Genomic DNA, 55,759 nt, shown 5'->3' on the forward strand with positions numbered 1-55,759 from the left:
GCCTTCGACTCGCCGTACAGCATGATGCTCGCCTACGACATCGCCACCGGGCGGGAGTTGTGGCGTACGTACCTCGACGGTGACGCCGAGTCCGCGCCGACGCTCCACGACGGAAAGGTCTATCTGACCACCGGTGTCGGCCGGGTCTACGCCCTCGACGCGGCCACCGGGCGGATCGCCTGGCAGTCGATCGACCGCGAGGAGAACCACGGCGACACCGTGCGCCGCTACGGCCGCGCGGGCGGCCCGGTCAGCGTCTTCTCCCTCACGGGCGGCGCAGAGCGCGAAGTCGCCGTCTACCAGGACGCGTACACCGTCCGCTGCCGCGACGCCGAGACCGGCGGCATGCTGCCCGGCGGCTTCGGAGCGTCCTTCTCGTGGGGCCAGGCGCACAGCACGGCCGTGCGCGTGCCCGGCACGAACACCGCCTATCTGCACTCCATGTCGAGCAACACCGTCATCGCCATGGACCTCGCGACCTGCACCCAGCTGTGGGCGAAGGACACGGCGGGCGACATCGACAGCCACTCGTCGCCCGCGCTCACCGACCCGGCGATGGGCACGCCGCAGCTGGTGACGCACACGGCGTACGGCACCCGGGGCCACGACCCGGCCACCGGAGCCGTGGTCTGGGAGTCCAAGCTCGGCGGCGGCAGCACCTGCGAGCCGGGGCGTGCCCCGCTCACCGGCCCCGCCGTGTGGGGGACGACCGCGTACGTCGCGGGCCGCGACGGTGTCGTCCGCGCCTACGACACGACGTCCGCCGATCCGGCGAAGCCGGTCTGGGAGACCAAGGCCGGGTACTTGCCGGGCGAGAGCCCGCTGGACGACAAGTGGCGTGCGGCGGCGGGCTGTTCGGTGGGGGACGGCTCCCCGACGATGCACCCGCTGGTGACCGGGGACCTGGTGTACGTCGGGACCTGGGACGGGCGGCTGCTCGTCCTGGACCGCGCCACCGGCCGGCAGACCGCCTCGTACAACCTCGGCGCGGGAGTGGCCTCGGCCCTCTCGATCAGCGGTGACTGGCTCTTCGCCCTCACGGACGACGGCACGGTCCACGCGCTGGCCGGGCGCCGGAAGTAAGGGGGGAGCACCACCGTGCGAGCTCTGCGCACCGGGGTGCTGCTCCTGCTGACCGCCGTCTCCGCGCTGCTCTTCGGCAGCGCGGGGACGGCGCAGGCGCACCCCTTCGGAACCCCGCCCGTCGTGAAGATCGTGGCGGCCGGCACCGCCGTCGAGGCCACCTGGTCGGCGCAGCCGGACGACGTCGCCGTCCTGAAGGAGCAGGCCGGCGGCGACCCGGCCGGCTATCTGCGCAGGCACCTCGTCGTACGCCAGGACGGCCGCGCGTGCCCGGTCGACCGGGCCGAGGGCATGACGGTGCACTTCGCCTGCCCGCGCCCGGCGGACCGGATCGAGCTGACGGTCACGGTGCTGACGGACGTCGACGCCGCCTATCGGACGCTCTCGGTGACCGGCTCCGGCGCGGGCGGGCTGCACACGGCCGACGAGCCCACGCGGAGCGTGGTGTTGACGGGGACGGCCGCCGGGTCGGGTGTGTCGGGTGTGTCGGCTTGGAGCTGGACCACCGACCTGACGTCGCTGCTCGACCACGACGCCGCGCTCCCGCTCGCGCTCCTCGTGTCGGCGGCCGTCGGCGCGCTGCACGCGTGCGCGCCGGGACACGGCAAGTCGCTGGCGGCCGGGTACCTCGTGGCCGGCCGGGGCAGAGCGCGGGACGCGGTCTGGCTCGGCGGGATCGTGGCCGTCATGCACACCCTCTCGGTGGCGGCCCTCGCGGTGGGTTGGTGGCTGGCGGCGAACAGCACGCCGGACATCGCGGCGCTGACGGGGTGGCTGCAACTGCTCGCCGCGCTCGTCGTGGCGGGGGTGGGGGTGAGCCTGCTGCGGCGCCATCTGCGCGGCCACGGAGGCCACGGCCACCAGCATCACCACGACGGTGAGAGCCACACGCACACCCATGACCACGGTCACAGCCACCACATCCCGGACGCCCCCTCTCTCCTCACCTGGCGGGGGGTGCTGCTGCTCGGCACCTCGGGAGGGCTGCTGCCCTCGCCCTCGGCGTTCCTGGTGCTGTTGACCGGTCTGCTGACCGGCAAGGTCGGTACCGCCCTCGTGCTGGTGGGCGCCTTCGGCCTGGGTATGGCGCTCACGCTGACCGGCGTCGGACTGGTCGTGCTGCGCGGCCGGGATGCGCTCCTCGCTCGCGTATCCGGCTCGGCGGCGCTGCGCCGATGGAGCCTGCGGGTTCCCGTGGTCGCGGCGTCGGCGGTGGTGGCCGGCGGGACGGTCGCCTCGGCGGTAGCCGCGGGCCAGCTCCTCGCGTCCTAGGGGCGGCGGACACCCCCTCTCCCGTCAACCACGGTTGACAGGAGAGGGGGTGTCAACGTAGGTTGACACCATGACCGATGCAACCGATCTCGCCGCGCGGGCCGGGGATCGTGATCCCCGGGTCGGCCTTCGGGCCGTGACCGCACTGCGGCGGCTCCTTGAGCAGTTGGAGGCCGTCCAGGTGCGCAGCGCCCGCGCCCAGGGCTGGTCTTGGCAGGAGATCGCGGCGGAGCTGGGCGTGAGCAGGCAGGCCGTGCACAAGAAGTACGGGAGGCATTGATGTTCGAGCGATTCTCGGCAGGGGCTCGGGCCGCGGTGATCGAGGCCGTGGAGCGGGCCCGGCGCGACCGCGCCGCCGTGGTTACCGAAGAGCACCTGCTGCTCGCGTTGTTCGACGCGGAGGGGACCAAGGTGTCCTTCGTACTGCGGGCCCTCGGCGCGACCGACCGGCGGGCCTCGCTGGAGGCGCAGCTCTCCGACGCCCACCGGCGGGGCGGCCTGTCGAAGGCCGACATGGAGGCGCTCGCGGGCCTCGGGATCGACGTGCCGGAGATCGTCGCCCGAGTTGAGGAGGCCCACGGGTCGGGCGCCCTCGCCGACGACCGCAAGGACGGCTCCCGGCGCTTCGGAAGGCCCACGTTCAGTCGCGAGGCCGCGAGCGTCCTGGAGCGGTCGCTGCGGATCTGCCTCGGCCGCCGCGAGAAGGTGATCGGCGACGAGCACCTGCTCCTCGCCCTGACCGCCCGCCCGGGCGTCGTGGCCGAGGCCCTAGCGGACCACGGCATCACCTACGAGTCGGTGGAACGCGCCCTCGGGCAGGGTGCGTCCGCCGCCTGAGCGGTGGGCGGGGGCGGGCCTGCTCAGGCCCGCCGGTCGACGTACTCGAAGACCGAGCCGTCCGGGTGGACCGCGATCAGATTGCGGCCCACCGGCGTGGGGACCGGGCCCGCCAGGATCTTGGCGCCGGCCTCGGTGAGCGCGGTGAACGCCGCGTCCACGTCCTGGACGGAGATGGTCGCGGCGACCTTGCGCAGGACCTCCAGCTCCGCCTCCGGTCCGCTCATCAGGAGGAAGCAGCCGGCGGCCGCCACCGACACCCCGCCCCGCTCGAAACGCTGGGCCTGGGCGCCGGTGAGCCGCTCGTAGAACTCCACGGCGGGTTCGAGATCATCGACGCAGATACGCAGGGTGGTCCCCAGAATCACCATATGGACGAGCCTAGTTGAGGATCACGGTACCCGGCAGAGGATCTCGCCGTGCGGGACCATGAACCAGCCGTCCTCCTGGCCGCCCCACTCCCGCCATGCCTCCGCGATCTCCTTCAGCGTGTCCGGCGTCGCGTGGCCGCCCTCCACGGCCAGCCGCGCGTAGACCGACTCCGTCGTCCGGTCCGCCCACAGCCCGCTCCACCACGCCCGCTCCTCGGGCGTCGCGTAGCACCAGGTGCCCGCCGTCGTGGTGACGTCGGTGAACCCCGCCCGGTGCGCCCAGGCGAACAGCCGCCGCCCGGCGTCCGGTTCGCCGCCGTTGGCCCGCGCGACCCGCCGGTACAGCTCCTGCCAGCGGTCCAGGACGGGGGAGGCCGGGTACCAGGTGAAGGCCCCGTAGTCGCTGTCCCGGGCGGCGACAAGGCCGCCGGGGCGGCACACCCGCCGCATCTCGCGCAGCGCCTGCACCGGGTCGCCGACGTGCTGCAGCACCTGATGGGCGTGGACGACGTCGAAGGAGTCGTCGGGGAAGTCCAGGGCGTGGACGTCGGCGACCGCGAACTCCACGTTGTCCAGGCCTCGTTCGGCGGCGACCGCCCGAGCCTTGGCCAGGACGTCCTCGGCGGCGTCGACCGCGGTGAGGCGGCCCGGCGCGACCAGCGCGGCCAGGTCGGCGGTGATCGTACCGGGGCCGCAGCCCACGTCCAGGACGTCCAGGCCGGGCTTCAGTTCGGGCAGCAGGTAGGCCGCCGAGTTCGCGGCGGTGCGCCAGGTGTGCGAGCGCAGCACCGACTCGTGGTGCCCATGGGTGTAGACGGCGGTCTCGTGCGGCCTGGGCTGATCGGAGGCATGCGTCATGACCGGACTCCCTCTGTGTGGGTGGGTACGGCAACGGTACGCGCATCGGCCGCATGATGAGACTCGTATCTCGCCATATGGGCAGGCGGTCAGCCGAACAGACGCCGCCGGTAGCGGAGTTCGTCGAGCGTCCGGCCCGCCGTCATGTCCTGGACGACGGTGCCGTCCGGCAGCCAGCCCGCGGCCTCGTAGAAGCGGCGCCCCCGCGCGCTGTCCGCGAGGACCCACAGCCGCACCCGGTCAGCGCCCGCACGGAGGTGGGCACACGGCGCGTCCTGCGGCTTCGCTTCCATGACGAACCTGTGAACAGATCGTTCCCGGGCCTTCCGCGCACCTAGCATCGGGCCCGCCGCCCCCCCAACGCCCCCGGTCACCGCCCCAGCCACCGCGCGCCCGCCGACGCCCCGAGGAGAAACGTGCCCCACGAGTCCGCGCCGGCCCGCCGGTCCCTGCTGAAGCTGCTCGCCGCCGCCCCCGCGCTCGGCGGCCTGGCCACCGCAGCCACCGCAGCCGCAGCCACCCCCGCGGCGGCCGCCACCGCGCCCGGCATCCTCAAGCCGCTGCCGCCCGAGCTGTTCACGATCCGCGGTACCAACGCCGAGGCCCGCTACGACGCCTTCCAGGGCACCGGTCTCCTCACCCCGACGGAACGCTTCTTCGTCCGCAACCACACCTCCACCCCCGTCCTCGACGCCGCCACCTGGCGGCTCACCCTCTGGGGCGACGGGCTGCACGGCCGCGGCCCCGTCCACCTCACGTACGGACAACTGCGCGACCTTCCCTCCGTCACCCGTACGGCCCTGGTCGAGTGCGCCGGAAACGGCCGCAGCCTCTACGCCACCCAGCAGGGCGAGACCGTCAGCGGCACCGCCTGGACCCTCGGCGCGGTCGGCGCCGCCCGCTGGCGCGGGGCCCGGCTCTCCGACGTGCTGCGGCGCGCCGGGATCGCCAGGGACGCCGTGGACGTACAGCCGCGCGGCCTGGACGACGAGTACGTCACCGGGGGCGTGAACCTCGGCCGGGTCCGCCGGCCGCTGCCGGTGGCCAAGGCGCTCGACGACGTGATCCTCGCGTACGAGATGAACGGCAAGCCCCTCCCGTACGACCACGGCTACCCGGTCCGCGTCGTCGTCCCGTCCTGGGTGGGCATCTCCTCCGTCAAATGGCTCGGTGACATCGAGGTCTCCACCACCCCGCTCTCCTCGCCCTGGTCCACCGACTACTACCGGCTCTTCGGCGCCGCGCATCCCCCCGGCGGCAGCGCGCCGATCACCCGCCAGACCCTCAAGTCCGGGTACGAACTCCCCTTCGGCGCCACCCTTGAAGCCGGCCGCGTCCACCGCCTCACCGGCCGCGCCTGGTCCGCGCACGCGCCCGTGCGCCGGGTGGAGGTCTCCACCGACGGCGGCGCCCGCTGGCGCCCCGCCCGGCTCCTCGACGCGCCCCGCCGCGACGGCTGGGTCCGCTGGACCGCGCCGTGGCGCCCGCGCCACGCCGGACCGGCGACACTGCTCTCCCGGACCACCGACGCGGCCGGGAACGTCCAGCCCGAGCGGGCCGTCCACAACACGCAGGGCTACCTCTTCAACGCGGTCGTCCGCCACCCGGTCGCCGTCGTCTGAAACGGCGAACCCTCCCGAACCTTCGTATAAAGGCACTGGGGGCGCCGCGCCGGCGCCCCCAGTGCTCGTGGTACGCGGGAGGTGCGGGAGATGCGGCAGACGGCCCCGGAAGGGCGCGGCCCGGTCAGCTACGGACCACCCGCACCGGAGCCCGGTCTCCCCGTGCTGCCCGGCCTCGCCGCGATCCTCGCCGCCGCCGCGGACCGCATCGCCGTCGAACCGCCCGGCGGAGGGCCCGTGCTCCGCGAGGCCGCATCCGGCTACTGGTGGCGGCGCGGCCTGCGGACCCACGCCGAGGACGTGGTCGCCGCCCCCGGTGCCCGGCCCCTGATGCTCGCCCTGATCGCCGCCCACGGCGGCGACGTCCTGCTGCCCCGGCCCTGCCCGGCCTGGTGGACCCCGCAGGCCCGGCTCCTCGGCCGCCCCGCCTACCACGTGCCCACCCCCGCCGAGTGCGGCGGCGTGCCCGACCCGTACGCCCTGCTCGAAACCGTCCGCCGAGTCCGCGCCGAGGGCGGCCGGCCCCGGCTGCTGCTGATCTCCGTCGCCGACGACACCACCGGCACCGTCGCCCCGCCCGAACTCGTCCGCGAGGCGTGCGAGGCCGCCGTCGCCGAGGGGCTGCACATCGTCAGCGACGAGACCTGGCGCGACACCCTGCACCGGCGCGCCGACACCGTGCTCCTGAGCCCCGCCGAGATGTGCCCCGACGACGTCACCGTCCTGTACGACCTGGCGGGCGCCCTCACCCCGCCGGCCTGGCCCTGCGCCGTGGCCCGCTTCCCGCCCACAGGGCGCGACCGGGCCGACCGCTACACCGACCCGCGCGCCCGCACCCTCGACATCCTCACCGCGCTCGGCGCCTTCGTCTCGGGGCCCGTCGCCCCCGCCGCAGCGCACGCCCTCGACGAACCGGAGGACGTCACCGTACGGGCCGCCCGTGCCGCCGCCCTGCACGGGCACGTGGCCGCCGCCGTCCACCACGCGGTCCTCGCCGCGGGCGCCCTCGCCCGGCCGCCCCAGTCGGGCCGCCACCTCTACGCGGACCTCGGGCCGCTGCGCGCCGGGCTCGCCGCGCGGGGCGTCACGGACTCCATGGAGCTGGAGAACCACCTCGGCCGCCGGCTCGGCACGCCCGTACCCGGCGGCCACCGCTTCGGCGACGAACTCGGCGCCCTGCGCGTGCGGTTCGACACCGGCGCCTTCCTGGGCGCCGACGAGGAGGAACAGATGGAGTCCCTCGCCTCCGCGAACCCGGTGGAACTGCCGCACGTGGCCCGGGCGTTGACCGCTTTCTCAGCCGCCCTGGAGGAACTCCGGTGACGGCCGGGGCACTTCGCCGCGCGGAGGCCGACGCGCGCCCGGAGATCCGATCTCGGGCCCGCCCGTGCGTACGCACGCCGGCGAGACCGTCCCGACGAACCGCGTAGAAACGGAGCCCGCAGATGACGGAACAGACGGCACGGCCGACGCAGGCCCCGCATTCTGTACGCGACGCCCGGACCGCCCCCACCTCCACCCCCACTCCCGCCCCCTCCCCGTCGCCCGTCCTCCGGCCCCTCGGCCGGACCAGGACCGACTGGCCCTCCTTCGCCGACCGCCTCACCGCCCCGCTCCCCGGCGTCCGCGCCATGGCCCGGCTCGCCCGCGAGGGCGCCGTGCGACCCGGCGTCGAGGGGCTGCGCGACATTCCGCTGCTGCCCTTCGCCCCCGGCCCGCTCCCCGAGGCCGGACCCGACACCCTCGCCGTCACCTGGGCGGGCCACGCCAGCTGGATCCTGCGCGTCGGCGGCCTCACCGTCCTCACCGACCCCGTCTGGTCCCGCCGCATCTTCGGGACCCCCGCCCGGATCACACCGGTCGGGGTCCGCTGGGAGGACGTGCCGCCGGTGGACGCCGTCGTCATCAGCCACAACCACTTCGACCACCTCGACGCCCCGACCCTCAAGCGGCTGCCCAAGGACACCCCGGTCTTCGTCCCCGCCGGTCTCGGACGCTGGTTCGCCCGCCGCAGGTTCAGCCACGTCACGGAGCTCGACTGGTGGGAGGCGGCCGAACTCGACGGCGTGCGCTTCGCGTTCGTCCCCTCGCACCACTGGTCCAAGCGGACCCTCCTCGACACCTGCCGCTCGCTCTGGGGCGGCTGGGTGCTCGGCGACCGCACCGGCCGCCAGGTGTACTTCGCCGGTGACACCGGCTACGGCCACTGGTTCGCCGAGATCGGCGCCCGCCACCCCGGCATCGACCTCGCCCTGCTCCCGATCGGCGCCTACGCGCCGCGCTGGTGGCTCAGCGACGTGCACACCGACCCCGAGGAGGCCGTCCGCGCCTTCCAGGACCTGGGCGCGCGCCGGATGGCCCCCATGCACTGGGCGACGTTCGTGCTCTCCTCCGAGCCGGTCCTCGAACCGCTCACCCGCGTCAGGGCCGCCTGGGAACGGGCCGGACTGCCCCGCGAGGACCTCTGGGACCTCCCGGTCGGCGCCTCACGCGTGCTCGCGCCCTGACCCGCCGCGCCCTGCCCCCTGGCTCCCCGGCCTGCCGCGCGCTGCCCCGCCGCTCCCCGACCTGCCGCGCCCTGACCCGCCGCTCCCTACCTGCCGCCACGCCCCGTCCCCCGTACCCGCCGCCACAGCGCCGGAGCCGCGCTGATCAGCACCGTCAGGCCGACCGCGGCCACCACGCCCTGCCACGGCTCCGGGAAGAGCGAGCCGCCCAGGATCCCGATCAGCTGGTACGTCGCCGCCCAGGCCAGGCAGGCCGGTACGTCCCCGCGCACGAACCGCCGCAGCGGCACCTGCGAGAGGAGGCACGCCAGCATCACCGGGATCCGCCCGGCCGGCACCAGGCGGGACAGGACAAGCACCGAGACCTGGTGCGTGGCGAGCTTCTCCTGCGCGTGCGCGAGGCGGTCCGGGGTGACCCGCCCCTCCAGCGCGGCCAGCCACCGCGACCCGTTGCGCGAACGGACCCCGCGCTGCCCGAGCCAGTACAGCGTCACGTCCCCCAGGAAGGCGGCGGAGGCGGACACCAGGAAGACGAAGAGCAGGGCGAGCGGTGAGGTCTGGTGGAAGGCGACCACGGCCGCCGAGCTGACGATGGCCCCGGTCGGCACCACCGGCACCAGCGAGCCGAGGGCCACGAGCAGGAACAGCGAGGGGTAGCCGACCGCCTGCTGCGTCGACTCCGGCGGCAGATCGCCGGCCGCCCCCAACAGGCCATGGATCACCTGGCGACCTCGGGCCGCACCCGCGCGCCGTGACCGAGCAGGTGCACCACCACCTTCGGCGCGAGCCGCGCCGCCTGCCGGACGAACTCCTCGCCCGGCGCGTGGAACTCGTGCGGGCGCACCGCGTCCATCCCGATCGGCCAGTACGTGCCGTAGTGCACCGGAATCGCCGCCGCGGGGGAGAGCGCCGCGAGCGCCTGCGCGGCCCGGCCCGCGTCCAGATGGCCGTGGCCCAGGTACGGCCCCCAGCCGCCCACCGGAAGCAGCGCCACGTCCACCGGGCCGACCGCCTCCGCCATGTCCTCGAAGAGCCCGGTGTCACCGGCGAAGTACGTCCGTGCCTCGCCCTCGACGACGTACCCGAGCGCGGGGGAGCGGTGCGGCCCCACCGGCAGCCGCCGCCCGTCGTGCCGGGCCGGGACGGCCCGTACCGTCACGCCCTCCACCGTCACCGTGTCGCCCGGGCCCACCTCGGTCAGCCGCAGCCCGTCGAGCCTGCGCAGCCCCGGGACGGCCCGGGGCGCGCCGCGCGGCACCACGAGGACCGTGCCGGGCGCGAGCCGGGCCAGCGAGGGCAGGTGCAGATGGTCGGCGTGCAGATGGGAGACGAGCACCGCCTCGGCGCGCGCGGCCTCGGGGGGCGGCGGTGCCCCGCGGCGTCGGCGCAGATGCGCCAGCCTGCCGGCGAAGAGCGGATCGGTGAGGAACCGGACCCCGGAGTCCTCGACCGTGCAGGTGGCATGACCCCACCAGGTGACCTCCACCGGCCCGCCGCCTTCCCTGCCGTCCGCGCCTTGTCTCGAGGGTAAATGTCCGGAGGGGGTGACGCGGGGCGTCTACGGTGGGAAGCGGGGGTAGCCATCCGCCAGCAAGGGGATGGGAGCCGCGGTGAGCACGATGGGGACGACCTGCAATTCGGCGCAGTGCCCGCGTTGCGGGGGCGTCCTGGCCGTCACCCAGGACGGCTGGAGGATCTGCCACACCTGTGGCTACTCCTCGCCGCCGTGAGGGCCGGGGCCGTCGCCCGGACGTGGCCTCCTCGGGTGCCCCGGTTCGGAGTAGGGTCGGCTCATGGACGACGTTCGGGTGGCGGCGATCGCCAGCCTCACCCCGCTCGAGGAACTCGACAGCGACCCCTTCCTGGTCGACACGCGCAGCCAGCACGCCATGTGCGCCCGCTGGGCCCTGGACAAGGGCTATGTGGTGGCCAGACAGCTGCTCTTCTACGGCATCCGGCCCGATCACGCCGCGCTCTGGGTGGACGTGGACGCCGGGGAGGTCGACCTCTTCGTCGCCCCCAACGAGCGAGTGCTGGCCCGGGCGTTGACGGATGTGGCCGGCTTCCACGCCGAGTGCGAGCGGCGCGGCGTACGGCTGGAGACCGCGGGTCTCGACGAGCCGGCCTACGACTCCGCCCGCAAGGCCGACGTGCACCGCAGGCTCTCCATGCCGACCGCCGGCTACGACGGCTGCTGACTCCTGCGCCCCGCGTACCCGCCCGGCCCCACGCCACCCCCGCGCCATGTGGGTGATGTGCCACGCTTGAGGCAGGTAACGGGCGAAAGGTGAACCAGGCGTGGGTGACGGGCGATGGCGTACCGACGGCCGCTGGCGGACCGCGGGCAGCGCCCTGGTGCGGGTGATCGTGGTCTGGGCGGTGTCCACCCTGACCATGCTCGCGCTGGCCGGACTGCTCCCCGACTTCCAACTCCAGTCCGCGGACGGCGACAGCATCACCCGTACCGCGCTGACCGCCGTGTGGGGCGCGGGCGCCTTCGGTCTGCTCAGCGCGCTCGTCTGGCCCGTCCTCGTCCGCGCGTTGCTGCTCGTACCGGCCCTGGTCCTCGGCCTGTTGGTGTTCTTCCTCAACGGTTCGCTGCTGCTCATCGCGCTCTGGCTGGTGCCCGACGGGCGCGGCGCGGCCGACCCCGAGACGGCCGTCGTGGTCGCCGCCGTGATGTCGGCCGTCGCCTCGGCCACCTCCACCGCCCTCGCGGTCCGGGACGACGACGCCTACCGCCGCCGCCTCTACCGGCTCGCGGACCGCAAGCGGCCCCGGGCGGTGACCGCGGGCCCGGAGACCGCGCCGGGCACGCTCTTCCTGCAACTCGACGGCGTGGGCCACCGGGTGCTCCGCGACGCGGTCGCCGACGGACTGATGCCGACCGTCGCCGACTGGCTCGACACCGGCCACCGGCTCACCCCCTGGCGCACCGACTGGTCCAGCCAGACCGGTGCCAGCCAGCTCGGCATCCTGCACGGCTCCAACGAGGACGTGCCCGCCTTCCGCTGGTACGAGAAGGACACCGGCCGGCTGATGGTCTCCAACCGGCCCGCGAGCGCCGTCGAGCTCCAGCGCCGCGCCATCGCCCGCACCGGCGACGGCGGACTGCTCACCGTCGACGGGGCCTCGCGCGGCAACCTGTTCAGCGGCGGCGCGGACCAGCTCGCCCTGGTCCTGTCGATGGCCGCCCGCAGGGGCCGGCGCAACCGCTCCCGCGCCGGGTACTTCACGTACTTCTCCGACCCCGCCAACGCCGTTCGCACGGCGGGCTCCCTCGTCGCCGAGGTCGTCCGCGAGCTCGCGCAGTCGACGCGGTCCCGGCTGCGCAAGGAGACCCCGAGGGTCTCGCGCGGCGGCCTCTACCCCTTCGTCCGGGCCTTCGCCACCGTCGTCGAGCGGGACGTGGTGGTCGCCGCGGTGATCGGTGACCTGCTGGCAGGACGGACCGCCGTCTACGCCGACCTCGTCGCCTACGACGAGGTGGCGCACCACTCCGGACCGCACGGCCACGACACCGACCGGGTGCTCGCCCGGCTCGACCGGTCGATCGCGCTGATCGCCAAGGTCGCCGAGCACGCGCCCCGGCCGTACCGGATCGTGCTCCTCTCCGACCACGGCCAGAGCCCCGGCCCGACCTTCGAGGGCGCCTACGGGCTGACCCTGCGGGATCTCGTACGGGCCGGCTGCGGGCTGCCCGTACCGCGCAGGGTCCGGCGGACTCGCAGCGGTTCGGAGGCCCGTGACGCGGCCCGTGACGCGCTGCGCAGCGCGCTGCACCGGCCGGTGGACGAGGACGGTGAGCAGCCGGACGAGCAGGTGGGGGACAAGTCCGAGCCCGTGGTGCTGGCCTCCGGGAACCTGGGGCTGATCTCCTTCCCCGGGGCCCCGCACCGGATGACCCGCGAGGAGATCGACCGCCGGCACCCCGCGCTGCTGCGCACCCTCGCCAACCACCCGGGCATCGGATTCCTGCTGGTGGCGAGCGCCGAGCACGGCTCGGTCGTGCTCGGCAGGGACGGCGCGGAGGTGCCGGTCGCCGCGCTCGCCGACGACGGTCCGCTCGCGGTCTTCGGGCGCGGTGCGGCGGACGCGGTCCGGCGCACGGACGGGTTCCCGCACGTCGCCGACATCATGGTCAACTCGATGTACGACCCGGCGACCGGGACCGTGCACGCCTTCGAGGAGCAGATCGGTTCGCACGGCGGCCTCGGCGGCGAGCAGGGGCGCCCGTTCCTGCTGTCGCCCGTGGAGCTCTCGGAGCCGGTGGAGGACGGGGCCGAACTGGTGGGCGCGGAGCAGGTCCACCAGGTGCTGCGCCGCTGGCTGTGGGAGTGCGCGGGCCCGCAGGTGCCGCTGGAGATTTCCCCGCCCACGAGCGATGCGGAAGCATTTCTTCCGGTTGACCGGCCGGTCGCACCGGAGAAAAACAGCTGATTTGGCGGCGCGTCTCACCTCCCGGACCATGTTCGGGTTTGCACGACGAGAGGCGCACCACCCCCCATGAGCACGGCCACACCCGAACAGTCCGCGTCCGCAGAAGACACCAGGCACGCCCGGCGGTTCGGACTCCCGATCGCCACCGCCCTGGTCATGGGCAACATCATCGGCGGCGGGATCTTCCTGCTCCCCGCCTCCGTCGCCCCGTTCGGCACGATCAGCCTCCTCGCCTTCGGCATCCTCACCCTCGGCGCGATCGCCCTCGCCCTGGTCTTCGGCCGGCTCGCCCACCGCCACCCGCAGACCGGCGGCCCGTACATCTACGCCCGCGCCGCCTTCGGCGACTTCGCCGGCTTCCTCGCCGCCTGGTCGTACTGGATCACGGCCTGGGTCTCCAACGCGGCGCTCGCCGTGGCCGCCGTCGGCTACCTGGACGTCCTCATCCCGGTCCACGAGTCGAAGGCCGCCACCATCGCCGCCGCGCTGACCCTCCAGTGGCTCCCGGCGCTCGCCAACCTCGCGGGCACCCGCTACGTCGGGGCGGTGCAGCTGGTCGCGACCGTCCTCAAGTTCGTCCCGCTGCTCCTGGTCGCCGTCGGCGGGCTCTTCTTCTTCGACAGCGCCAACCTCGGGCCCTTCCAGGCGGGCGGTGACAGCGCGCTCGGCGCGGTCTCCGCCTCCGCCGCGATCCTGCTCTTCAGCTACCTGGGCGTCGAGTCTGCCGCCGTCAGCGCCGGCGAGGTCCGCGACCCCCGGCGCAACGTCGGCCGCGCGACCGTCCTCGGCACCCTGGGCGCCGCCACGATCTACCTCCTCGGCACGGTCGCCGTCTTCGGCACGGTCGCCCACGACCGGCTCGTCGACTCCACCGCCCCCTTCTCGGACGCCGTGAACGTCATGTTCGGCGGCTCCTGGGGCGGCACCGCCATCGCCTGCATGGCCCTGGTCTCCATGCTCGGCGCGCTCAACGGCTGGACGCTGCTCAGCGCCCAGACCCCGTACGCCGCCGCCCGCGACGGGCTCTTCCCGCAGGTCTTCGCCCGCAAGCGGCGCGGCGTCCCGACGGTCGGCGTCCTCGTGACCGTCGTCCTGGCCTCGCTCCTGACGGTCTACAACTACACGGTCGGCACCGAGGGCGTCTTCGAGATCCTGGTCCTCGTCACCACCTTCACCGCCACCGTCCCGTACCTGCTCTCCACCGCCGCGCAGATCTACTTCCTGCTCTCCGGCCGCTCCGAGCGCGTCGACCGCGCCCGCCTCGCCCGCGACGGCGTCCTGGCCGCCGCCGCTTTCGGCTTCTCCATGTGGCTGGTGGCGGGCTCCGGTTACGCGGCCGTGTACCAGGGCGTCCTGTTCCTCTTCGCGGGCGTGCTCGTGTACGCGTGGATGTCGGCGCGCAAGGTGCGCAGGGCGGAGGCGGCTGAGGGGGTGCCGGAAGGGGTCCGGTCGGACCCGGACGTCGCCTCCTCGCGCGTGGCCGACGGCGCGGCCGAGCGCGTGAATTCGGGCGGGTCGGCGTAGGCCGCCCGGGCGGATCCGCCGCCCGTCCCGGCGCTTCGGGCCCGCCCCGGGGCAGTACGCATCTCCATGAGCCCCGGCACGACCGACCGCCCCGCGCCCACCGCTCCGGCGGGCGGGGCCCGGCGTGCCGTGCTCGTCCTCGCACTGGTCCTCGCCGCCCTGTTCGGGGTGGGCGCCGGCGGAGCGGGACCGGCCTGCCCGGAGGTCAGGCACCTGTCGTCGAGCCAGCCGTCCGACCCCGGCAGCGAGACGCACGAGCTCACCGAGGCGGCGGCCTCGGCTCCCGGGCGGCTCCGCTCCCGACGCCGTGGCGTCCGCCCCAGGGACCCGCGCGGGACCCCGCCCGGGGACCCGTCCACCGCCCCGGGATCCGTATCCGTATCCGTACCCCGTCCGCCCGGCGATGTCCGGCGGTGTGTGGTGATGCGCTGCTGAGAGGCCCGTACCTCTCGCGCACCTCACCCCCCACCGCAAGGAGCTCCGCCATGCCCGTCGACCCCTTCGCCGTCCTGCGCGCCCTGCTGCGTGCCGAGGCCGCCCGCAACGAACGCGGTGCGCCCGCCGAACCGGAACGGTCACCGGCCCGTAAGCCCGAACCCGCCCCCGGCGGCCCGGGACGGGAGGAACGTCCCACCCCGTAAGGGACCCGTCGGCGGGCCGGTTGCGGAACGGGTGCACGGTGGACGAGGCTGAGCCGATGACCTCGACCGACCGGCATCCCACCACCGATCGGTCCGCCGGCCCCACCGACCGCCGCAAGGCTCTCGCCGACCGCCGCCAGGCGCTCGTCGACCGGCTCAAGACGCTCGCCGCCCGCCACCGGCCGCTCCGCGAGCGGCTCCTGACCCTCGCCCGCCGGCCCTACTGGGACCGTCCCGACCCCTCGTACCTGATCCGCCGCTGGCCCGACCTGACCGCGCTCTGCGCCGCCACGCTCTTCTTCTGGGCCTCCCTCACCCCCTCGCTCGTCCCGCGCCCCTGGTACCTCCAGGGCGTCGTCGGCGGCATCACGGCCGCCATCGGGTACGCGCTCGGCTCCTCGGCCGCCTGGCTGGTGCGGGCGCTCTCGCCCCGGCTGCCTAGCGAGCGCGTACGGGCCCGGTGCTGGCAGGCGTACTGGCTGATCGCCCCCGTGCTCTCCGGCCGGCTGATCTCCGAGAGCGCCCGGATGCAGCGTCAGCTCCGGGACCTGCAGGGCTTACCACCCGGCCTGACCTGGCACACACCGATGATCGCGCTGATGGCGATCGCGCTCCTGCTCGCCCTCCTCCTCGTCGCCCGGGCCGTACGGCTCGCCTCCGCCAGGCTCATCCGGCTGCTCGGCCGGCTCCTGCCCAAGCCGGTCGCCTTCGCCGTCGGGGCGCTGCTCTCCACCCTCGCCGTCCTCGTCGGCGTCCGGGACGTGGTCTTCGACCGGGGGATCGTCGACATCGCCGACCGGATCGCCGAGGCGACCAACGGCGGTACGAAGGAGGGCATCCACCGGCCCGTCTCGCGGTACGTCTCCGGTGGCCCGGGCTCCCTCATCGCCTGGCAGGACCTCGGCTACCAGGGCCGCAACTTCACCGGTTCCGTCCCCACCCGCGCCCGCGTCACCGCCGTGAGCGGCGGCCCGGCGATGGACCCGGTCCGGGTCTACATACCCTCGGCGCTGCCCGCCGCCTTCACGGACGAGCGCCCCTTCGCCGCGCAGGCCCGGCTCGCCGTCCGCGAACTGGAGCGCACCGGCGCCTTCGACCGCCAGGTGCTCGTCGTCGCGGGCACCACCGGCACGGGCTGGGTCAACCCGAACGTGGCCGAGCCGCTGGAGTTCATGTACGGCGGTGACACCGCGATCGTCGCCGTCCAGTACTCGTACCTGCCGAGCTGGGTCTCCTTCCTCGTCGACAAGGAGAAGGCCGGGCAGGCCACCCGGGCGCTCGTCCAGGCCGTGCGCGCCCGGATCGACGCGCTCCCCGCCGAGCGCAGGCCCACGTTCCTGGTCACCGGCGAGAGCCTCGGGGCCTACGCGGTGGAGGCATCCTTCGACGGCCCCGACGACCTGCTCGCCCGCACCGACGGCGCTCTGCTGCTCGGCACCCCGAACTTCTCCCCGGCCTCCCAGGAGATCCGCCGCGACCGGGACCCCGGCAGTCCGGTGTGGCGGCCGCAGTACGAGGGCGGCGCGCGGGTCCGCTTCGCCCAGTTCCCGGCGGCCGACCTCGCCCGGCCCCCGGCCCGCTGGGAGTTCCCGCGCGCGGTCTATCTGCAGAACGCCTCCGACCCCGTCGTCTGGTGGTCGCCCGACCTCCTCCTGGAGCGCCCCGCGTGGCTCGCGGACCCGCTCGGCCCGGACATCACGCCCGAGATCGACTGGTTCCCGTTCGTCGCCTTCTGGCAGACCTCGATCGACATGGCCGTCTCGTACGGAGTGCAGGCCCCGCACGGCCACCGCTACGGGGCCGGCGCCGTGGACGGCTGGGCGGCGGTCGCCCCTCCTGAGGGCTGGACGGCCGCCGACACGACCAGGCTGCGCGCCTACATCCAGCGTCGCGCCGCCGCGTACTGAGCCCGCCGCGCCGGTGGGATTCGGGGATTCAGTACGTGATCTTCAACAGGCGGGACTGGCTGTAGGTGCCGCAGGGCCCAGTCGGCCCAGGGTCGACGGGCGGGTTTCCAGGGTCCATTCGTGGCGGCGGACGGTGTCGGGGGCGGTGCGGTGGGCGAGGATGTCGCAGAGGAGTTCGGCGCAGGCGCGGCCGTAGGCGGCGGGGCGCAGGTCGACGGCGGTGATGGGCGGGTTGCCGCCGCGCGTGGCGGTGCTGTCGACGCAGGAGGCCACGAGGAAGTCCCGGCCCGGGGTGCGCCCCAGGGCGGCCGCCGCGTGGAGGACTCCCGGGGCGGCGCCGTCGGGGGCGCAGATGACGGCGTCGACGTCCGGGTGTTCGGCGAGCAGGACCCGGGTCGCCTCCTGTGCCTCCAGGGCCGTGGCGGCGAAGGAGACCGTACGGATCTCCACCGGGACGCCGTGCTCGCGGCCCCAGTTCCCGGCGGTGGCGTGCAGGGCGGCGGCCCAGGCCGAGGTGTCGGCGGGGGCGAGGAGGGCGGGACGCCGGGCCCCGCGGTCGCGCACGTGGTCGAGGAGCGCCGTGAGGGAGGCGGAGTTGTCGCAGACGACGGCGCCGGTCGGGGCGGGGGCCGGACCGAGGTAGCGCTCGCCGGTGACGACGGGGACGCCGGCGCCGAGGAGGGCGGGTACCGCCGCGTCGCCGACCTCGGGGTCGATGACGAGGAGCCCGTCGACCCGCGAGGCTAGGGGCCCGTGGGTGCCGGTGGCCGGGGCGAGGAGGACGACGTCCAGCCCTTCCTCCTGGGCGCGGGCGACCGCCCCGAAGGCGAGGTTCATGTAGTAGTCGAGCCGCGTCGCCGTCTGGGGCAGGTGGAGCCCGACCGCCCCGGTGCTGGCGCGGCGGAGCCGGCGCGCGGCGCTGTTGGGGCGGTAGCCGAGCCGGTCGGCGACCTCCCTGACGTGGTCGCGGGTGGCCTCGGCGACGCGTCCGGAGCCCTGGAGGGCGTCGGAGACGGTGCTCTTGGAGACTCCGGCGGCGCGGGCGACGTCGAGGAGGGTCACGGTGCGGGCGTTCACGGGTCGAAAGTCTAGACGTTCGAGGTCAGCCGTGCCGGAACGTTCCGGCTCAGTCTCCCTTCCCTCTTGCCGGAACGTTCCGGCACGGTCTACATTCCTCAGTGCCGGAACGTTCCGGCAAGCCCGCGAGTGCGGCCGCGTGCCGTGCCGCCTCCCCCGCACCCGTCTGGAATGTCGCCATGCGCCTGATCACCGCGTACAACCCGCCCGCCTCCCCGTCCAGGACCCGACCCGCCGACCGCGCCCCGCTCCGCGTCGCCGCCGTCCAGCAGCGCTGGCACCGCGACCCGGCCGAGCACCGCGCCGCCCTCCTCGAAGGCATCCGGCTCGCGGCGGAGGAGGGCGCGCGCGTGGTGTGCCTCCAGGAGCTGACGCTGTCGCCGTACTTCGCGGTCGTACGCAAGGCCGATCACCCGGCCCCCGCCGAGCCCGAGGACCTCCTGACCGGCCCGACCTTCGCCTTCGCCGCCGAGGCCGCCCGCGAGCACGGCGTCTACGTGCACGCCTCGCTGTACGAGCGGGCGCCCGCGCCCGGCGGCGAGGACGACGGCCTCGGCTACAACACGGCGATCCTCGTGGCCCCGGACGGCACGCTCGCGCAGCGGACCCGCAAGACGCACATCCCGGTCACCGAGGGCTACTACGAGGACCAGTGGTTCCGGCAGGGCCCGGCCGGTGACGACGCGTTCCCGCTGGTGAAGGTCGACGAGGCGCACTTCGGCCTGCCGACCTGCTGGGACCAGTGGTTCCCCGAGCTGGCCCGCGCCTACTCCCTGGCCGGCGCCGACATCCTCGTCTACCCGACCGCCATCGGCTCCGAGCCCGGCCACCCCGGCTTCGACACCCAGCCGCTCTGGCAGAAGGTCATCACCGGCAACGCCGTCGCCAACGCCACCTTCATGGTCGTTCCCAACCGCATCGGCGCCGAGAACGGCCTGGTCTTCTACGGCAGTTCGTTCATCGTCGACCCGTACGGCCGGGTCCTCGCCCAGGCTCCGCGCGACGAGCCCGCCGTCCTCGTCGCCGACCTCGACCTCGACGCCCGCCGCGACTGGCTGGAACTCTTCCCGTTCCTCGCCACCCGCCGCCCCGACGCCTACGCCCCGCTGACCGCGACCCCCTGACCGCGTCGGCACCGGCCGCACCGCAGCCTCAGTCCCGCACCGCCCCCAGAGCCCTCCTTACCACCGGGCGGCGCAGGGCTCTTTTCACATCGATGAAACTGACTGAAAATTCAGCCAGGAAGGGAATCCCATGACCTCGAACCACTCGTACCACCTGCTCACCTCCTCCGGCTCCCCGCTCGGTTCCCCCGGCCGCACCCGGCCCGCCGAACGCGAACCGCTGCGCGTCGGCCTCGTCCAGATGCGCTGGTACGCGGACGAGCGCGAGCACGACGCCGGGCTCCGCGAGGGCGTGGAGCTGGCCGCGGCGCAGGGCGCGCAGGTCGTGTGCCTGCCCGAGCTCACCCGTAGCCCGTACTTCTGCAACACGGACGATCCGATGGCCGACGGCGCGGACCGCTATCTGGAGGACGTGGAGAGCGGGCCCACCGTGGAGCTCGCGGGCGAGCTGGCCACCCGGCTCGGGATCACCGTCCACGCTTCGCTCTACGAGCGCGCGGAGGACGGGGGTCTCGGCTACAACACCGCCGTCTGTGTCGACTCCGACGGCCGGCTCATCGCCAGGACCCGTAAGAACCACATCCCGGCCTTCCCCGGCTACCGCGAGGACCTGTGCTTCCGGCCCGGCGACAGCGGGTTCCCGGTCGTCGAGCACGCCGGCGCCCGGTTCGGCTTCCCCACCTGCTGGGACGAGTGGTTCCCCGAGCTGGCCCGCGCGTACTCCCTGGCCGGGGCGGAGATCCTCGTCCACCCCACCGCGATCGGCTCCGAGGTGGAGCTGCCCGCCTTCGACACCCGGCCCATGTGGGAGCAGGCGATCAGCGCCAACGGCCTCGCCAACGCCCAGTTCATGATCGTCCCCAACCGGGTCGGGACCGAGGGCCGCTCCACCTTCTACGGCTCCTCCTTCATCTCCGACCCCTACGGCCGGATCATGCTGCGGGCCCCGCGCGACACTCCGGCCGTCCTCGTCGCCGACCTCGACCTCGACCAGCGCCGGGACTGGCTCGAGTTCGGCCTCATGCGCACCCGCAGGCCCGAGCTGTACGGCGCGCTCACCGACCGCGTCCCCACGCCTACCTTCTAGACGCCGGGGCTACGCGCTGTTCGGCACCGCCCGCTGGCTCGGACCGTCGTACGAGGCCAGCGGGCGGATCAGGGCGTTGTGGGCGAGCTGCTCCGTGATGTGGGCCGTCCAGCCGGTGATCCGGCTCATCACGAAGATCGGGGTGAACGCGGGGATGTCGAAGCCCATGAGGTGGTAGGCGAGGCCGGCGGGGTAGTCCAGGTTGGGGTGGATCCCCTTGCGGCTCACCATGGCGTGGCGCAACGCCGCGTGCAGGGTGGCCAGTCGGGTGACCTCGGGGTCGGCGGCGCGGGCGACGAGCCGGTCGAGCGCCTCCTGCATGATCGGCACGCGGGAGTCGCCGTGCTTGTAGACCCGGTGGCCGAAGCCCATGATCTTCCGCTCGGTCGCCAGCGCCTCGTCGAGCCATTCCTTGGCGCGCCGCGGGTCGCCGATCTCGTTCAGCATGTGCATCACGGCCTCGTTGGCGCCCCCGTGCAGGGGCCCTTTGAGGGCCCCGATGGCGGCAGTGACCGCGCTGTAGAGGTCGGAGAGGGTGGAGGTGACGACCCGGGCGGTGAACGTGGAGGCGTTGAAGCTGTGTTCGGCGTACAGCACCAGGGAGATCTCGAAGCAGCGGACCACCTCGCGGTCGGGCACGCTGCCGAAGCACATGTGGAAGAGGTTCTCGGCGTAGCCGAGGGAGGGGTCGGGGGGAATGGGGGCCAGGCCCCGGCGGCGGCGCTGGTCGGCCGCGACCACCGTGGGGAGCTTGGCCAGGAGGGTGAGGGACTTGGCGCGGTTGGCGGCGGGGCTGCCGTCGTCCTCGGCGGGGTCCTCGGCCCCGAAGAAGCTGACCGCGGTCCGCAGCACGTCCATCGGGTGGCAGGTCTCGGGCAGCTTGGCCAGCAGTTCCAGCGTGGTGCGGTCCAGGGGGCGCAGGGCCCGCTCCCTGGCCTGGAAGTCGCGGAGCTGGCCGGCGTCGGGCAGCTCGCCGTGCCAGAGGAGGTGGGCGACCTCCTCGAAGGAACGGCGGACGGCGAGGTCCTGGACCGGGTAGCCGCGGTAGGTGAGGGAGTTGGTCTCCGGGATGACGGTGGAGATCTCGGTGGTGTCGACGACGACACCGGCGAGGCCGCGGTGGATCTCGGGTGCGGTGGCGCTCATGGGTTCCTGCCTTCGGTGGGTCAGGTGCCGGGGGGAAGGGTGAAGTCGAAGACGGAGGAGTCGAAGGCCGCGTACGCGTCGTAGCCGAGGAGTTCGTAGAGGCGCGAGCGGGTCTGCATGCGGGGCAGCAGGGACTCCTGGGTGCCCTCGGCGGCGAGCGTGCGCAGGCCGTCCTCGACGGCGCCCATGGCGATCCGCAGCAGGGTGACGGGGTAGAGGGCGATGTTGTAGCCGATCCCCTCCAGCGTGCGGGTGTCCAGGAGGGGGGTCTTGCCGAACTCGGTCAGGTTCGCAAGGAGCGGTACGTCGACGGCCGCGCGGAACGCCTCGTACTCCGAGACGTCGGCGAGGGCCTCCGGGAAGATCGCGTCGGCGCCGGCGTCGACATAGGCCTTGGCCCGGTCGATCGCCGCGGCCAGGCCCTCCACCGACCGGGCGTCGGTGCGGGCCATGAGGACGAAGTCCGGGTCGCGGCGGGCGTCGACGGCGGCGCGGATCCGGCGGACCATCTCCTCGCGGGAGGTGACGCTCTTGCCGTCGAGGTGCCCGCACCGCTTGGGGTTGACCTGGTCCTCCAGGTGCAGCCCGGCAAGGCCGGCGTCCTCCATCAGCTGGACGGTACGGGCGGCGTTCATGGGCTCGCCGAAGCCGGTGTCGGCGTCGATCAGGACCGGCAGGTCGGTGACCCTCGTCGTCTGCTGGGCGCGCGCGGCGAGCTCGGTGGAGGTGGTCAGGCCGATGTCGGGGAGGCCCAGGTCGGCGGCGAGTACGGCGCCGGAGAGGTAGACCGCGTCGAAGCCGGTGTCCTGGACGAGGCGCGCGGAGAGCGGGTTGATCGCCCCGGGGACGCGCAACAGGCGGCCGGAGGCGAGCTGTTCGCGAAAGGACCTGCGGCGCTCGGCGGGCGTGGTGCGGGTGTGCAGCAGCATCAGAACAGGCCCTTCGGGAGCTGGGCGTCGTACGCGGTGACCGCCGCGAGGGCCTCGGGGCCCACGGCCGGGAACAGCCCGTCGAGACCGACCGTGGACAGCTCCGCGAGACGGCCCGCCGCGCTGAGGAAGGCGTCCTGGTCGCCCGCTGCGACCAGGCCCTCGGCGAGGGTGCGGAACTTGTTCTCGTAGGCGGGGCGGTCGAAGGGGCGCGCGCCGGCCGGATGGGCGTCGGCGCGGGCCAGTTCGTCCTCGATCACCGTGCCGTCCGCCAGGGTGATCACCGCCCGCCCGCCGAAGGCTCGGCTCGACGGGTCGGGGTCGTGGTAGCGGCGGGTCCACTCCGGATCCTCCGACGTACCGATCTTCCGCCACAGTTCGACCGTCCCCGGGCGCCCCGCGCGCTCGGGGGCGTAGGAGCGCTCGTGGTGCCACGTACCGTCCTCCAGGGCGACCGCGAAGATGTACGGCACCGAGTGGTCGAGCGTCTCCCGGCTGGCGGCCGGGTCGTACTTCTGCGGATCGTTCGCACCCGAGCCGATGACGTGATGCGTGTGGTGGCTGGTGTGCAGCACGATCGAGCGGACGTCCTCGAGCGGTCCGGTCTTCTCCCGCAGGCGCCGTGCCAGGTCGATGACCGCCTGGGCCTGGTACTCGGCGGAGTGCTCCTTGGTGTACGTGTCGAGGATCGCGCGGTGCGGCTCGCCGGGCTCCGGGAGCCACACGGTGTAGTCGGCCTCGGGGCCGTCGAGCATCCAGGCCAGGAAGCCGTCCTCGCCCTCGTAGATCGGCGAGGGCGCGGTCTCGCCGCGCATCGCCCGGTCGACGGCCTCGATCGCGGCCTTCCCGGCGAAGGCGGGGGCGTACGCCTTCCAGCTGGAGATCTCGCCCTTGCGGGACTGGCGGGTCGCCGTCGTGGTGTGAACGGCCTGCTGCACCGCCTGATACACGGTCTCCGTCGGCAGCCGCAGCATCGCGCCGAGCCCGCAGGCGGTCGCCGCGGACAGGTGGGCGACGTGGTCGACGCGGTGTTCGTGCAGGCAGATGCCCTTGACCAGGGCCACGTGGATCTCGTACGCGGCGATGATCCCGCGCAGCAGGTCCGCGCCGTCCCGCCCGGTGTGCTGGGCGACCGCGAGCAGCGGCGGGATGTTGTCCCCGGGGTGCGAGTAGTCGGCGGCCAGGTAGGTGTCGTGGAAGTCCAGCTCGCGGACGGCGGTGCCGTTCGCCCACGCGGCCCACTCCGGGGACACCCGGGTGCGGCTGCCGAATACGGAGGCGCCGGGGGCGGCGTGGGCGGTGGCGGCGTGGGCGGTGGCCTGGGCGCGGGCGACCGCGACCGGCCGGCGCATCAGGGAGGCGACGGCGACCGACGCGTTGTCGATCACCCGGTTGACGGCCATGGCCGCGCTCTCGGCGTCCGGCTCACCGGTCGCGGTGGCGGTGTCGGTGGCCACGGCGGCGAGCTTCCAGGCGAGTTGCTCCTCGCGCGGGAGCCGGTCGGCGCTGGGATGGACACGCACGTGGTGCTCGATCACGGGACTCCTCGTGGGTAGGGGGGATCCGTCGTTGCTGACGCGTTCCTGGGACTGAGCCTGCCCGTCCGACACCCCCGGGACCACCGGGCCACACTGCGGAATCCGTACATCCTGATGCTGTGAATCCGCGAATTCTGCGAAGGGTGCGGATGCTAGGTTCGCAAGCGGACGCGCCCCGGGCAGGACGGCCCGGCGGCCGGCGACGAGGAGGTGCGCCATGGCCGGACGACCGGCCGACCGCAAGATCTACGCGCATGCCAAACTGCGTCGGCTCCGCCGCGAGCAGGGCATGAACCAGGTGGACATGGCCCGCGCGCTCGGCATCTCCTCCAGTTACGCCAACCAGATCGAGCAGAACCAGCGTCCGCTGACCGCTCCGGTGCTGCTGCGGATCGCGGAGGTGTTCGGCGTCGACGCGGAGTTCTTCTCCGAGGCCGAGGAGGACCGACTCGCCGCGGACCTGCGGGCCGCGCTCGCCGACGAGGCGTGCGGGGTCGCGCTGCCCGCCGCGGAGGAGGTGGCCGAGGCCGCCCGCGACCACCCGGAGGTGGCCCGCGCCCTGGTGGCCCTCCACCGCCGCTACCGCGACACCGCCGAACAGGCCGCCGCGCTCGCCTCACCGGGCGGTGGTGAGGCCCTGCTGCCGCCGAGCGAACCCCACGACGAGGTACGGGACTTCTTCTACGCCCACCACAACCACTTCGAGCCGCTCGACACCGCGGCCGAGCGGACGGCCGAGGCCCTGCGACTGCGTCCCGGCCGGGCCGCCGACCCGCTCGCCGCGCGGCTCGCCGAACGGCACGGCGTCAAGGTGGTCCAGGCCGCCCCCGGACTGTCTCCCGACGCCAGACGCTTCGACCCGGAGACCGGACTGCTGTTCCTCTCGCCCTGGCTCAGCGACGGCCAGCGCGCCTTCCAGCTCGCCACCCAACTCGCCCTCCTTGAGCACCGGCCGCTGATGGACGGGCTGTCCGGCAGCGCCACGGACCTGACCTCGCCGGAGTCCTCCGCGTTGGCACGCATCGGCCTGGCCAACTACTTCGCTGGCGCCCTGCTCATGCCGTACGCGGCCTTCCTCGCGGCCGCCGAAGAGGTGCGCTACGACGTCGAGTTGCTGTCCGCGCGCTTCGGCGTCGGCTTCGAGGCCGTCTGCCACCGCCTCAGCACCCTGCAGCGCTCTGGCCACCGCGGTGTCCCCTTCTCGTTCCTGCGGGTCGACCGGGCCGGCAACATCTCCAAACGGCAGTCCGCCAGCGACTTCCACTTCTCCCGCCTGGGCGGCACCTGCCCGCTGTGGACGGTGTACGAGGCGTTCTCCGCGCCCGGCCGGATACTCACCCAGGTCGCCGAAATGCCCGACGGCAAGCGGTACTTCTGGATCGCGCGGACCATCACCCGAGGCGGCTTCGGCCACCGCTCCCCGCGCGCCGAGTTCGCGGTCGCCCTCGGCTGCGAACTCCGCCACGCGCACCGCCTCGTCTACGCCGAGGGCGTCGCCCTGGACGATCCCCGCGCGGCGACCCCGATCGGCCTGGGCTGCCGGATCTGCGAACGCCGCGACTGCGCCCAGCGGGCCCGCCCCGCGGCCGGAAGCCGCCTGGCGATCGACCCGGACCGGCGCACGTACGTGCCGTATCCGGTGGAAGGCACCCGCCCCGCCCGGTAGGCCCTTTCAGCCGGCCTTCCGGGCCTCCTGGGCACCCCGGCCGTGCAGGGCGACGAGTGCGGTGAGGCCGGCGGCGAGGATCACGAGGGCGACGAGGGCCGGGACGAGGCCGACGAGGGCGCCGGAGGCGAGGGCGCAGACCCCGCCCACGGCGAGGACCGTCGGACGGCGGCCCGAGGAGCGCAGCACGATCGCGGCGCCGCCGAGCAGGAAGACCCCGACCCCGCCGGTCAGCGACCAGGCCACGACCCCGTGCAGCGGCTCGGCGAGGTCGTAGTGGCCGGTGTCGGCGACCTGTTGCAGGACCTTCTTCATACCGAGCGCGCACAGCACGACGCCCGCGACCAGCGGCAGGTGCAGGAAGGTGTACGTGTCCCGGGCGAACCGGGTCCGTTCGTCGCCCTCCAGCGCGGCGAGCCGGTGCTCGGCCCCCTCCGCGAGCCGCCAGAAGTAGAGCGCCCACAGCGCGGCCGACAGCAGCAGCCCCGCCGCCGCCGCGCCCAGGACGGCGACCGTGATCGGGAGGCCCGAGACCCCCACGCCCATCGCCACGATCGACTCGCCGAGCGCGATGATGACGATCAGGCCGTGCCGCTCGGAGAAGTGCGCGGGGGAGTTGACCCGCCAGCCGGAGGCCCCCGTCACGTAGATGCCGCCGTAGTCGACGACCACCGCGCCCAGCCACAGCAGGAGTTGGACCCTGCCGGTGTACGCGGAGCCGATCAGCAGCAGCACCATCGGCGGCAGCACGGACAGCAGCGCCGTGCGCCGCAGCGTGGCCCGCAGGGCCGCGTCGTCGGGGCTGGAGAGCCAGTACGAGACCAGATGGAGCACGCGCACGGCTCCGTAGCAGAGCACGAAGAGCAGCGGCGCCGAGAGCCCGCCGGGCGCGTCCGCGAACACCTCGGGCACCACGAGCGACACGATGAAGACGACCGCCATCACGGTGACGAGCACGGCGAACAGCGCGCCGGAGTCGGCCCGTACGACATTGCCCAGCCAGGCGAAGCAGCACCAGCACCACCACAGCAGCGCGAGCACGATCATCGCGCCGACGACCCGCGTCGGCGAGGGATCGGCCGCCATCAGGGCGGTCACCTGGGTGATCGCGTACACGAACACCAGGTCGAAGAAGAGCTCCGCAGGCGTCACCCGGTGTTCGTCCCCGGCCGCGACCATCCGCGCCCGGTCCCTGCGCCATGCCATGTGCGTCTCCCGCCGTCCCGTCGACGACCCCCGCCGCCACGGCGCGAACAATACCCACGCACGCCTCACGCGTCCGGGCGGACGCCCCCGGGGCCGTCCCGGTCTACGGCCCCGGCCGGAACACCCGCAGGTCGCGCACCTCGAAGGACATCTCGCGCGTCGCCGGATCCGGCGACGGGTGGTAACGGCCCGCGCAGACCGAGAGGTTGACGATCAGAAAGGCGTGCCAGGACGCGCCGACCCCTCTCCCGTCGGCGAACACCTTCTCGTCGTCGAGCCACCACACCACCGAGCGCGCGCCGAACTCGGTCCGCAGCCGAATCCAGCCGCCTGGCCGCACCGAGGGGGAGCGGTGGTAGAGGTGGGTGCCCCGGACGCGGTTCGACAGTTCGAGCAGGTCGGGGTTGTCGGGGTGGTACTCGAAGACGTCGACCTCCTGACCGCCGTCCCGCCAGGTCCAGATCGCCGGCCACGCCCCGGTCTCCTCGGGGAGCCGCACCCGCGCCTCCAGGACGTCCCCGGCGCGCACCTCGAACCCCTGCGGACTGCCCTCCGTCGTCAGCAGCCCGGAGTCCCACAGCCCGTCGGTCCTACGGGTCGCGCGGAAGACCCCGGACCGGCTGTAGGCAGGGTCTTCGACCAGGTGGTCCAGCTTGTTGTCACCCGGGTTGGTCGGTCCGCCGTCCGGATACGCCCACGAGCGCCCGGCGATCCACTGCTCTCGTGAGTCGAAGTCCGCGGTGAAGACCGGCTCGGAGTCGAGGGGCGAGGGCGGCATGGTGGGCTCCTCGGGCAGGGGCTGTGATGTGCCATCCGATTTCTGCCCCCGGCGACCGTCGCCATGCGGAAGAGCTCACTCCTTGTCGAGAACTAGCCACGATGGGTTGAACCGACGGCGGGCGCGGTGACGACGCGCGGGAGCGCGGCCGGGTGCTCGCGGACCAGCCAGCCGACGAGCTCCTCCCGCACCGCGCAGCGCGTGGTCCACACGTCGTCGGCGTCCTTCGCGGTCACCAGGGCGCGGACCGTTATCCCGGTCGGGGAGGTGTCCGTGACGGCCAGGTCCCAGCCCCGCCGGTCCCAGGTGGGGCAGGTCTCCAGGAACTCCCGGAGGTGCGCGCGCATCGCCGCGACGGGCGTGGAGTGGTCGCAGTGGACGAAGACCGTGCCGGTCATCTCCGCACCGCCCCGCGACCAGTTCTCGAAGGGACGGGAGGTGAAGTACGAGACGGGCAGCGTGACCCGTCGCTCGTCCCAGGTCCGTACGGTCAGGAAGGTCAGCGTCACCTCCTCCACCACGCCCCACTCACCGTCGACCACGACCGTGTCGCCGATGCGCACCATGTCGCCGAAGGCGATCTGGAACCCGGCGAAGAGGTTCCCCAGCGTCGACTGCGCCGCGACACCCGCCACGATGCCGATGATCCCGGCCGAGGCGAGCAGCGACGTGCCGAGGGTGCGGAAGGCCGGGAAGGTCACCAGGGCCACCGCCGTGGCGACCACGCCGACGACGACGGCCACCACGCGCAGGATGAGCGTGACCTGCGTACGGACCCGGCGCACCCGGGCCGGGTCGTTGGACCGCCCGGCGTACCGCGCGTACGAGGACTCGACGACGGCCGCCGCGACCCGCACCGCCAGCCAGGCGCCGCCGCCGATCAGGCAGAGCAGCAGGACGTGGCCGACCCCCGCCCGGTGCTCGCGCAACGGCCCCCAGTCCGAGGCGCGCTGGGTCCACCCGAGCAGGGCGGTGAGCAGGACGACGTACAGCGGTGTGCGGCACCGGCGCAGCAGCCCCCAGAGCGGCGTCTCGGGATGGCGGGCGTCCGCGTGCCGCAGGAACAGGTCGGCCGCGCGGGCCACGGCGAAGGTCAAGAGCGCCGAACCGCCGATCACGAGCGCGAGACGAAGAAGGCTCTCCATAGTTCGCAGGGCTCCCCGGTCGATGAGTAGACGAGTCGATCAGTCGTGGACGCGTACAGGTCAGCCCTGCTCGCCTCACCACCGAACGGCCCGCCAAACCCCGGCGCGCGAGGCCTCTCGCCCTTACCTCACACGTAATCGACCCGAGCCCGGCGCGGCGGCATCGTGGTGTCCACCGGAACTCGGCCGGCGCACTCCGGCCGAGCTCCGGGACCACGACCAGCACAGACCAGCACACGACCAGCAAGAACGTCCCCGATGGAGGCTGATCCACCATGTCCCAGGCCCTGCTCGCCGGACTCTCCCGCACCACCCGGCCGACGTCCATGCTGCGCCGGTTCCTCGCGCTCGACGCCATGGTCACCGGGGCCAACGGGCTCGCCTACCTCGCCGTCTCCGGGCCGCTCGGCGAGCTGTTCGGCGTCGACTCCGCGCTGCTCCTCGAACTCGGCCTCGTGCTCGCCGTGTACGCCGCCGGTGTCGCCTGGGTCGCGAGCCGCGCGGAGCCCCCGGTCCTCGCTGTGAAGCTCGTCGTCGAGATCAACGTCCTCTGGACCGTGCTCAGCGTCGTCGCGCTCGTCGCCTGGCTGGAGCCCACCACGGCGGGCGTGGTGTGGACCCTCGTCCAGGCCGCCACCGTCGCCGGTTTCGCCGGCCTCCAGTGGTCGGCGCTGCGGGCGGCCGCTACGAGCTGAGCGCGCGCAGATACGCGACCGTCTCCGGGTCGGCCGGGAGCAGCGTCTCGATGGCCAGCTCGGCGACGGTCACGTCCATCGGGGTGTTGAACGTCGAGATCGACGACACGAACGAAAGCACCCGGCCGTCGTGCTCGATCCGCAGCGGCAGCGCGAAGTACGGGTAGGGCTCCGGGTCCTCCCGGTCGTCCGGGTCCGCGGCGCCGCCCTCGGGAAGCGGGTACGCCGCCACCTCCTCGTACAGCTCCCGCAGCGGCTGCGAGCGGGACAGGGCGATCTGGCGCTCCATCTGGGCCAGCAGATGGCCCCGCCACTCCCGCAGGTTCCTGATCCGGGGCGCGAGCCCCTCCGGGTGCAGCGTGATGCGCATCGCGTTCAGGGGCGGGGTGAGCAGGTGTTCCGGCAGCCCGGTGAGCAGCAGCCCGATGCTTTCGTTGGCGGCCACCACCGTGTACGAGCCGTCCACGACGAGCGCCGGGTACGGGTCGTAGCCGCGCAGCAGCTGCTCGATGCCCTCGCGGAGGGTGTCCAGGCGCGGGTCGTCGAGCGTCGACTCCCGGTAGCGGGGGGCGTAACCGGCGGCGAGCAGCAGCGCGTTCCGGTCGCGCACGGGCACGTCCAGGTGCTCGGCGAGGCGCAGGACCATCTGCTCGCTCGGCCGGGAGCGGCCCGTCTCGATGAAGGAGATGTGCCGGGCCGAGGAATCGGCCCGCAGCGCCAGCTCCAACTGGCTCAGCCGCCGCTCCTCGCGCCAGCCGCGCAACAGGGCTCCCACGCCGGTGTCCACTGCGCGGCCCGTTCCGGTGCCTGTTCCGGTGCTCGTTCCGACCGATGTCATGCTCCGACGCTATCCCAGGTGTCGGTCCGGGTATCGACTCAAGGGGCCCGTATCGTCACCGTCAGCAACCCGACCCGAGGGAGTACGGACATGGCCACAGAGCCGCTGTCGCAGAAGGAGATCGAGGACCGGCTGCGCGAGCTCCCCGGCTGGTCCCTCGCGGACGACCGGATCACCCGCACGTACCGCCTCGGGGACCACTTCGCGGCCACCGCGATGGTCGTCCACGTGGCGCAGATCCAGCAGGAACTGAACCACCACTCCGACCTGACGCTCGGCTACAACACCGTCGCCCTCTCCGTGAACACCCACTCCGCCGGCCCCGCGGTCACCGACAAGGACTTCGAACTGGCCACCCGCGTCGACGACATCGCCCCGGGCCACGGGGCGAGCTGAAACCGGGCACTACGGTCTCCCCATGGGGGAGACCACGCTGGACTACGACGCCGAGGCGGAGCGGTACGACGAGACGCGAGGCGGGGTGCCTCGGGCCGAGGCGGCGGCCGGGGCCGTGCTGCGGCTCGTGCCGCCCGGGGCCCGTACCCTGCTCGACCTGGCCTGCGGGACCGGGCTCGTCACCGAGCGGCTGGTCCGTCCGGGGCTGTGGGTGTTCGGCGCGGACGCGGCGGCCGGGATGGCGCGCAAGGCGGCCCAGCGGGTCGGGGGCGGGGTCGTTCTCGCCGACGCCCGCGCGCTGCCTCTCGCGGACGGGGCCGTCGATGTCGTCAGCGCCGTCTGGCTGTTGCACCTGGTGCCGTTCTCGGCCGCGATCGTCGCCGAGGCCGCCCGGGTGCTGAGCCCCGGCGGGGTGTTCGTCGCCACGGTCGACAAGGACGCGGCCCACGACGTCGGCAGCGACATCGACCGCGTCCTCGCTCCGTACCGCTCCCACGAACGGGCCTCCGACCGGGGCGACCGGATCGCGGCGACCGCCGCCGCCCACGGCCTCGCCCCGGCGTGCGCCACCCGCTTCCCCGGACACGGCCAGGGCACCACGCCGCGCCGCACGGCGGAGAACCTGCGGCGCGGCTACTACGCCTCCTGGTTCGACGGGTCGCCGGGAACCACGGACGCGCTCGTCGCCGAACTCGCCGAACTGCCCGACCAGGACCGCCCCCGCGCAGACCCCGCCTACCGGCTCGTGTCCTTCCGGCGGCCGGTCACGGGCGGCTGAACTCCATCACCCAGTTCGTCACCCACTCCCCGCCGTCGAGCGCGAACGCCTGCTCCCAGCGGGCGGTGTCGGCCGAGATCCCCGACCAGCGGAAGCGCACCCGTACGGCCTCGCCCGCGTAGCTGTCCTCGCCGTGGAACTCTCCCGTACCGTCCTCGGCCCACCGGCCCCTGACCGGCGGATCGAGGCGGCCGGTGCGGCTGTCGGACCAGTTCAGGGTCCACTCGCCGGTGTCCGGCTCGTACAGCCGGAGCGTCAGCCCGCTGAACGGTCGAGCCCCGGTCGGTGGTCATGCGAGGTCTCCCGTCGTGCCTTCGGGAAGGGAATCGCGGACATAGGCGTCCAGGTCGGGGGAGTCCGGTGTCAGGATGTGCCGTACCCAGGCGTTCCGTTCGTGGTGGATCGGCGGCAGTTCCCAGACGCAGCCGATCCAGCGGAGCTCCGTCCGTACGAAGCGGGTGGGGTCCGTGTCCGGGCAGCCCAGGACCGGCTGGCCGGCCGCCGCGCCGGCGAAGTGGATCACGTTGTCCCACACCCAGCTGTACACGTTCAGGTACGCGCCGGTGTCGCCGCCCCGGTGCAGCACCACGAAGGACGCGGCCGGCGTGCCGTCGGGCTCGGGGAGGATCTCCGGCAGCATCGCGTACGCCGCCTTCTCCACCTCCGGTGCGATGCCCGCCGGGTCGTGGGTGACGTGGTACCGCTTGACGTGCCGGCCCGCGACCTCGATCGGCGGCGGCACGAAGAGCAACTTCTCTGCGAAAGCCATGGCTGGACGGTAGGAGTGCTTCACTGACACCTTGTGTCAGTGAAGTCCAGCCGTCTCATCTCGATCCTCCTCCTGCTCCAGACCCGGGGCCGGATGACCGCCGCCCAGCTCGCCGACGAGCTGGAGGTGTCGGTACGGACGGTCTACCGCGACGTCGAGTCCCTGCACGCGGCCGGTGTGCCGCTCTACGGCGACGCCGGCGGCTACCAGCTGCTCGCCGGCCACCGCTTCTCCCGGCTGACCGACCTCTACGCCGGGGAGGCCGAGGCGCTCTTCCTGGCCCGGGATCCCCGGCGCCGCCGCCGAACTCGGGCTCGGCGCCCACTTCGTCGACGCCCAGCTCAAGCTGCGCGCCTCCCTGCCCGCGCCGCTGCGCGACCACGTCGACCGGCTGCGGTCCCGGTTCCACATCGACGCGCCCGGGTGGTACGCGGAGAACACCGACGCGCCGTTCCTGCCCCAGGTTGCCGAGGCCGTGCGCGCGGGCCGCGTCCTGGCCGCGCGCTACCGCCGCTGGAAGGAGCCCACCGACGTCGACCGGCGCCTCGAACCGTACGGCCTGGTCCTCAAGGCCGGCCGCTGGTACCTGGTCGCGGGCCCAGGACCGCGTGCGTACCGGGTCGACCAGATCCTCGAACTCGACGTTACCGACGAGGAGTTCGACATCCCCGAGGACTTCTCGCTGCCCGACTGGTGGGCCGCCCACCAAGTCGCCTTCCGCGCCCGGCTGCACGGCGGCGACGCCCTCGTCCTGATCTCCCCGGAGGGGGCGAAGCGCCTCACCGGCGAGGCGGCGCGGGCCCTCGCCGCCACCGGAATTCCGGAGCCGGGCGGCCTGATCCGCGCCACCCTCCCCATCGAGTCGATCGCCCACGCCCACAACGCCATTCTCGCCCTGGGCGCGGACATCGAGGTCCTCGAGCCGGTCGAACTCCGTGACCGACTCGCCGAGACCGTCTCCCGACTGGCGGACCGGTACGGGGTTACGCCCACACCTCCGCCGCGAACGTCGTGAAGTCGCGCGGCTCGCGGCCCAGGACCCGCTTCACCCCGTCCGTCACCGCCGCGTTGTGGCCGTCGAGCAGCATCGTGAAGAGCGCCGAGAGCCACTGCGCCTCCGGCGCCGGGAGGCCGAACGCCTGGAGCAGGGAGGCGTATTCGCCCTCGGTCAGCGGGACGTACGACACCTTGACGCCCGACGCGGCCGACAGTTCCGCCGCCACCTCCGCGAAGGTCAGCAGCCGCGGGCCCGTCACCTCGTGCAGCAGGCCCGCGTGGCCGTCCTCGGTCAGCGTCGCCACGATCACGTCCGCCAAGTCGTCGGCGTGGATGAACGGTTCGGCCGTCTCGCCCGCCGGGAAGGCGAGGGTGCCGGCGGCGACCCCGTCCGCCAGAGCGCCCTCCGTGAAGTTCTGCGCGAAGAACGAGGCCCGTACGACGGTCAGTTCGGCGCCCGAGGAGCCGAGCCCCGCACGCAGCGCCTCCTCCGCGCGGACCGCGTCCGGCTCGCCGCGCCCCGACAGCAGCGTCAGCCGCCGCACCCCGTTCGCCGCGGCGAGCTCGCCGAAGGTCCGCATCGCCTCGGCCGCGCCCGGTGCGGCGAGGTCCGGGTAGTAGTTGACGTACGCCGTGTCCGCGCCCCGCAGCGCCGGGGCCCAGGTGTCGACGGACTCCCAGTCGAAGGGGGTCGCGCCGGACCGGGAGCCCGCTCGTACGGTCGCGCCGCGCGCTTCGAGCCGCTCGGCCACCCGGCGGCCCGTCTTGCCGGTCGCACCCGTCACCAGGACCGTGCCCGTACGGTTCGTGTTCGTGTTCTCGTCCGTGGTCCGCGTGTTGTTCGTGTTCTTCGTCATGGCTCAAGACTGGCGGGATCCGGCCCCGCATCCCATGCTCCACGGACTCACTCCCATACGCGTGCGTCTACCCTTGCGCTCCATGGACGCTCTCGCCGGACTCCTCGACGGACCACGGGCCAAAGGGGCCTTCCTGCTCCGGATGATCATGGAGTCGCCGTGGTCCGTACGGATCGAGGACCGTGCGCCGCTCTGCCTGATGTGCGTCACCGACGGCGAGGCGTGGATCGTCCCCGACCGGGGTGATCCCGTCCTGCTGCGCCCCGGTGACGTCGCGATCGCGCGGGGCCCGGAGCCGTACACCGTCGCCGACGCGCCCGACGCCCCGCCCCGCGCGAGGATCGGCCCCGGCGGCGTGTGCACCACCCTCAGCGGGGAGCCGCTCGCCCAGTCCATGCACCTGGGTGTACGGACCTGGGGCAACGCCCTCGACGGCGCGAACACCGTGCTCGTCGGCACCTATCAGATGGGCGGCGAGGTCAGCCGCCGCCTCCTCGACGCGCTGCCGCCCCTGCTGCACCTGCCCACCGACGTGTGGAACTGCCCGCTGATGCCCTTCCTCGACGAGGAGATCTCCCGCGATGAACCCGGGCAGAGCGTCGTCCTGGACCGGGTCCTCGACCTGATCCTCATCGCCGCCGTACGGGCCTGGTTCTCCCGGCCCGGCGCGCAGGCCCCCGCCTGGTACCGCGCCATGGCCGACCCCGTCGTCGGCCGCGCCCTGCGCCTCCTGCAGAACGACCCGGCCCACCCCTGGACGGTCTCCTCGCTCGCGGCCGAGTCGGGCGTCTCGCGAGCCGGGCTCGCCCGCAGGTTCGCCGATCTGGTGGGCGAGCCGCCGATGGCGTACCTCACCGGCTGGCGGCTCGCGCGCGCCGCCGACCTGCTGCGGCAGACGGACGCGACGGTCGAGTCCGTGTCCCGGCAGGTCGGCTACAGCAGCGCCTTCGCGCTGAGCGCCGCGTTCAAGCGGGTCCAGGGGGTCAGCCCGCAGGAGTTCCGGCGGCGGGGGTAGCCCGGCGGCGGGGGTGAACCCTGTTGCCGGAACGGCAAGAAATCTCGCGTTTCTCGCGTGGCGCCCGCAGGCTGGCGCCATGACTCACGACACGCACGGGCACGACGACCGCGAGCACGCCCCCGGGCACCACCACGGCCACGACCACAAGGGCGGCCACCACCACGCCACCCACCTCGACTGGGCCGCGATGGCGCCGCTCCTGGAGCGCCAGGCCGACATCCACAGCCCCCTCTACACCCGGGCTGCCCACTGGCTCGGCGAGCTCGTCCCGGCCGTCGGTGTCCGCCGGGCCCTCGACGTCGGCAGCGGCCCCGGGGTGATCTCCGTCCTCCTCGCCGAGGCCTTCCCGCTCGCCGAGGTGGTCGCCGTGGACGCCAGCCCGGAGCTCCTGGAGCGGGCGCTCGGGCGGGCCGAGGCCAAGGGCCTGGCCGGCCGCGTCACCACCCTGCGCGCCGAACTCCCCGCGGACTTCGACGCCTTGGGCGAGGCCGACCTGATCTGGGCCGGCAACTCCACCCACCACATCGGCGACCAGCGCGCCGCCCTCGCCTCCTTCGCGGGACTGCTGCGGCCCGGCGGCCTGATCGCCCTCGTCGAGGGCGGGCTCTACGCCCGCCACCTGCCCGCGAACATCGGCTTCGGCCGGCCCGGCCTGGAGACCAGGATCGAGGCCGCGCACGCCGACTGGTTCGCCCAGATGCGGGCCGAACTCCCGGACAGCAAGGACGAGGCGGACGACTGGCGCGGGCTCCTCGCTGCCGCCGGCCTCACCCCGAGCGGCACCCGGACGTTCCTCACCGACGTCCCGGCGCCCGTGCCCGCCCTCCACAGGGAGCAGATCGTCGCCCACTTCACCCGGCTGCGGGAGCCGCTCTCCGAGCGGCTCGACGCCGAGGACCGGGCGAGCTTCGACCGGCTCCTCGACCCGGCGGACCCGCTCTCCGTGCACCACCGCACGGACCTCTTCATGCTCTCCGCCTCCACCGTCCACACCGCCCGCAAGGGCTGAGACTCAGACGGAAGGCACGGACACCGGCTCCAACTGCCACCACTGGGAAGGGGAGTCGGTGTCCTCCCACTGCCGTACGTTCCCGCCGTCGTCCATCGAGCCGTCCTCGACCTCCAGCAGCAGCCCGCTGATGAAGCTCACCAGCGCGACCGTGCCCGGCGACTGGAGGTCCTGCTCGATGATCCACTCCTGCGCGCCGAAGTTGTTCGCCTTCCACTGCTGGATGTTGGCGCCGTTCTCCGTCGAGGCGTTGGCCACGTCGAGCCGCTTGCCGCTGGCCGCGTTCACCAGGTGGTAGAGGCCGCCGCCGTTGGGCACGGGCAGGATGTGCCAGTGCTGTCCCGGCGTGCCGTTCTCCTTGCCCTGCTGCACGTTGGCGCCGCTGCGGCTCGACCCGTCGTACACCTCCAGAAGCAGCCCGCTGGCCACGTTCCGTACCCGGTAGAGACCCTCGTCGACCGGCGTGGGCGAACCGCTCGCACTGCTCACTGTGCGAACTCCTATTCCTTGGCGGTGATGTCGAGTCGGGCCTTACGCGTGCCAAGCTCGTCCTGGCGGTCTGAGCAGGCGGACATCAAGAGGTGGGCGCCGGAAGAACCGGCGCCCACCCTCGGGCCGTACGCGCTCAGGCGCCGACGTTGAACTCGGCCGGGTTCGGGCCCAGGCGGCGGTTCTCGTCGAGGACGGCGATCGCGGCCATGTCCTCGTCGTCCAGCGTGAAGCCGAAGACGTCGATGTTCTCGCGGATACGGGACGGGGTCACCGACTTCGGGATGACCACGTTCCCGGTCTGCAGGTGCCAGCGCAGCACCACCTGGGCCGGGGTGCGGCCGTGCTTCTGCGCGACGGCGACGATCGCCGGGACGTCCAGCAGGCCCTTGCCCTGGCCCAGCGGCGACCAGGCCTCGGTCGCGATGCCGTGCCGGGCGTGCGCCTCGCGCGAGGCGTGCTGCTGCAGGTGCGGGTGCAGCTCGATCTGGTTGACGGCGGGGACCACCGAGGTCTCGCCGATCAGCCGCTCAAGGTGCTCCGGAAGGAAGTTGGAGACGCCGATCGCCTTCGCCCGGCCGTCGGCGAGGATCTTCTCGAACGCCCGGTACGTGTCGACGTACGCGTCCTTCGCCGGCACCGGCCAGTGGATCAGGTACAGATCCACGTACTCCAGGCCCAGCTTGTCGAGCGACTCGTCGAAGGCCCGCAGGGTCGAGTCGAGGCCCTGCTCGCTGTTCCACAGCTTGGTGGTGACGAACAGCTCCTCGCGGGGGACACCGGACGCGGCGATGGCGCGGCCGGTGCCCTTCTCGTTCGCGTAGATCGCGGCGGTGTCGATCGAGCGGTAGCCCGCTTCCAGCGCGGTCGTCACCGCGCTGGTCGCCTCGTCGTCCGGCACCTGCCAGACGCCGAAGCCGAGCTGCGGCATCTCCACGCCGTTGTTCAGGGTGAGGGAGGGGACCTTGTTGTCCGTGCTCACGTGCTGTCGATCCTTACGTGTCGGGGGGTGGTACTCCCCACGTCAACACGGACACCGGCGATCTCATTCCCCGTGAGCGCTCTCCTGCGGGGCGGTCGAGCCGAGGTACGCCTCCCTGACCGCCGGGTCGGCCCGGACCTCGGCGGCCGTCCCCTCGGCGAGCACCCGGCCGAGGTCGAGCACGACGACCCGCGAGCACAGCTCCATCACGAAGGCCACGTTGTGCTCGACGAGCAGCACCGCGCAGTTCTCCTCGTCCGCCATGTGCCGGATGACGGCGGCCAGTTGGCGCCGCTCCTCGACCGTCGTGCCGGACGCCGGCTCGTCGAGGAGCAGGACCCGGGGCGGGTCGGCGAGGGCCCGGGCCAGTTCGACCATGCGGGCCTGCCCGACGGGCAGCGCGCCCGCGTACGAACCGGCCAGCGCGTCGAGCCCGCACTCGTGGAGCACGGCCGCCGCCCGCTCACGGTGGCGTGCGCCCCGGCGCGCCCCGCCCCGCCAGTCCTGGGCCACGACCAGGTTGTCCGCCACCGTCAACTGCCCGAAGAGCTGTTGGCGCTGGAAGGTCCTGCGGATGCCGTGGCGGGCCCGCCACACGGGGGAGCGGCGGGTGATGTCCGCCCCCGCGTACGAGATCCCGCCCGCGTCCGGGCGCCGGATGCCGGACAGGACGTCGAAGAGCGTCGTCTTGCCGGCCCCGTTGGGCCCGATGAGGCCGCAGACCTCGCCCGGCCGGACGTCGATCGTCACGTCGCGCAGGGCGTGGACGCCGCCGAAGCGGACGGAGATCCCGCTCGCGCGGAGCATGGCAGCGGTCATCGGCGGACTCCCGTTCCCAGGTAGGCCTCGGCGAGCCGGTCCGGGTCCACCTCGGACCTCGGCCCGGACCAGGCGGTCTCGCCCTGCGCGAGATACGCGACGGTGTCGGCCAGCGCGAGCACCTCGGCCGCTTTCTCCTCGACCAGGACCAGCGCGGTCCCGTGCGCGCGGAGCTCGGTGAGGAGGCCGAAGACCTCGTCCACGACGCGGGGCGCGAGCCCGAGGGACGGCTCGTCGGCGACGAGGACCTCCGGCGGGTGCTGGAGGAGCGGGGCGAGCGCGAGCAGCTGCTGCTCCCCGCCCGACAGGGAACCGGCGTGGACGCCGCGTCGGGCGGCGAGCACGGGGAAGCGGGCGTAGACGGCGTCCCGGTCCTCGGCCGCCGGCAGGTGCAGGGCCAGGTTCTCCTCGATGGAGAGCCCCGGGAAGATCCCCCGCCCCTCGGGCGCGAGCCGCACCCCGCGCCGCGCCCGCGCGACCGGCGCGTCCCGGGTCGCGTCCTCGCCCCGTACGCGTACCAGACCCTCGGCGGGCCGCAGCAGGCCCGCCGCGACCCGGCACAGGGTCGACTTCCCGGCCCCGTTCGGGCCGAGCAGCACCAGCACCTCGCCCCCGCGCACCGCGAGGTCCACCCCGTGCAGCACGGCCGCGCCGCCGTACCCGGCCCGGACGCCCCGCAGCTCGAGCGCGGGTACGCGGTCGGGCGCGGCGCCCGCCTCCGGCTGCCGGGGCCGTACCGCTTCCCGTACGGACTCCGATGCCTGCGCCGGAATCGCCGCAGCCGACGACGGAGTCGACGAAGCCGCCCGCGCCGCCCGCCGGGACGGCCAGGCCGCGCAGTAGCCGTCCGGGTCGTTGGCCAGGGCGAGGCCCGCCAGGCCGAAGAGGATCACCGGCAGGTGCGCGGACTCCGTCACGTACGTCGCCATCAGGTGCGGGACCACCGCGAAGACGAGCCCCGCCACCACCGCGAACTGCGGGCGCCGCACGCCCGCCGCGACCACGACGGCCAGCCACACCAGGCCCGTCATGGCCGTGAAGTCCGTCGCCGTGATCCGCGTGCTGTACGAGGCGAGGAGCACGCCCCCGAACCCCGCGAGCCCCGCCGACACCGTGAAGAGCAGGAGCTTCGTCCGGACCACCGACACGCCCGACGCGGCCGCCGCCTCCGGAGCCGAACGCACCGCCAGGATCGCCCGGCCCCACCGCGAGCCGCGCAGCCAGGTCAGCAGCGCCACCACCGCGCCGCAGAGCAGCACGAGCGCGAGCCCGAGCGCCCGGTCGTCGCCCAGGTCCACCGGGCCGACGACGGGCCGGGGGATCTCCCAGCCGGTGTCGCCGTTGCGCAGCCACCCCAGTTGGAAGAGCACCTGGTCCGCCAGGAAGGCGAGGGCGAGCGTGGCGAGCGCCAGGGACCGGCCGCCGAGCCGCAGCGCGGGCAGGGCCACCACCGCGCCGAGCACCGCCGCCGCGACCGTGCCGACGGCCGCCGCCGCGACGAACGGCCAGCCGTGGCTCATCAGCAGACCGGCCACCAGGGCGGCGCCGGTCACGAACGTCGCCTGGGCCAGCGACACCATCGCCCCGAGCCCGGTGACCACGGTGAAGGACATGAACACGAGCCCGATGGCGAGCCCTTGGGCCAGGATGCCGCTCCAGAAGGGCGTGGTGACCGTGTAGAACGCCGTACCGAGGAGCACACCGCCCACCACCCACGCACCCCAACGACGGCCCCAGCCCTTCCCGGCCAGGTAGTCCACCGGTGGCGGGTCCGCCGCCGCCGTGCCCGCCGCGCGCCGCCGCTGGGCGAGCACGACGAGGCCGGCGAAGAGGATGAGGAAGGGGACGGCGGTACGGAAACCGGTGATGTCCTCGGCGAACGAGGAGTACCCGGCCACCAGGTTCTGCAGCACCCCGAGGCCGAGGCCGCCGGCGAACGCGAGGGGCACGGACGCGAAGCGGCCCAGGACCGCCGCCGTCGCCGAGACGAACAGGAACAGGGTGTAGTCGTGGGCCGAGAGCCCGAGCAGCGGGGTCGCGAGGACCCCGGCGAGCCCGGCGAGGCCCGAGGACAGCATCCAGGCGATCGAGGACAGCCGGTCCGCGCTGATGCCGCGCAGCTCGGTCAGCGAGCGGTTGTCGACGGCCGCGCGGAGCAGCAGCCCGAGCCGGGTGTGCCGCATCAGCACCCAGAGACCGGCGGCGGCGAGCGCCGTCGCGACCCAGGTGATGAGCTGGTCGGAGTCGATGCCGACGCCGTCGAGGAGCTGCCAGGACACCGCCGGGCTCGGCCCGACGCCCGGCAGCCCGAACTGGTTCTCGGCGGGCAGGACCGGTGCCCCGGCCCGCTCCAGGAGCTCGACCGCCCACAGCCCGGCCGCCGGCAGGGCGACCAGCAGACCGATCGTCGCCACGATCTGCGCGGTCTCGCCGACGCCTGCCAGCTTCCGGAACATCAGCCGGTCGAGCCCCCAGCCGAGGCCGGGCGCGACCACGCACACCAGGAGCAGGGCGGTGGGCACGGCCGGCCAGCCGAAACCGGAGTGGAGCTCGTAGAACGCCAGCGCGCACAGGTACGCGGTGGCGCCGTGCGCGAAGTTGAAGAGCCCGGAGGCGGAGTACGAGAGCACGAGCCCGGTCGCGAGCAGCGCGTAGAGCGCGCCCGAGACAAGGCCGCTGAGGACGAAGCCCAGCAGGTCACCCACGCGAACGCGCCCCTCAGCCGAACGGGATCGGCGGGTAGCACTTGAACGGCACGGCGACCTCGTACCGCCCGTTCTTCAGCCGGACCAGCGACCCGCAGCCGAAGCTCTCCTTCTGCCCCTTGGGCAGGGCGCGGTCGCCGACGAGAGTGCCGGTGTCGGAGAACCCGGACGCGGCCTTCTGGAAGGACTCGACGGTGAGGTCCTTGCCGGCCTTGGCGGCGACGGAGAGGAAGAGGTCGGCGCTCATGTATCCGGTGAGCATGTGCATGTTCAGGGGGATGTCCTTGCCGCCCGCGGCCTTCCTGATGTCCTCCTTGAACTGCCGCATCGCAGGGCTGTCCGCCTCGAAGGGCTGGAACTGGAGCAGCACGTGCACCCCGTCGAGCGCCTGCCTCGTCGCGTCCTTGGCGAGCAGCCCGGGGTCGTAGTCCGTCGGGTCGGTGAGGATCCCCTTGTAGCCGGAGCGCTTGAGGGCGGTGAACAGGCCGATGTTGTACGGCGTCTGCATCACGGAGACGACGGCGTCGGGCGCGCCGCCGCCGGGCCCCGAGCGCAGGATCTCCTTCGTGTAGGCCGACCAGTCGCTCGGCATCGAGGTCGCGGGCACCACGGCCTTGGCGTACGGGACCTGGAAACCGGCCGACTTGAAGCCCTGGGTGAAGGTACGGATGCCGAACTTGCCGGCGTCGTTGTCGCCCGCGATCAGCGCGACCGACTTGCCGCGCGCGCCGCCGAGGACGGCGGCGAGGCCCTCGGGCCAGGTCTGGTTGAGGGTGCCGCCGGGGGTGGGGACGAGGCAGCCGTTGAAGCCGTAGATGTACTCCGGGCCGCAGAAGGAGGGGAGCGTGCCCCAGCCCACGGTCGGGACCTTCTGGTCATTGAGGAAGTCGGCTCCGGCGAAGGTGACCGAGCTCATGGGGGAGACCGCGAAGACCTTGTCCTGCTGGACGAGTTTGCGGGCCGCGGCGAGGTTCTTCGCCGGGTCCTGGCCGTCGTCCTCGGCGCCCAGGTAGTCGATCTTCCGGCCGTTGATCCCGCCCTCGGCGTTGGCCCGGTCGTAGCGGGCCCGGGCTCCGAGGTCGGTGTCCTTCTTGGAGTAGCCGCTAGCGGTCGTCATCGAGACGATCCCGCCGACCTTGACGGTGTCGGCGGTGACTCCGCGTACGGAGGCGCCGGAGGAGCCGGACGTGCCGGGCTTCTCCGAAGTACCGCCGGTGGAGGCGGAGTTGCAGGCGGTGGCGAGGAGCAGGGCCGCCGCGGCGGCGGCGAGGGTGCGGATCGGTCGCAGCACGGTCGGTCGCAGCACGGTCGGTCGTCCCTCCGTCGGGTGACCGCATTCTGTGACCGTGCTGATGAAGGGTCAATAACTGATGCAACGTCAATTGATGATGTGTCAGAAGTGGTTGACTGCCGCTCCGATCAGCCGTACAGCGCGTTGACCTCCGTCGCGTACGCCTGCTCGATCGCCTTCCGCTTCAGCTTCAGGGAGGGGGTGAGCAGGCCGTGCTCCTCGCTGAACGGATGGGCCAGGATGCGGAACGTCCGGATGGACTCCGGCTGCGAGACCAGGGTGTTGGCCGCCACGACGGCCCTGCGGATCTCCGTCTCAAGGCTCGGGTCGCGCACCAACTCGGCGGGCGGCAGCGGCGGCCGTCCCTGCATCGCCAGCCAGTGCTCCACCGCCTCCTGATCCATCGTCACCAAGGCGGCGATGTACGGCCGGTCGTTGCCGACCACGATGCACTGAGCGATCAGAGGATGCGCCCGTACCCGCTCCTCAAGACCCGCCGGCGAGACGCTCTTGCCGTTGGAGGTCACCAGGATCTCCTTCTTCCGCCCGGTGATCGTCAGATAGCCGTCCTCGTCGAGCGCCCCCAGGTCCCCGGTCGCCAGCCAGCCGGCGTTGAGGACGGCGGCGGTCGCCTGCGGGTTGTTGAGGTACCCGGAGAAGATCTGGCCGCCGTGCAGCCACACCTCCCCGTCGTCGGCGATGTGCACCGTCGTCCCCGGAACCGGCTGCCCGACCGTCCCGTACCTGACCCGCTCGGGCGGATTGGCGGTGGCCGCCGCCGAGGACTCCGTCAGGCCGTACCCCTCGAAGATCGTCACCCCGGCGCCCTCGAAGAAGAGCCCGAGCCGCCGGTCCATGCCCGAGCCGCCCGACATCGCGTGCCGGACCCGCCCGCCCATGGCCTCGCGGACCTTGCCGTACACGACCTTCTCGAAGAACTGGTGCTGCATCCGCAGCGCCGCCGACGGGCCGGGGCCGAGCCCGAAGGCCTTGTGCTCCGCCGCCTCCGCGTACTTGACCGCCACCTCGACCGCCTTGTCGAAGGGCCCCAACTTCCCCTCGCTCTCCGCCCGGCGGCGGGCGGCGTGGAAGACCTTCTCGAAGACGTACGGCACGGCCAGGATGAACGTCGGCCGGAAGGCCGCCAGGTCCGGCAGGAGCGCGGCGGCCTGCAGGACGGGCTGGTGGCCCAGCTTCACCCCGCTCTGGATCGCCGCCACCTCCACCATCCGCCCGAAGACATGGGCGAGCGGCAGGAAGAGCAGCGTGGAGACCTCGTCGCCGGGCTTGGAGTGGAAGACCGGCTCCCAGCGGCCAGTCAGCATGTCCGTCTCGAACATGAAGTTGGAGTGGGTGATGATGCAGCCCTTGGGGCGGCCGGTGGTGCCCGAGGTGTAGATGATCGTCGCCACCGACTCGGGCGTCACCGCCCGGCGGTGCCGCTGCACCACGTCCTCGTCGATCTCGGCGCCCGCCGCCGTCAGTTCGGCGACCGCGCCGGCGCCCGCGTCCAGCTGCCAGAGTCGCTGGAGCCGGGGCAGCCGGTCGACGACCGAGCCGATCGTCATCGCGTGGTCCTCGGACTCCACCACGCAGGCGGTGACCTCGGCGTCGTACAGCATCCAGTAGACCTGCTCGGCCGAGGAGGTCGGGTAGATCGGCACCGACTGGGCGCCGAGCGACCACAGCGCGAAGTCGAACAGGGTCCATTCGTAACGGGTCCTGGCCATGATGGCGACCCGGTCCCCGAACCGTACGCCGTGCGCGATCAGGCCCTTCGCGAGCGCGAGCACCTCGTCCCGGAACTGCGCCGACGTCACGTCACGCCACTGCCCGGCGGCGTCCTTGCGGCCGAGCGCGACATGGTCGGGGGTCTGCTCGGCACGGTCGAACACGGCGTCCGCCAGACCGCCGACCTGAGGCGCCGCCTCGATGGGCGGCACGGTGAACTCGCGCAATGACCTGCTCCTCGAACGCTCGATGTCGCGCTCCGTACGGCGCGGGTGACGGTACCCCACGGGGCCGACGGGCGGGAGGGCCTTCACCAAGCCGGGACATTGGGTGTTGTCACAGGTCAGGGGAGTTTGAGAGGGCAACTGAGGGAGTGCGGAGGGCGGTTACTGACTGTTGGGTAAGTAGCCCGGTATGCAATCTCCACGGAATCTGTACCGGCCGCTCACCGTTCGCGCGAGGCGGGGAGAGACGCAGGGGTCAGTCGGGCCGGATCAGTCGGGCCGGTGGAGGCGGACGCCGCCCGCCAGGATCGCGGCGGCCAGCGCGCCGGCCGCCTCCTGGGCCGAACCTGGCCGACGGCCGGTACGCAGCACGAAGTCGACGTCGCCCAGGTCCGGCAGGCCCGCCCGGGCCGGCAGCCGCGCCAGACCGGGCGGGACGAGGCCACGGGTGTGCGCCATCACGCCCAGGCCGGCGCGGGCCGCCGCGATGTTGGCGCTCAGGCTGGAACTCGTACAGGCGATCCGCCACGCCCGGCCCTGCGCCTCCAGGGCTTCGAGCGCCCGGGCCCGGGTGATGCCGGGCGGCGGGAAGACGATCAGCGGCACGGGACGCTCCGGGTCGAGCCGCAGTCGCGGCGCGCCGATCCAGACCAGCGCGTCCCGCCAGACCAGCTCGCCCCCGCTCTCCTCCGCGCGCCGCTTCGCCAGGATCAGGTCGAGCCGCCCCGCTTCGAGCCGCGCGTTGAGCGTCCCGGACAGCTCGACGGTCAGCTCCAGGTCCACCTCGGGGTGCTCGCGCCGGAACGACTCCAGGATCTCCGGCAGCCGGGTCACCACGAAGTCCTCCGAGGCCCCGAAGCGCAGCCGGCCCCGCAGCCGGGTCCCGGTGAAGAACGCGGCGGCCCGCTCGTGGGCGCCGAGGATCGTCCGGGCGAAGCCGAGCATCGCCTCGCCGTCCTCGGTCAGCTCCACGCTGTGGGTGTCACGGTCGAAGAGTGGTCGCCCCGTGGCGTCCTCCAGGCGCCGCACGTGCTGGCTCACCGTCGACTGCCGGACGCCGAGCCGGCGGGCGGCCCGCGTGAAACTGAGGGTCTCGGCGACCGCGAGGAAGGTGCGGAGCTGGGCCGGATCGTACATAGGGCCAGGCTAGCGCGGGTTATCGCGTTCCGTGATGGCAGTCAGAGCGCTGTACGGGATTCCCGATCGCCGCCGCGGGGAGCAGGATGGGGAGGCACGATCTTTCGCCCCGGAAGCACTCTTGATCCGGAAGCATTCTCGACCTGGAGGCACTTCCGACCTGGAGGCACTTCCGGCCCGGAAGCACGTCCGGCCCGGAAGCACCTCGACCCGGAAGCACCTTCGACCCGGAAGCAGTGGAGCACGAGCACATGAGCCGCCGTACGACCCTCCTGCCGTCCTGGCTGCCGATCGACCCGTACATCCTGGTGATCCTCGGCACGGTGGGCCTGGCGGCCCTGCTGCCCGCGTCCGGCGGCGCCGCGACGGTCGCCGACGGCGCCTCGACGACAGCCATCGCCCTCCTCTTCTTCCTCTACGGCGCCCGGCTCTCCACCCGTGAGGCGCTGGACGGGCTCCGGCACTGGCGGCTCCACGTCACGGTCCTGGCGGCCACCTTCGTCGCCTTCCCGCTCCTCGGGCTCGCGGCGAAGGGACTCGTCCCGGCCGTTCTCACGCCCCCGCTCTACAGCGGCCTGCTCTTCCTCTGCCTGGTGCCGTCCACCGTCCAGTCCTCGATCGCGTTCACCTCGATCGCCCGGGGCAACGTCCCGGCCGCGATCTGCGCGGGCTCGTTCTCCTCGCTGGCCGGGGTCGTGCTCACCCCGCTGCTCGCGGCGCTGCTGATCGGCTCCACGGCGGGCGGCTTCTCCGCCGACTCGCTGACGCAGATCGTGCTCCAGCTGCTCGTTCCGTTCCTGGCGGGGCAGCTGCTGCGGCGCTGGGTCGGCGGGTTCGTGCTGCGGAACAAGAAGGTGCTGGGTTACGTCGACCGGGGCTCGATCCTGCTCGTCGTCTACACGGCCTTCAGCCACGGCATGGTCGCCGGCATCTGGCACCAGGTCACCCCGGCGCGGCTCGGGCTGCTACTCGTGGTCGAGGCGGTGCTGCTGGCCGCGATGCTGTCGCTGACCTGGTTCGGCGCGCGGCGGCTCGGCTTCGACCGGGGCGACCGGATCGCGATCCAGTTCGCGGGCTCGAAGAAGAGCCTGGCGGCCGGGCTCCCGATGGCGAGCGTGCTCTTCGGGCCGCAGGCCGCGATGGTTGTCCTGCCGCTGATGCTCTTCCACCAGATGCAGCTGATGGTCTGCGCAGTGATAGCCAAGCGCCGCGCACGGGACCCGGAGGAGACCCCCACGCCCGAGGCACGCCCGGCGGTGGCGGCGAGCCCGGGCTGAGCGCGGCGGGGTACCCGGGTGGGTGGGTTCACGCCCCCACCTCCCGGGGCTGAGCGCGGCGGGGCACACGGGGTGGGTGGATTCGCGCCCCCGCCTCCCGGGCTGGGCCGGCGGGTACCCCGGGGTGGCGGGTTCGGGTCTCCGCTTCCCGGGCTCAGCCGGCGGGCACCCGTGGCGGCGAGCACCCGGGTGCCTCCGCTTCCCGGGCAGAGCTCGGCGGGCAGCCGGGGTGGCGAGCACCCGGCGTGGCCGGTTCCTGCCCCGCCCCCTGGTGAAGATCGACCGGCCCGCTACCGTTTCCCCCATGCCCGCACTCGTTCCCGGTCACAGCGCACCGGTCCTCGCCCTCGCCCCGGACGGACGCCGGTGACCCCGGTCCCGATACGGTACGGCGCCCGTCCCTGCTCCCTGGTCGTCTGCCGCGGCTGCTGCTGCGGTGACGCGGGCAAGAACCCGGGCGTCGACCACGCGGGTCAGCTCGCCCGGCTCCGACGCGCGGCCGAGGAGTCCGGGGGCCGGCTGTCCGTCCGTACCAGCGACTGTCTCGGACCCTGCGCGCAGGCCAACATCGTCGTCGTCCAGCCCTCCACCGAGGGCCGCCGCCGGGGCGGGCGCGCCGCCTGGATCGCGTTCGTCACCGACGAGGACTGCCTCGACGACATCCTGACCTGGACCGCCGCCGGCGGCCCCGGCCTCGCCGAACCCTCGGCCACCCTCGCACTCCAGCTGATCGACCCACCGGCCGTGGCACCCGCCACGCCCGCCCGCCGCCGACGCTGACGTACGTCCTAGCGGGGCTCGGCGCGCAGCACCAGCGCCAACAGGCCCGGGAAGCGGGCCTCGAACTCCGCCCGGCGGAGCCGGTTGACCCGCCGGGGGCCCTCGTCGCGCTGCTCGACCAGGCCCGCCCCGCGCAGGACGGAGAAGTGGTGGCTGAGCGCCGCCTTCCCGACGGGCACGTCGAAGCTGCCGCAGCTCCGTGACCACTCGGCGGAGCTCTCGAGGACGCCGCCGAGGCGCACCGGCTGATGGGCGCGCGGGCGAGCACGGGAAAGCTGCTGCTGGCGGTCGCGGGGGGCTGATCGGCCCGGCGCCAGTCGCGGGGCCTGATCGGCCCGGCGGGAGTCGCGGGGAGCTGACAGCCGCAGTACGAGAGGTACGAGAGGTACGAGAGGTGCGGGGCCGGCCGGCGCAGGGGGCGCTCCCCGCCGGCCGGTGGCCCGACCCGTGTGGCGGGCGGCGGCCGGTCAGCCGTGCGCGGCCGCGGCCCCGAGGGCGATCCGGTGCTCGCCCGCGTACACGTTCATGTCCTGCCCGCGCAGGAAGCCGACCAGCGTGAGGCCCGTCTCCGCGGCCAGGTCCACGGCGAGCGAGGACGGCGCCGAGACCGCCGCGAGCACAGGGATGCCGGCCATCACCGCCTTCTGCGCCAGCTCGAACGAGGCCCGTCCGGAGACCAGCAGGACCGCACGGGACAGCGGAAGCCGCCCGTCGCTCAGCGCCCGGCCGACCAGCTTGTCCACCGCGTTGTGCCGGCCCACGTCCTCCCGTACGTCGAGCAGCTCGCCGTCCTCGGAGAACAGCGCCGCCGCGTGCAGCCCCCCGGTCCGGTCGAAGACCCGCTGCGCGGCCCTCAGCCGGTCGGGGAGGCGGGCCAGGAGTTCGGGCGTCAGCCGGACCGGGGGAGCGTCGGCGATCGGGAAACGGGCCGTGGTGCGGACCGCGTCCAGGCTGGCCTTGCCGCACAGCCCGCACGACGACGTCGTGTACACGTTCCGCTCAAGAGTGATGTCCGGGACGGGGACGCCGGGCGCCAGCTGGACGTCCACCACGTTGTACGTGTTCGTCCCGTCGTCCTTGGCGCCCGCGCAGTACACGATGTTCCGCACGTCCGACGCGGCGCCGAGCACGCCCTCGCTGACCAGGAACCCGGCCGCGAGCGCGAAGTCGTCGCCGGGCGTGCGCATCGTGATCGCGAGCGGCTTGCCGTTCAGCCGGATCTCCAGCGGCTCCTCGGCCACCAGCGTGTCCGGGCGCTCGTTGACGGCCGCGCCCCGGATCCGGATGACGCGCCGTCGTTCGGTGACCCGTCCCATGTGGTTACACCCGATTCTGTACGTGCTGGAAGCCGAAACGGCCTTTGATACAGAGGTTGCCATGGGTCACCGGGTTGTCGTGCGGTGAGGTGACCTTGACGATCTCGTTGTCCTGAACATGCAGGGTGAGGTTGCAGCCCACCCCGCAGTACGCGCAGACCGTCGTCGTCTCCGTCTGCGCCGCCTCGTCCCAGGTGCCGTCCGCGCGCATGTCGAACTCCCGCTTGAAGCTCAGCGCGCCCGTCGGACAGACCTCGACGCAGTTGCCGCAGTACACGCACGCGGACTCGGTGAGCGGCCCGTCGTGCTCCACGGCGATCCGGGCGTCGAAGCCGCGGCCGGTGACCGAGATCGCGAACGAGTTCTGCCACTGGTCCCCGCAGGCGTCGACGCACTTGTAGCAGAGGACGCATTTGTCGTACTCGCGGACGTACAGGTCGTTGTCGACGCGCGGTTCTTCGCCCAGGCGGCGCGCCTCCGGGCCGAAGCGGTCGGGCTCCGCCCCGTACTCCTTGATCCACTCGGCGGCGCCCGGGGTGGTCGAGAGGTCCACCGAGGAGGCGAGCAGCTCCAGGACGACCTTGCGGCTGTGCCGGGTGCGCGGTGTGTCGGTACGGACGACCATCCCGGGCTCGGCGCGGCGCGAGCAGGCCGGGGCGAGGGTCCTCGCCCCTTCGACCTCGACCACGCACAGCCGGCAGGCGTTCTTCGGGGTGAGCGTGTCGCCGTGGCAGAGCGTCGGCACGTCCGTACCGGCGGCGCGGCAGGCGTCGAGGATCGTGGCGCCCTCGGGGACGCGGACGGGGGCGCCGTCGAGGGTGAACTCCAGGAGGCGGCGGGGCGGGGCGAGCGGAACGGTGGTCATCGGTAGACCCCCAGTCGGTCGATGGCGGATTCGACGGCGTTCCACGCGGTCTGGCCGAGACCGCAGATCGAGGCGTCGCGCAGGGTCTGCCCGACCTCGCGGAGGAGGGCGATGTCGGCGGCCGCGGCGGCGCCCGTCCGTTCCTTGATCCGGTGCAGCGCCTCCTCCTGGCGGACCGTGCCGACCCGGCAGGGCACGCACTGGCCGCAGGACTCGTCCCGGAAGAACTCGGCGATGCGCAGCAGGACGCGTGGCAGGTCCACGGTCTCGTCGAGGACGAGGACGACCCCCGAGCCGAGGGTGGTGCCCGCGGCGCGGGTGCCCTCGAAGGTGAGCGGGATGTCCAGTTCGTCGGGGCGGACGAAGCCGCCCGCCGCGCCGCCGAGGAGGACCGCGCGCAGGGCCTCGGGCGGCCCGGCCAGGTCGAGGAGTTCGCGGAGGGTGGCGCCGAACGGGAGCTCGTACACGCCCGGTCGGGTGACGTTGCCCGAGACGCAGAAGAGCTTGGTCTCGGAGGTCCGGAAGGCCTCGGCGCCCCGGGTCAGGATCGGCAGCACGTTCACGAGCGTCTCGACGTTGTTGGCGGCGGTGGGCTTGCCGAAGAGCCCCTTCTCGACCGGGAACGGCGGCTTGGAGCGGGGCTCGCCGCGGTAGCCCTCGATGGAGTTGAAGAGGGCGGTCTCCTCGCCGCAGATGTACGCGCCCGCGCCGCGCCGGATCTCGATGTCGAAGGCGAAACCGCTGCCGAGGACGTCGTCGCCGAGCAGCCCGCGGGCACGGGCCTCCGTGACGGCGTGGGCGAGCCTCTCGTACGCGCGGGGGTACTCACCCCGGATGTAGAGGTACCCCCGGTGCGCGCCGACCGCGTACCCGGCGACGGTCATCGCCTCCACGAGCGCGTACGGGTCGCCCTCCATGACGACCCGGTCCTTGAAGGTGCCCGGCTCCGACTCGTCGGCGTTGCACACGACGTAGTGGGGGCCGTCGGCCTGTGACGCGGTCGCCTGCCACTTCCGCCCCGTCGGAAACGCGGCCCCACCCCGCCCGACGAGCCCGGACTCCGTGACCTCCCGGATCACCCCGGCGGGCCCGAGCGCCAACGCCCGCCGCAACGCGCCGTATCCGCCGTGCGCCCGGTAGTCGTCCACGCTGGAAGGGTCGACGACGCCGACGCGGGCGAGGAGGGGGAGGGCGGTGCCACCGGCCTGAGGTACGGCCACGACAGCGTCTGCCTCGGGCGCGGCGGACTCGGGCTCCCGCGAGACCTCGGCGAGCTCACCGACCGCGGCTGGTGCGACGACGCGGGCCAGGCGTGCGGGCGGGCTGGTCCCCGCCGTGGAGCCCCCGCCGGTGGCGCCCCCGCCCGCCGCGTCCACCCCCGCCCGTACAAGGAGCGCCGCCGGGGCCCGTTCGCACAGGCCCAGGCAGGGGCTCGGGGTGAAGGAGACGCCCTCTGCCTCCAGGCCCGACGTCACGGCCGCCGATCCGCGCGCCACGCACGCCAGGTCCGTGCAGACGTGGAGGACCTGCGCCGGGCGCGGGCGTACCGCGAACATCGCGTAGAACGTGGCCACCCCGTACGCCTCCGCCGGCGGCACAGTCAGACGGCGGCACAGATAGGCCAGGCCCCCCTCGCTGATCCACCCCACCCGGTCGTTGAGCGCGTGCAGCCCCGGCAGCAGCAGGTCCCGGCGTTCCCGGGCCTCGCGCCCGCCCCGCGCCCAGCGCAGGTCCGCCGCCGAGCGGTCGTCCGCCCCCTCCCACGCCGACTCCGGCGGGCCGAGGAGCGCGTCCACGGCCTCCCGTTCCTCGTCCGACGGCTTGCCGTCACCGAAGCGCAGATCCATCGGAGCCCACCCTCTCGATCGTCTCGATCCGTATCGCCGACGCCTTGAACTCCGCCGTCCCCGCGATCGGACAGTTCGCCTCGATCGTCAGCTGGTTGGTGTCCACCTCGTCCGGAAAGTGCATCGTCATGAACGCGAGCCCCGGCCGCAGCGCGGGATCCACCCACACCGGCGCCACCACAGACCCCCGCCGCGAGGTCACCCGGACCTCCTGGCCCACCGCGACCCCGTACCGCTCCGCGTCCTCCGGGCAGAGCTCCACGTACTCCCCGCGCCGCAGCGGCGAGGCGAAACTCCCGCTCTGCACCCCGGTGTTGTACGAGTCGAGCCGTCGCCCGGTCGTCAGCCGGATCGGATAGCGCTCGTCCGTCAGGTCCACCGGCGGGTCGTGCCGGACCAGCCCGAACGGGGCGTGCATGCCTCGCCGTTCGGGGTCCGACTCCCACAACCTGCCGTGCAGGAAGGACGGTTCGAGCCGCTCCAGGTCGGGGCACGGCCACTGGATGCCCTGGTGCTCCTCAAGACGGTCGTACGTCATGCCCCAGTGGTCGGGGGATACGGCCCGCAGCTCGTTCCAGACGGACTCGGCGTCCGCGTACGCCCAGCCCTCGTGGCCGAGCCGCCGCGCCAGCTCGCAGATGATGTCGATGTCCTCGCGGGCCTCGCCCGGCGGCCGCACCGCCTTCCGTACCCGCTGCACCCGCCGCTCGCTGTTGGTCGTCGTGCCGTCCGTCTCGCACCAGGCCGCCGTCGCCGGCAGGACCACGTCCGCGAACTCGGCTGTCCTTGTCAGGAAGATGTCCTGCACCACCAGGCAGTCCAGCTTCGCGAGCCGCGCCATCGCCTGCGCGCTGTCCGCCTCAGACTGCGCCGGGTTCTCGCCGACGCAGTACACGGCCCGCAGCTCGCCGCTCTCCATCGCCTCGAACATCTCGGTCAGCGTCCGCCCGTAGCGCGGCTGGATCTCCGTGCCCCAGAAGGACTCGAACTTCGCCCGCACCCCCGCGTCCAGGATGTCCTGGAAGCCGGGCAGCCGGTTCGGGATGGCGCCCATGTCGCCGCCGCCCTGCACGTTGTTCTGGCCGCGCAGCGGCTGCACCCCGGAGCCGTACCGCCCCACGTGCCCGGTCAGCAGAGCCAGGTTGATCAACGCCCGGACGTTGTCGGTGCCGTTGTGGTGCTCGGTGATGCCGAGCGTCCAGCACAGCTGGGCCCGCTCGGCCCGGGCGAAGGCGTGCGCCAACTCCCGTATCGCGGCGGCCGGTACGCCCGTCACCTTCGAGGCCGCCGTCAGCGTCCATGGTTCGACGAGCTCGCGGTACTCCTCGAAGCCGCTCGTCGCCCGCTCCACGAACGCCCGGTTGTACAGGCCCGCGTGGATGATCTCGCGGCCGACGGCGTGGGCGAGCGGGATGTCGGTGCCGACGTCGAGGCCGAGCCAGCCCTCGGCCCACTCCGCGGTCGAGGTGCGGCGCGGATCGACCGCGTACATCCGCGCCCCGTTCCGGATCCCCTTCAGTACGTGCTGGAAGAAGATCGGGTGCGCGAAGCGGGCGTTGGAGCCCCACATCACGATCACGTCGGTGTGCTCGATCTCCTCGTACGAGGACGTGCCGCCGCCCGAGCCGAAGACCGCCGAGAGCCCGGCGACGCTCGGTGCGTGACAGGTCCGGTTGCAGGAGTCGACGTCGTTCGTGCCCATCACCACGCGGGCGAACTTCTGCGCCACGTAGTTCATCTCGTTGGTCGCCCGCGCGCAGGAGAACATCCCGAACGCGCCCCGCGCCGCCCGGAATCCGGCCGCCGCGCGCTCCAGGGCCTCGTCCCAGCTCGCCTGCCGCAGCGGCCCGCCCTTCTCGTCCCGTACGAGCGGGTGGGTGAGCCGGGTGTACGTCTTGGGCTTCCTCGTGTTCTTCATGCCATGCTCCTGGGCTGGCTGGTCGGGTTCGCGAGCAGGTCCGACAGGGCGTGGACGGTACGGAGCGTGGGCACCGGTACGTCGGTGACGGCCGCGAGCTCCACCACGGCCGCGAGGAGCACGTCCAGCTCCAGGGGCTTGCCCGCCTCCAGGTCCTGGAGGGTGGAGGTGCGGTGGTCGCCGACCCGCTCCGCGCCCGCGAGCCGGCGTTCGACGGAGATGTCGGGGCGGCAGCCGAGCGCCGCGGCGACGGCGAGCGTCTCGTGCATCATCCGCTCGATCACCTGCCGCGTACCGCTGTGCACGCACATCTGACGCATCGTCGCCCGGGCGAGCGCGCTGATGGGGTTGAAGGAGATGTTGCCGAGCAGCTTGATCCAGATGTCGTGCCGCAACTCCGCCTCGACCGGGCACTTCAGGCCCCCGGCGCGCATCGCCTCCGCGAACGTCCGGCAGCGTTCGGACGCCGAACGGTCGGGCTCCCCGATGGAGAACCGGGTGCCCTCCAGGTGGCGGACGACACCGGGGCCGCTCAGTTCGGTCGCCGCGTAGACGACGCAGCCGATGGCGCGTTCGGGGGCGAGGACGGCCGATACGGCGCCGCCCGGGTCGACGCTCTCGACGCGATGGCCGTCGTGCGGGCCGCCGTGCCGGTGGAAGTACCACCACGGGATGCCGTTCTGGGCGGCGACGACGGCAGTCGTGTCGTGCAGGAGCGGCGCGACGAGCGGCCCGCACGCCGCGTACGCGTGGGCCTTGAGGCCCAGGAAGACGTAGTCGACGGGGCCGACGTCGGCCGGGTCGTCGGTGGCGTGCACCCGGGCGGTGAAGTCGCCGCGCGGGCTCTCGACCCGCACGCCGTGCTGCCTCATGGCCGCGAGGTGCGGGCCGCGGGCGATCAGATGGACGTCGGCGCCCGCGCGGTCGAGCGCGGCTCCGACATAGGCGCCGATCGCACCGGCGCCGAGTACTGCGACCTTCACGTGCGGATCTCCGTTCGGTCGAGGGAACCGTTCGAGGGAACCGGAAGAGGTAGTGTCGACGAAATATTGTCTACAGTATGGATAAGGGGTCGACAAGGGGCGGCGCAGCACGTCCGTTGTCACGGTCTCCCAACACCTACGGGCGAATCTTGGTGGTTTACGTGCCTGGTTACCGATCAGTCGCTGGTCAGGATGGGAGGTCCTGCTTCCACTTGAACCCAAGGGGGTCCCGAGCATGACGGGCACTCGTATCGCCGCGCTCGGGCACTACCAGCCCGCCAAGGTGCTCACCAACGAAGACCTGGCCAAGCTGGTCGACACCAGCGACGAGTGGATCAGCAGCCGGGTCGGCATCAGGACCCGGCACATGGCCGGACCCGACGAGCCGGTCGACGAGCTCGCCGCGCACGCCGCCGGCAAGGCGCTCGCCACCGCAGGCCTCGGCGCCGCCGACATCGACCTGGTCCTCGTCGCGACCTCCACGGCCATCGACCGCTCGCCCAACACGGCGGCCCGCGTCGCCGCCCGGCTCGGCATGGGCTCGCCCGCCACCATGGACCTCAACGTGGTCTGCGCGGGCTTCACGCACGCCCTCGCGACCGCCGACCACGCGATCCGCGCGGGCGGCGCCCGCCGCGCCCTGGTCATCGGCGCCGACAAGATGACCGAGGTCACCGACTGGACCGACCGTACGACCTGCGTCCTCGTCGGCGACGGCGCGGGCGCGGCGATCGTGGAGGCCGTGGCGGACGACGCCGAGCCCGGCATCGGCCCGGTGCTGTGGGGTTCCGTCCCGGAGATGGGCCACGCCGTCCGCATCGAGGGCACCCCGCCGCGCTTCGCGCAGGAGGGCCAGTCCGTCTACCGCTGGGCCACCCAGCAGCTGCCCGCGCTCGCCCGCCAGGCGTGCGAGCGCTCCGGGCTCACCCCGGAGGACCTGGCCGGGGTCGTGCTGCACCAGGCCAACCTGCGGATCATCGAGCCGCTCGCCGCGAAGATCGGCGCGGTCAACGCGGTGGTGGCCCGGGACGTGATCGAGTCCGGCAACACCTCGGCCGCCTCGATCCCGCTGGCCCTCGCCAAGCTCGTCGAGCGCGGGGAGCTCCCGTCCGGCGCGCCGACCCTGCTCTTCGGCTTCGGCGGCAACCTCTCGTACGCGGGACAGGTCGTCCGGGTCCCGTAACTCCGCGCCGACGGAGCGGGTTTCGGCCGTCGGGCCGTTTCGGTCGAGATCGCTGAGGGCCGCATGCCTGGACTTGTGCGTCGGTAGACTGTAGACGA

Annotated in this window: 52 protein-coding genes and 1 pseudogene (1 of these 53 running past the window's edge); 25 read left to right on the plus strand and 28 right to left on the minus strand. The window is 73.3% G+C overall.

Annotated features, from left to right (window positions below):
• From ACFWRO_RS03900 to ACFWRO_RS03915, 4 genes are all read left to right on the plus strand, one after another.
• Positions 1-1,083, plus strand: the final stretch of a protein-coding gene (locus ACFWRO_RS03900) for a PQQ-binding-like beta-propeller repeat protein (RefSeq protein WP_384504024.1). Its footprint begins 2,268 nt before the window's first position; 1,083 of the gene's 3,351 nt are visible here — the last part of the coding sequence; the start codon falls outside the window, past its left edge; it ends in the stop codon at positions 1,081-1,083.
• A 15-nt stretch (positions 1,084-1,098) separates the two neighbouring features.
• Positions 1,099-2,355, plus strand: a complete 1,257-nt coding sequence (locus tag ACFWRO_RS03905; protein WP_384504025.1) for a hypothetical protein — start codon at positions 1,099-1,101, stop codon at positions 2,353-2,355.
• Positions 2,356-2,425: 70 nt separating this feature from the next.
• Positions 2,426-2,635, plus strand: a complete 210-nt coding sequence (locus ACFWRO_RS03910; protein ID WP_361962939.1) for a helix-turn-helix domain-containing protein — start codon at positions 2,426-2,428, stop codon at positions 2,633-2,635.
• The gene (locus ACFWRO_RS03915; protein ID WP_384504026.1) at positions 2,635-3,192 is read left to right on the plus strand and encodes a Clp protease N-terminal domain-containing protein; all 558 of its coding nucleotides are present in this window, start codon (positions 2,635-2,637) and stop codon (positions 3,190-3,192) included. Before ACFWRO_RS03910 ends, ACFWRO_RS03915 begins: the two co-directional genes overlap by 1 nt.
• A 23-nt stretch (positions 3,193-3,215) precedes the next feature.
• On the opposite strand, the gene ACFWRO_RS03920 is transcribed toward ACFWRO_RS03915, so the two are convergent.
• The 3 genes from ACFWRO_RS03920 to ACFWRO_RS03930 all read right to left on the minus strand — a co-directional run bounded on the left by ACFWRO_RS03920 (position 3,216) and on the right by ACFWRO_RS03930 (position 4,714).
• Positions 3,216-3,563 (minus strand): VOC family protein, encoded by a 348-nt coding sequence (locus ACFWRO_RS03920; protein ID WP_384504028.1) that lies wholly within the window; start codon positions 3,561-3,563, stop codon positions 3,216-3,218.
• A 21-nt stretch (positions 3,564-3,584) separates the two neighbouring features.
• On the minus strand, positions 3,585-4,421 hold the full coding sequence (locus ACFWRO_RS03925; RefSeq protein ID WP_384504029.1) for a methyltransferase domain-containing protein: 837 nt from the start codon (positions 4,419-4,421) through the stop codon (positions 3,585-3,587).
• Between the two features lie 89 nt (positions 4,422-4,510).
• Positions 4,511-4,714 carry a hypothetical protein gene (locus tag ACFWRO_RS03930; RefSeq protein ID WP_384504030.1) on the minus strand — a complete coding sequence of 68 codons (204 nt, stop codon included), beginning with the start codon at positions 4,712-4,714 and terminating at the stop codon, positions 4,511-4,513.
• Between the two features lie 123 nt (positions 4,715-4,837).
• Here ACFWRO_RS03930 and ACFWRO_RS03935 point away from each other — a divergent pair, with 123 nt between their 5' ends.
• From ACFWRO_RS03935 to ACFWRO_RS03945, 3 genes are all read left to right on the plus strand, one after another.
• The gene (locus tag ACFWRO_RS03935) at positions 4,838-6,043 is read left to right on the plus strand and encodes a sulfite oxidase (RefSeq protein ID WP_384504031.1); all 1,206 of its coding nucleotides are present in this window, start codon (positions 4,838-4,840) and stop codon (positions 6,041-6,043) included.
• 90 nt (positions 6,044-6,133) lie between these two features.
• Positions 6,134-7,366: an aminotransferase class I/II-fold pyridoxal phosphate-dependent enzyme gene (locus tag ACFWRO_RS03940; RefSeq protein WP_384504033.1), complete on the plus strand. Its 1,233-nt coding sequence runs from the start codon at positions 6,134-6,136 to the stop codon at positions 7,364-7,366.
• 122 nt (positions 7,367-7,488) lie between these two features.
• The gene (locus tag ACFWRO_RS03945; RefSeq protein WP_384504035.1) at positions 7,489-8,550 is read left to right on the plus strand and encodes an MBL fold metallo-hydrolase; all 1,062 of its coding nucleotides are present in this window, start codon (positions 7,489-7,491) and stop codon (positions 8,548-8,550) included.
• Positions 8,551-8,636: 86 nt separating this feature from the next.
• On the opposite strand, the gene ACFWRO_RS03950 is transcribed toward ACFWRO_RS03945, so the two are convergent.
• Positions 8,637-9,272 (minus strand): DedA family protein, encoded by a 636-nt coding sequence (locus ACFWRO_RS03950; protein ID WP_384504037.1) that lies wholly within the window; start codon positions 9,270-9,272, stop codon positions 8,637-8,639.
• Positions 9,269-10,036: an MBL fold metallo-hydrolase gene (locus tag ACFWRO_RS03955; RefSeq protein ID WP_384504039.1), complete on the minus strand. Its 768-nt coding sequence runs from the start codon at positions 10,034-10,036 to the stop codon at positions 9,269-9,271. Before ACFWRO_RS03955 ends, ACFWRO_RS03950 begins: the two co-directional genes overlap by 4 nt.
• A gap of 307 nt (positions 10,037-10,343) precedes the next feature.
• Here ACFWRO_RS03955 and ACFWRO_RS03960 point away from each other — a divergent pair, with 307 nt between their 5' ends.
• The 6 genes from ACFWRO_RS03960 (at position 10,344) to ACFWRO_RS03985 (ending at position 17,062) form a co-directional block, all read left to right on the plus strand.
• Positions 10,344-10,748, plus strand: coding sequence for a recombinase family protein (locus ACFWRO_RS03960; protein WP_384504041.1), 405 nt, complete (start codon positions 10,344-10,346; stop codon positions 10,746-10,748).
• Between the two features lie 100 nt (positions 10,749-10,848).
• The gene (locus tag ACFWRO_RS03965; RefSeq protein ID WP_384504043.1) at positions 10,849-12,990 is read left to right on the plus strand and encodes a phage holin family protein; all 2,142 of its coding nucleotides are present in this window, start codon (positions 10,849-10,851) and stop codon (positions 12,988-12,990) included.
• Positions 12,991-13,056: 66 nt separating this feature from the next.
• Positions 13,057-14,514 carry an amino acid permease gene (locus ACFWRO_RS03970; RefSeq protein ID WP_384504045.1) on the plus strand — a complete coding sequence of 486 codons (1,458 nt, stop codon included), beginning with the start codon at positions 13,057-13,059 and terminating at the stop codon, positions 14,512-14,514.
• Between the two features lie 66 nt (positions 14,515-14,580).
• On the plus strand, positions 14,581-14,949 hold the full coding sequence (locus ACFWRO_RS03975) for a hypothetical protein (protein ID WP_384504047.1): 369 nt from the start codon (positions 14,581-14,583) through the stop codon (positions 14,947-14,949).
• A gap of 50 nt (positions 14,950-14,999) precedes the next feature.
• Complete coding sequence (locus ACFWRO_RS03980; protein ID WP_384504049.1) at positions 15,000-15,155, plus strand: hypothetical protein; 156 nt, start codon at positions 15,000-15,002, stop codon at positions 15,153-15,155.
• Positions 15,156-15,211: 56 nt separating this feature from the next.
• Positions 15,212-17,062, plus strand: coding sequence for an alpha/beta hydrolase (locus tag ACFWRO_RS03985; protein ID WP_384504051.1), 1,851 nt, complete (start codon positions 15,212-15,214; stop codon positions 17,060-17,062).
• A 42-nt stretch (positions 17,063-17,104) separates the two neighbouring features.
• Here ACFWRO_RS03985 and ACFWRO_RS03990 read toward each other — a convergent pair whose 3' ends face one another.
• Entirely contained in the window at positions 17,105-18,139 is a 1,035-nt protein-coding gene (locus ACFWRO_RS03990) for a LacI family DNA-binding transcriptional regulator (RefSeq protein ID WP_384504053.1), read from the minus strand.
• Positions 18,140-18,318: 179 nt separating this feature from the next.
• Between ACFWRO_RS03990 and ACFWRO_RS03995 the strand changes: the two genes are divergently transcribed.
• A complete protein-coding gene (locus ACFWRO_RS03995; protein WP_384504054.1) occupies positions 18,319-19,263 on the plus strand; it encodes a nitrilase-related carbon-nitrogen hydrolase in 945 nt (314 codons plus the stop codon).
• Between the two features lie 130 nt (positions 19,264-19,393).
• Complete coding sequence (locus tag ACFWRO_RS04000; RefSeq protein WP_384504056.1) at positions 19,394-20,350, plus strand: nitrilase-related carbon-nitrogen hydrolase; 957 nt, start codon at positions 19,394-19,396, stop codon at positions 20,348-20,350.
• Positions 20,351-20,359: 9 nt separating this feature from the next.
• Here the strand turns inward: ACFWRO_RS04000 and ACFWRO_RS04005 are convergent, their stop codons facing one another.
• The 3 genes from ACFWRO_RS04005 to ACFWRO_RS04015 are packed head-to-tail and all read right to left on the minus strand — an operon-like array spanning position 20,360 to position 23,963.
• The gene (locus ACFWRO_RS04005; RefSeq protein ID WP_384504057.1) at positions 20,360-21,496 is read right to left on the minus strand and encodes a bifunctional 2-methylcitrate synthase/citrate synthase; all 1,137 of its coding nucleotides are present in this window, start codon (positions 21,494-21,496) and stop codon (positions 20,360-20,362) included.
• Between the two features lie 20 nt (positions 21,497-21,516).
• Positions 21,517-22,422, minus strand: a complete 906-nt coding sequence (prpB, locus tag ACFWRO_RS04010) for a methylisocitrate lyase (protein ID WP_384504487.1) — start codon at positions 22,420-22,422, stop codon at positions 21,517-21,519.
• A 2-nt stretch (positions 22,423-22,424) separates the two neighbouring features.
• Positions 22,425-23,963, minus strand: a complete 1,539-nt coding sequence (locus ACFWRO_RS04015; protein WP_384504059.1) for an MmgE/PrpD family protein — start codon at positions 23,961-23,963, stop codon at positions 22,425-22,427.
• Positions 23,964-24,180: 217 nt separating this feature from the next.
• On the opposite strand from ACFWRO_RS04015, the gene ACFWRO_RS04020 reads away from it, so the two are divergent.
• Positions 24,181-25,629: a short-chain fatty acyl-CoA regulator family protein gene (locus ACFWRO_RS04020; RefSeq protein ID WP_384504060.1), complete on the plus strand. Its 1,449-nt coding sequence runs from the start codon at positions 24,181-24,183 to the stop codon at positions 25,627-25,629.
• Positions 25,630-25,635: 6 nt separating this feature from the next.
• Here ACFWRO_RS04020 and ACFWRO_RS04025 read toward each other — a convergent pair whose 3' ends face one another.
• The 3 genes from ACFWRO_RS04025 to ACFWRO_RS04035 form a co-directional block, all read right to left on the minus strand.
• Entirely contained in the window at positions 25,636-26,835 is a 1,200-nt protein-coding gene (locus ACFWRO_RS04025) for a low temperature requirement protein A (RefSeq protein ID WP_384504062.1), read from the minus strand.
• Positions 26,836-26,938: 103 nt separating this feature from the next.
• Complete coding sequence (locus ACFWRO_RS04030; protein ID WP_384504063.1) at positions 26,939-27,613, minus strand: beta-glucanase; 675 nt, start codon at positions 27,611-27,613, stop codon at positions 26,939-26,941.
• A gap of 92 nt (positions 27,614-27,705) precedes the next feature.
• Positions 27,706-28,758, minus strand: coding sequence for a mechanosensitive ion channel family protein (locus ACFWRO_RS04035; RefSeq protein ID WP_384504065.1), 1,053 nt, complete (start codon positions 28,756-28,758; stop codon positions 27,706-27,708).
• A 275-nt stretch (positions 28,759-29,033) separates the two neighbouring features.
• On the opposite strand from ACFWRO_RS04035, the gene ACFWRO_RS04040 reads away from it, so the two are divergent.
• Positions 29,034-29,453, plus strand: coding sequence for a hypothetical protein (locus tag ACFWRO_RS04040; RefSeq protein ID WP_384504067.1), 420 nt, complete (start codon positions 29,034-29,036; stop codon positions 29,451-29,453).
• Here ACFWRO_RS04040 and ACFWRO_RS04045 read toward each other — a convergent pair.
• Positions 29,443-30,291, minus strand: a complete 849-nt coding sequence (locus ACFWRO_RS04045; protein WP_384504068.1) for a helix-turn-helix domain-containing protein — start codon at positions 30,289-30,291, stop codon at positions 29,443-29,445. The two genes, ACFWRO_RS04040 and ACFWRO_RS04045, sit on opposite strands and share 11 nt — an antisense overlap.
• 90 nt (positions 30,292-30,381) lie before the next feature.
• On the opposite strand from ACFWRO_RS04045, the gene ACFWRO_RS04050 reads away from it, so the two are divergent.
• Both ACFWRO_RS04050 and ACFWRO_RS04055 read left to right on the plus strand, forming a co-directional pair.
• Positions 30,382-30,687 carry a 4a-hydroxytetrahydrobiopterin dehydratase gene (locus ACFWRO_RS04050; RefSeq protein WP_384504069.1) on the plus strand — a complete coding sequence of 102 codons (306 nt, stop codon included), beginning with the start codon at positions 30,382-30,384 and terminating at the stop codon, positions 30,685-30,687.
• 22 nt (positions 30,688-30,709) lie between these two features.
• Entirely contained in the window at positions 30,710-31,465 is a 756-nt protein-coding gene (locus tag ACFWRO_RS04055) for a methyltransferase domain-containing protein (RefSeq protein ID WP_384504071.1), read from the plus strand.
• Between the two features lie 289 nt (positions 31,466-31,754).
• Here ACFWRO_RS04055 and ACFWRO_RS04060 read toward each other — a convergent pair whose 3' ends face one another.
• Complete coding sequence (locus tag ACFWRO_RS04060) at positions 31,755-32,234, minus strand: hypothetical protein (RefSeq protein WP_384504073.1); 480 nt, start codon at positions 32,232-32,234, stop codon at positions 31,755-31,757.
• A gap of 39 nt (positions 32,235-32,273) precedes the next feature.
• Between ACFWRO_RS04060 and ACFWRO_RS04065 the strand changes: the two are divergent.
• A pseudogene (locus tag ACFWRO_RS04065) lies at positions 32,274-33,249 on the plus strand (helix-turn-helix transcriptional regulator).
• Here the strand turns inward: ACFWRO_RS04065 and ACFWRO_RS04070 are convergent.
• On the minus strand, positions 33,218-34,087 hold the full coding sequence (locus ACFWRO_RS04070) for an NmrA family transcriptional regulator (protein WP_384504075.1): 870 nt from the start codon (positions 34,085-34,087) through the stop codon (positions 33,218-33,220). The pseudogene ACFWRO_RS04065 and the gene ACFWRO_RS04070 overlap by 32 nt on opposite strands.
• A gap of 82 nt (positions 34,088-34,169) precedes the next feature.
• On the opposite strand from ACFWRO_RS04070, the gene ACFWRO_RS04075 reads away from it, so the two are divergent.
• Positions 34,170-35,102, plus strand: coding sequence for a cupin domain-containing protein (locus tag ACFWRO_RS04075; protein WP_384504077.1), 933 nt, complete (start codon positions 34,170-34,172; stop codon positions 35,100-35,102).
• A 79-nt stretch (positions 35,103-35,181) separates the two neighbouring features.
• Positions 35,182-36,114, plus strand: a complete 933-nt coding sequence (locus ACFWRO_RS04080) for a class I SAM-dependent methyltransferase (protein WP_384504079.1) — start codon at positions 35,182-35,184, stop codon at positions 36,112-36,114.
• A gap of 3 nt (positions 36,115-36,117) precedes the next feature.
• On the opposite strand, the gene ACFWRO_RS04085 is transcribed toward ACFWRO_RS04080, so the two are convergent.
• The 7 genes from ACFWRO_RS04085 to ACFWRO_RS04115 all read right to left on the minus strand — a co-directional run bounded on the left by ACFWRO_RS04085 (position 36,118) and on the right by ACFWRO_RS04115 (position 45,492).
• Positions 36,118-36,603, minus strand: coding sequence for an RICIN domain-containing protein (locus ACFWRO_RS04085; RefSeq protein ID WP_384504081.1), 486 nt, complete (start codon positions 36,601-36,603; stop codon positions 36,118-36,120).
• Between the two features lie 136 nt (positions 36,604-36,739).
• The gene (locus ACFWRO_RS04090; RefSeq protein WP_384504489.1) at positions 36,740-37,534 is read right to left on the minus strand and encodes an aldo/keto reductase; all 795 of its coding nucleotides are present in this window, start codon (positions 37,532-37,534) and stop codon (positions 36,740-36,742) included.
• A 114-nt stretch (positions 37,535-37,648) separates the two neighbouring features.
• On the minus strand, positions 37,649-38,404 hold the full coding sequence (locus ACFWRO_RS04095) for an ABC transporter ATP-binding protein (RefSeq protein WP_384504083.1): 756 nt from the start codon (positions 38,402-38,404) through the stop codon (positions 37,649-37,651).
• On the minus strand, positions 38,401-41,109 hold the full coding sequence (locus tag ACFWRO_RS04100) for an ATP-binding cassette domain-containing protein (RefSeq protein ID WP_384504085.1): 2,709 nt from the start codon (positions 41,107-41,109) through the stop codon (positions 38,401-38,403). Before ACFWRO_RS04100 ends, ACFWRO_RS04095 begins: the two co-directional genes overlap by 4 nt.
• A 13-nt stretch (positions 41,110-41,122) precedes the next feature.
• On the minus strand, positions 41,123-42,400 hold the full coding sequence (locus tag ACFWRO_RS04105) for an ABC transporter substrate-binding protein (RefSeq protein ID WP_384504491.1): 1,278 nt from the start codon (positions 42,398-42,400) through the stop codon (positions 41,123-41,125).
• 128 nt (positions 42,401-42,528) lie between these two features.
• Positions 42,529-44,358 carry an AMP-dependent synthetase/ligase gene (locus ACFWRO_RS04110; RefSeq protein ID WP_384504087.1) on the minus strand — a complete coding sequence of 610 codons (1,830 nt, stop codon included), beginning with the start codon at positions 44,356-44,358 and terminating at the stop codon, positions 42,529-42,531.
• 267 nt (positions 44,359-44,625) lie between these two features.
• A complete protein-coding gene (locus ACFWRO_RS04115) occupies positions 44,626-45,492 on the minus strand; it encodes a LysR substrate-binding domain-containing protein (protein ID WP_384504089.1) in 867 nt (288 codons plus the stop codon).
• A gap of 251 nt (positions 45,493-45,743) precedes the next feature.
• On the opposite strand from ACFWRO_RS04115, the gene ACFWRO_RS04120 reads away from it, so the two are divergent.
• Both ACFWRO_RS04120 and ACFWRO_RS04125 read left to right on the plus strand, forming a co-directional pair.
• The gene (locus tag ACFWRO_RS04120; protein ID WP_384504091.1) at positions 45,744-46,769 is read left to right on the plus strand and encodes a bile acid:sodium symporter family protein; all 1,026 of its coding nucleotides are present in this window, start codon (positions 45,744-45,746) and stop codon (positions 46,767-46,769) included.
• A gap of 366 nt (positions 46,770-47,135) precedes the next feature.
• Entirely contained in the window at positions 47,136-47,549 is a 414-nt protein-coding gene (locus ACFWRO_RS04125; RefSeq protein WP_384504093.1) for a (2Fe-2S) ferredoxin domain-containing protein, read from the plus strand.
• Positions 47,550-47,557: 8 nt separating this feature from the next.
• Here the strand turns inward: ACFWRO_RS04125 and ACFWRO_RS04130 are convergent, their stop codons facing one another.
• The 6 genes from ACFWRO_RS04130 to ACFWRO_RS04155 form a co-directional block, all read right to left on the minus strand.
• Positions 47,558-47,911, minus strand: a complete 354-nt coding sequence (locus ACFWRO_RS04130; RefSeq protein ID WP_384504493.1) for an ArsR/SmtB family transcription factor — start codon at positions 47,909-47,911, stop codon at positions 47,558-47,560.
• 105 nt (positions 47,912-48,016) lie between these two features.
• On the minus strand, positions 48,017-48,865 hold the full coding sequence (fdhD, locus tag ACFWRO_RS04135; RefSeq protein ID WP_384504095.1) for a formate dehydrogenase accessory sulfurtransferase FdhD: 849 nt from the start codon (positions 48,863-48,865) through the stop codon (positions 48,017-48,019).
• 4 nt (positions 48,866-48,869) lie between these two features.
• Positions 48,870-49,730: a 2Fe-2S iron-sulfur cluster-binding protein gene (locus tag ACFWRO_RS04140; RefSeq protein WP_384504097.1), complete on the minus strand. Its 861-nt coding sequence runs from the start codon at positions 49,728-49,730 to the stop codon at positions 48,870-48,872.
• Positions 49,727-51,577 (minus strand): NADH-ubiquinone oxidoreductase-F iron-sulfur binding region domain-containing protein, encoded by a 1,851-nt coding sequence (locus ACFWRO_RS04145; RefSeq protein WP_384504099.1) that lies wholly within the window; start codon positions 51,575-51,577, stop codon positions 49,727-49,729. The genes ACFWRO_RS04140 and ACFWRO_RS04145 overlap by 4 nt, the downstream gene beginning before the upstream one ends.
• Entirely contained in the window at positions 51,558-53,495 is a 1,938-nt protein-coding gene (locus ACFWRO_RS04150) for a molybdopterin oxidoreductase family protein (protein ID WP_384504101.1), read from the minus strand. The genes ACFWRO_RS04145 and ACFWRO_RS04150 overlap by 20 nt, the downstream gene beginning before the upstream one ends.
• Positions 53,492-54,478, minus strand: a complete 987-nt coding sequence (locus tag ACFWRO_RS04155; RefSeq protein ID WP_384504103.1) for a 2-dehydropantoate 2-reductase — start codon at positions 54,476-54,478, stop codon at positions 53,492-53,494. The genes ACFWRO_RS04150 and ACFWRO_RS04155 overlap by 4 nt, the downstream gene beginning before the upstream one ends.
• A 235-nt stretch (positions 54,479-54,713) precedes the next feature.
• Between ACFWRO_RS04155 and ACFWRO_RS04160 the strand changes: the two genes are divergently transcribed.
• Positions 54,714-55,661 (plus strand): beta-ketoacyl-ACP synthase III, encoded by a 948-nt coding sequence (locus tag ACFWRO_RS04160; RefSeq protein ID WP_384504105.1) that lies wholly within the window; start codon positions 54,714-54,716, stop codon positions 55,659-55,661.
• Positions 55,662-55,759 lie beyond the last annotated feature (98 nt).

The organism is Streptomyces sp. NPDC058579, assembly GCF_042718575.1.
Classification (GTDB): domain Bacteria; phylum Actinomycetota; class Actinomycetes; order Streptomycetales; family Streptomycetaceae; genus Streptomyces.

Coding starts and splice junctions, on each gene's coding strand:
- ACFWRO_RS04005 (WP_384504057.1), bottom strand. CDS start 21,496: ATGAGCGCCACCGCACCCGAGATCCACCGCGGCCTCGCCGGTGTCGTC.
- ACFWRO_RS03915 (WP_384504026.1), top strand. CDS start 2,635: ATGTTCGAGCGATTCTCGGCAGGGGCTCGGGCCGCGGTGATCGAGGCC.
- ACFWRO_RS04045 (WP_384504068.1), bottom strand. CDS start 30,291: ATGACATCGGTCGGAACGAGCACCGGAACAGGCACCGGAACGGGCCGC.
- ACFWRO_RS04070 (WP_384504075.1), bottom strand. CDS start 34,087: ATGACGAAGAACACGAACAACACGCGGACCACGGACGAGAACACGAAC.
- ACFWRO_RS03925 (WP_384504029.1), bottom strand. CDS start 4,421: ATGACGCATGCCTCCGATCAGCCCAGGCCGCACGAGACCGCCGTCTAC.
- ACFWRO_RS04075 (WP_384504077.1), top strand. CDS start 34,170: ATGGACGCTCTCGCCGGACTCCTCGACGGACCACGGGCCAAAGGGGCC.
- ACFWRO_RS03960 (WP_384504041.1), top strand. CDS start 10,344: ATGGACGACGTTCGGGTGGCGGCGATCGCCAGCCTCACCCCGCTCGAG.
- ACFWRO_RS04025 (WP_384504062.1), bottom strand. CDS start 26,835: ATGGCATGGCGCAGGGACCGGGCGCGGATGGTCGCGGCCGGGGACGAA.
- ACFWRO_RS03920 (WP_384504028.1), bottom strand. CDS start 3,563: ATGGTGATTCTGGGGACCACCCTGCGTATCTGCGTCGATGATCTCGAA.
- ACFWRO_RS04095 (WP_384504083.1), bottom strand. CDS start 38,404: ATGACCGCTGCCATGCTCCGCGCGAGCGGGATCTCCGTCCGCTTCGGC.
- ACFWRO_RS04040 (WP_384504067.1), top strand. CDS start 29,034: ATGTCCCAGGCCCTGCTCGCCGGACTCTCCCGCACCACCCGGCCGACG.
- ACFWRO_RS04020 (WP_384504060.1), top strand. CDS start 24,181: ATGGCCGGACGACCGGCCGACCGCAAGATCTACGCGCATGCCAAACTG.
- ACFWRO_RS04140 (WP_384504097.1), bottom strand. CDS start 49,730: ATGACCACCGTTCCGCTCGCCCCGCCCCGCCGCCTCCTGGAGTTCACC.
- ACFWRO_RS04150 (WP_384504101.1), bottom strand. CDS start 53,495: ATGAAGAACACGAGGAAGCCCAAGACGTACACCCGGCTCACCCACCCG.
- ACFWRO_RS04000 (WP_384504056.1), top strand. CDS start 19,394: ATGACCTCGAACCACTCGTACCACCTGCTCACCTCCTCCGGCTCCCCG.
- ACFWRO_RS04090 (WP_384504489.1), bottom strand. CDS start 37,534: ATGCCGCAGCTCGGCTTCGGCGTCTGGCAGGTGCCGGACGACGAGGCG.
- ACFWRO_RS03970 (WP_384504045.1), top strand. CDS start 13,057: ATGAGCACGGCCACACCCGAACAGTCCGCGTCCGCAGAAGACACCAGG.
- ACFWRO_RS04060 (WP_384504073.1), bottom strand. CDS start 32,234: ATGGCTTTCGCAGAGAAGTTGCTCTTCGTGCCGCCGCCGATCGAGGTC.
- ACFWRO_RS04115 (WP_384504089.1), bottom strand. CDS start 45,492: ATGTACGATCCGGCCCAGCTCCGCACCTTCCTCGCGGTCGCCGAGACC.
- ACFWRO_RS03940 (WP_384504033.1), top strand. CDS start 6,134: ATGCGGCAGACGGCCCCGGAAGGGCGCGGCCCGGTCAGCTACGGACCA.
- ACFWRO_RS04080 (WP_384504079.1), top strand. CDS start 35,182: ATGACTCACGACACGCACGGGCACGACGACCGCGAGCACGCCCCCGGG.
- ACFWRO_RS03995 (WP_384504054.1), top strand. CDS start 18,319: ATGCGCCTGATCACCGCGTACAACCCGCCCGCCTCCCCGTCCAGGACC.
- ACFWRO_RS04145 (WP_384504099.1), bottom strand. CDS start 51,577: ATGGATCTGCGCTTCGGTGACGGCAAGCCGTCGGACGAGGAACGGGAG.
- fdhD (WP_384504095.1), bottom strand. CDS start 48,865: ATGGGACGGGTCACCGAACGACGGCGCGTCATCCGGATCCGGGGCGCG.
- ACFWRO_RS03945 (WP_384504035.1), top strand. CDS start 7,489: ATGACGGAACAGACGGCACGGCCGACGCAGGCCCCGCATTCTGTACGC.
- ACFWRO_RS04120 (WP_384504091.1), top strand. CDS start 45,744: ATGAGCCGCCGTACGACCCTCCTGCCGTCCTGGCTGCCGATCGACCCG.
- ACFWRO_RS03910 (WP_361962939.1), top strand. CDS start 2,426: ATGACCGATGCAACCGATCTCGCCGCGCGGGCCGGGGATCGTGATCCC.
- ACFWRO_RS04030 (WP_384504063.1), bottom strand. CDS start 27,613: ATGCCGCCCTCGCCCCTCGACTCCGAGCCGGTCTTCACCGCGGACTTC.
- ACFWRO_RS03980 (WP_384504049.1), top strand. CDS start 15,000: ATGCCCGTCGACCCCTTCGCCGTCCTGCGCGCCCTGCTGCGTGCCGAG.
- ACFWRO_RS04055 (WP_384504071.1), top strand. CDS start 30,710: ATGGGGGAGACCACGCTGGACTACGACGCCGAGGCGGAGCGGTACGAC.
- ACFWRO_RS04050 (WP_384504069.1), top strand. CDS start 30,382: ATGGCCACAGAGCCGCTGTCGCAGAAGGAGATCGAGGACCGGCTGCGC.
- ACFWRO_RS04160 (WP_384504105.1), top strand. CDS start 54,714: ATGACGGGCACTCGTATCGCCGCGCTCGGGCACTACCAGCCCGCCAAG.
- ACFWRO_RS03930 (WP_384504030.1), bottom strand. CDS start 4,714: ATGGAAGCGAAGCCGCAGGACGCGCCGTGTGCCCACCTCCGTGCGGGC.
- ACFWRO_RS03985 (WP_384504051.1), top strand. CDS start 15,212: ATGACCTCGACCGACCGGCATCCCACCACCGATCGGTCCGCCGGCCCC.
- ACFWRO_RS03975 (WP_384504047.1), top strand. CDS start 14,581: ATGAGCCCCGGCACGACCGACCGCCCCGCGCCCACCGCTCCGGCGGGC.
- ACFWRO_RS04035 (WP_384504065.1), bottom strand. CDS start 28,758: ATGGAGAGCCTTCTTCGTCTCGCGCTCGTGATCGGCGGTTCGGCGCTC.